The organism is Kitasatospora sp. NPDC053308 (assembly GCF_055585785.1).
Map to the genome: position 1 here is coordinate 287,251 of NZ_JBVJJY010000009.1, position 47,527 is coordinate 334,777.

Below are 47,527 nucleotides of genomic sequence, written 5' to 3' on the forward strand. Positions count from 1 at the left end.
TCCACGGAACACGCACGTCAGGACTCTCGCCACCGGCCCCACCGCGTGTGACAATCGCGCGATGACAAGGGCTGCGGACCCCCACCTCGCGCAACCCGGTAGTGCCGCCGCGCCGCCCGACGACCCCGACGTCGCCGCGCGCGCCGCCGCGCTGGTACGGGACGCCGTGCTCGGCGACCTCGCCCGCCGGGTGGTCGCCGAGTGCGGTGCGGACGTCGGACTGGTCGGCGTGCCGGAGCCGCTGCCCGGGCACGCGAAGGGCGACGAGGGCATGGTGCTGCGCCACTGGGCGGGCACCCGGGCCGACCTGCTGCACAACGCGGTCGTCCCGGCCGGTCTCGGCCTCGGCGGGCGGGCGCTCGCGGAGCGCGCGCCCGCCTGGGTGCCCGACTACCGGGCCGCGACGACCATCTCGCACCACTACGACGCGGGCGTGGCCGCCGACGACCTGTACGCGATGCTGACCGTCCCGCTGATGGACGGCGGCACCGTGCACGGCGTGGTGTACGCCTCGGTGCGGGCCGTCGTGCCGTTCGGGGACGTCCGGATCTCCGCCGTGGACGCGCTGGCCCGGGCCGCCGCCCGGGCGATCGCCGGGGCCGCCGCCTGGAGCCGCGACGCACCCTGGTCGGCGCCCCGCCCGCAGACCCGCCCTGCGCCGGACCCGCAGCTCCGCCCTGCGCCGGGCCCGGAGTCCCGACCGGCCGCCCCTGTAAGGCCGTTGACCCCGCGCGAGCACGAGGTGCTGCGCTGGGCGGCGACCGGCCGGACGAACCCGGAGATCGCCGCCCGACTGGGCCTGACCCGCAACACCGTGACCGGCTACCTCAAGTCCGCGATGCACAAGCTCGGCGTCCGCAACCGGACCGAACTCGCCCTCGCGGCCCGGGAGACCGGCCTCGTCGACTGAAGCGCACGGCCGACCCGGAGCGCCCGGCGCTCAGTTGACCTGGCGCTCCCGCCCGGCCCAGTACGGCTCGCGCAGCCGGAACTTCTGCAGCTTCCCGGTGGCGGTGCGCGGCAGCACGTCCCGGATCTCCACCGAGGTGGGCGACTTGTAGCCGGCCAGCCGCTGCTTGCAGTGCGCGATCAACTCGGCCTCGGTGACCGGCCCGTGGCCGTCCCGGAGGACCACCAGCGCCTTCACCGTCTCGCCCCACTTCTCGTCCGGCACCCCGATCACGGCCGCCTCGGCGACCGCCGGGTGGCCGTACAGGCAGTCCTCCACCTCGATCGAGGAGACGTTCTCCCCGCCGCTGATGATGACGTCCTTCTTCCGGTCCGAGATGCTCAGTTGGCCGTCCACCAGGGTGCCGCCGTCGCCGGTGTGGAACCAGTCGTCCCGCAGCGCCTCGGCGGTGGCCTCCGGCTGCTTCCAGTAGCCGTCCAGCACGGTGTTGGAGCGCACCAGCACCTCGCCCTGCTCGTCGACCCGCAGCCGGGTGCCGAGCGCGGGGGCGCCCGCCTGCACCAGCTTCTCGGCCCGCTCGGCGGCCGGCAGCGCGTCCCACTCGGCCCGCGAGCGGTTCACCGTGACGATCGGCGCGGTCTCGGTCAGGCCGTAGAGCTGCATGAACTCCCAGCCCAGCTGCTCCTCGACCTGCTGCACCACCGAGGTCGGCGGCGGGGCGCCGGCGACGATCATCCGCACCCGGTCCCGGCCGGGCACCGGGCCGTCCCAGTCGGCGGCCGCGTCCAGCACCATCTGCACCACGGCGGGCGCACCGGACAGGAACGTCACGCCGTGCCGTTCGACCCGGCGCAGGATCTCCGCGCCGTCCACCTTGCGCAGCACGATGTGCCGGGCGCCGAGCCCGGTGAGGGAGAACGGCAGGCCCCAGCCGTTGGCGTGGAACATCGGCAGGGTGTGCAGGTAGACGTCCCGGTCGTTCGCGCCGTAGTGCAGGCCCATCAGCGTCGCGTTCAGCCAGACGTTGCGGTGGGTGAGCTGAACGCCCTTGGGGCGGGCGGTGGTTCCGCTGGTGTAGTTGATGGTGGCGGTGTCGTTCTCGGAAACGGCGTACGGGCGGGGGGTGTTGTCGAAGTCGTACAGCCGGGCGTCGCTGTCCGCGCCGAGGACGAACGTGTGCTCGGCCCCCACCCCGTCCAGGGCGTCCGCGAGTTCGGGGTCGACCAGCAGGACGGAGGCGCCGCTCTGCTCGACGATGTACGACACCTCCTCGGCCTTCAGCCGGAAGTTCACCGGGACCAGCACCCGGCCGTAGCCGCTCACCCCGAAGAAGGAGGTGAGCAGTCTCGCGGAGTTGTGCGAGACGACCGCGACCCGTTCGCCGGGCCCGACGCCGAGCCGGTCCAGCCCCGCCGCCTGGGCGCGGGCGAGTTCGGCGACCCGGCGGTAGCTCAGCTCGCCCCAGGATTCGGCCGGTTGTACCGGTTCGTCGACGATGCCGACCCGGTCGCCGTAGACCAGCTCGGCCCGGTCGAGGAAGTCCATGACGGAGAGAGGAATCTGCATGCGCCCACTGTCCTCTCCCGCCCGCCCCGTGCACACCCCCGATCGGGGGTGTCACCCTTCCGTCGTAGCAGCCGCGACGGGCGTGGCGGCCGTGGCCCTCGCGGCACCGGCGAGGGCCGCCGCGAGCCGGTCCCGCACCTCGGTCTGGGCGGCGATCCGGCGCTCCAGCACGTCCAGCCGTTCCCGGGCGATCGCCAGCACCCGCTCCGACGGCCGGTTCGCCAGGACGTCCCCGTCCAGACAGCCCAGCAGCGGCCGGACGTCGTCCAAGGTGAGCCCGGCGCCCACCAGCGCGCGGATGTTGCGCACCCGCACGACCGCCGACTCCCGGTAGTCGCGGTACCCGTTCGGCTCGCGCTGGGAGTCGATCAGCCCGGCCTGTTCGTAGTGCCGCAGCGCCCGGACCGTCGCCCCCGTCGCCCGCGCCAACTCGCCGATCCGCACCCGTAGCCACCGCCCCATCAGACAACGCCGACACCGCTGGACAACGCCCGACCCCACAACGCCCGACCCGCGAACGCCAAAACCCGACCACGCCCGACCCGGCAACGCCCGAAAGACGCGACAACGCACCTCTAGGCCACCAACGCGCCGCCGTCGACCGACAACACTACGCCGCTCACGAACGAGGCGCGGGGCGAGGCGAGTTGCGTGACCGCCCAGGCCACCTCGGCGGGGCGGCCGATCCGGCCGAGCGGGGTGTGCGCGATCTGCCAGGCCCGCAGCGCCGCCAGTTGCTCGGGACCGTGCCCGGCGTGCTCGCCGATGGGTGTCTCGACCGCCCCCGGCGCCACCGCCACCACCCGGATCCCGCGCGGCGCCAGCTCCACCGCCCAGCTGCGGGTCACCGTCTCCAGCGCGGCCTTGCTCGCCGCGTACACCGAGTTGGACGGCCAGCCGCGCAGGCCGACGGCGGTGCTGATGTTGACGATCACGCCCCGGCTCCCGGTCAGCGCCGGCAGCGCGGCCTGGGCCAGCAGGACCGGGGCGACCAGGTTGGTGCCCAGCAGGGCCCCGATGCCCTCCCGGGTGTAGCCGCCGAGCCGTCCGCCGCTGCCGGTCAAGCCCGCGTTGTTGACCAGGACGTCCAGCCGCCCGAACCGCTCCAGCGCCGCCCCGACGATCGCCTGCGGCGCGTCCGGCCGGGTGATGTCGACGGCCAGCGGCTCGATCAGCCCGGGGGCGGCCGCCGCCGTCTCGGCCAGCGGCTCCGCCCGCCGCCCGACCGCGAGTACCCGGGCCCCCTCGGCCGCGAAGGCCCGGGCGGTCTCCCGCCCGATCCCCGTCCCGGCCCCGGTGACCACGACGGCCCGTTCCCCTACCGCGTTCACAGTGTCCATGGCGCCACCCTCCGACCCTGCCGCCGGCGGCAGGGTCAAGCGGGCCTGTCGGAGGCGGGCGGCAGAATGCGGCTCGTGACCGACCCCCGTCCCGCACCCGCACTCGCCCCCGCCCCCGCACCCGCACTCGCCCCCGCCCCCGCACCCGACGACCTCCCGTTGCCCCTGAGCGCCTGGGCCGCCGCCCACGGCGTGCCGGTGGTGCGGCGCGGGGTGATCCCGGCACGCGTCCGGGAGGCCTGCGCCCGCGACCTGGCGACCGGTGAGCCGGAGCCCGCCCCTCCGCTTGCTGTGCCCGGCGCGAACACGAGCGCCATGGCGTCGGCGGAGCCGCCGTCCGCCTGCTAGGAAGGCCCCACCGCACAGCCCCGCAGCCCCGCAGCCCCGCAGCCCCGCAGCCTCACAGCCCCACAGCCCACCGCACGGCCAGGACGGACGGCCTCGACGTACGGTCACGAACCCCCGGGGAGCCCAGCCATGAGCGACCAACGACCCGACACCCTCTACGACGCCGTCGGCGGCATCGACGCCCTGCGGCGTCTCAGCACCACCTTCTACCGGGGCGTCCTCGCCGACCCGCTGCTGGCCCCGGTCTTCGCGGACTTCACCCCCACCCACGTCGAGCACGTCGCCGTCTGGCTGGCCGAGGTCTTCGGCGGCCCCACCGCCTTCACCGACGAGCACGGCGGCCACCAGGCCCTGCTGCGCGCCCACCTGGGCCTGGCGATCACCGAGGAGCAGCGGCTGCGGTGGATGGAGCTGATGGCCGAGGCGGTCCGCGAGGAGTTGCCCGAGGACGAGCTGCTACGCCGGCGGGTGCTGGAGTACTTCGACTGGGGCACCAGGATCGCCGAGGACGTCTCCGCCTCCCCGGCCGGCACGGACCTCGGCGACCCCGGCCCCACCCCGCGCTGGAGCTGGGACGGGCTGCGGACGTGACGGCCGGTGCGTCCCCGAGGACCGATGGCCTGGTGCCACGGGCGGATGGCCTGCTGCCACGGGCCGACGGCCTGGTGCTGCGTCCCTTCGAGGCGGCCGACGCGCCGGCGCTGATCGCGATCCACCAGGACGCCGTGCTGCGCCGCTACACCCGCGTCCCGGTGGACGACCCGGAGGCGGCGGCACAGTGGCTGGCCGCGCAGGACGAGGGCCGGGTGTCCGGCACCCGGTACGGCTTCGCCGTGCTGGACGCGGGCGAGCTGGTCGGCAACGTGGTGCTCAAGCGCGCCACGCCGGGCGGGGCGACGGCCGAGGTCGGGTACTGGACGGCGGGCCCGGCCCGTGGCCGGGGGGTCGCCCCCCGCGCGGTGCGGGCGCTCACCGACTGGGCCTTCACCGTTTTCGCCGACGACGGCCTGGACCGGATCGACCTGCTGCACGAGGGCGACAACCACGCCTCCTGCCGGGTCGCGGAGAAGAGCGGCTACGCCTTGACGGAGGTCGTCCCGCCCTTCCCGCCGTACCCGGCGGCCGGTCACCGGCACTCCCGGAAACGGCTGGACGGATCCGAACCCGGCCGGTCAGAGTAGTCCGCATGGCTTCTCTGGTGCGACACGTGACGATCGACTGCGCCGACCCGTACGCCCTCGCCGGCTTCTGGGCCGAGGCCCTGCAGGGGACTCTCGGCGAGGACGACAACCCGGGTGACCCGGAGGTGGTGGTGGACTCCGCCGGCGCCTCGCTGCTCTTCATCCGGGTGCCCGAGGGCAAGTCGGTGAAGAACCGGGTGCACCTCGACCTGCAGCCGCAGGACCGCAGCCGGGACGAGGAGGTGGAGCGCCTGCTCGCCCTGGGGGCCACCGTGGTGGGTGACCACCGCCGCCCGGACGGCACCGGCTGGGTCACCCTGACGGACCTGGAGGGCAACGAGTTCTGCGTCGAGCGCAGCCGCGCCGAGCGCGCCGCCACCGGCGCCGGCTGACCGCCCGCCGCCGGGCCGAACGGCCGCTGTCCGGGCCGGCCGCCTCCATCCCGGACCGGCGCCCGTCCCGGCCGGAAGCGCCCTGACTACTCCAGCCACTCACCCCTGGCCGCCCGCCAGACCCACGAGGACGTGCGCGGGCGGCCGTCGAGTTCCCCGCGCCCGGTGCACCAGAGCAGGGTCTCCGCCGGGCGGGTGTCCGCCTGCTCCGGTGCGTCCGGGAAGAGCCGGCTGAGCACGAAGCGGCTGGAGACCTCGGGCAGCTGCCAGGTCAGGCCGAGGCCGAGGGTGATGTCGTGGGTGTGCAGCACCAGCTCGGCGACGCCCATCGCCGCGAAGCCGCGCGGCTCGCAGGGCCCGTGGTGGTAGGCACGCAGGTCGTCCGGGGCGGCGTCGAGGGCGTTGCCGAGCAGTTCGCCGGCGGCGAGGACGACGTCCAGGACCTGGGGCGGGTCGGCGTCGGCGCTGACGGTGAGGTCGAAGGGCAGGTAGCGGGTCCTGGGCCGGGCGGCGAGCTGGCCGGCGTAGGCGAGCAGGTCGTGGGCGATGTGGGCGGCGGTGTCGCGGCAGCTCCACTCCAGCGGCCCGGCGGGGACGCTCCAGTCGCGGTCCCGGGTGTGCGGGGCGAGCACCCGCAGGCACTCGTGCAGGGCGTCCCGTACGGGGTCGCCGTTGCTGTGGATCATCTCTGCGGCCGGTCCTTCGATCGGGTTTTCGACGGGCCGTCACACGATAGGCGGAAGCCGCGGGCCGCTGCTCGGGGTTTCCGTCCGATAATCGACCCTGTCCGGCGCCGGTGAGGCCCCCCGAGAACCCAGGCAGGTACCCATGGCCAGGATCGCCGTGATCGGCGCCAACGGCACCATCGGCAGCGCCGTCGTCGCGGAGGCGGTGGCCCGCGGGCACGAGGTCACCGCCGTGGTCCGCGACCCGGCCCGCTACCGGGCCGGGGCGGGCGCGCCGGCCGCCGTGGAACGGGGGGACGTCTTGGACCCCGCGGACGTGGCCCGGGTCGCGGCCGGCCGGGACGTCCTGGTGAGCGCGGTCGGCGGCGGCGACGGGCCGGGCCACCTGGCGCTGATCGAGCCGGCCGCCCGCTCCCTGGTGGAGGGCCTGCGCCGGCTGGACGGCGGGGCGCCCCGGCTGATCGCGGTCGGCGGCGCGGGCAGCCTGGAGACCGCGCCGGGCGTCCGGGTCTGGGACACCCCGGGGCTGCCGGAGGCGGTCCTGCAGATCATGCGCGCGCACGGCGCGGCGCTGGACTACTACCGGACGGTCTCCGACCTCCGCTGGACGGTGCTCAGCCCGGCGGCCGAGATCGGCCCGGGGGAGCGGACCGGCCACTACCGCACCGGTCTGGAGCAGCTGCTCACCGACGCCGAGGGCCGCAGCCGGATCTCGGTGCCGGACTACGCGGTCGCCCTGGTGGACGAGATCGAGCAGCCCGAGCACATCGGCGAGCGCTTCACCTGCTGCGCGCTCTAGGGATGCCGCGCTCTGCGGGCAGGCCGTGTGCTTGACGGACACCGGGCGCGCTACGGACACCGGGCGCCCTACGAGCGCCGTGCGCTCGTCGGATGCCGTGCGCTCCAGGGATGCCGCCCGCTCCCGGGGCGGGACCCGTCAGCCCAGCTGGATCGAGCGCTTGGCGAGGCCCATCCAGAACCCGTCGATGACGCTGCGCTGGCTGTCCAGGTCGGCCTCGCCCGCGCCGAGGGTGACGAACAGCGGGGCGAAGTGCTCGGTGCGCGGGTGGGCGAGGCGTCCGGCGGGGGCCTTCTGCTCGAAGTCGAGCAGCGCGTCCAGGTCGTGGGCTTCCAGGGCGCGTCGGCCCCAGTCGTCGAACTCGGCCATCACCGAGGTGACCCGGCCGTCGTTGCTGAGCGCCCGCAGGTTGTGGGTGAAGAAGCCGCTGCCGACGATCAGCACACCCTCGTCGCGCAGCGGGGCGAGCTTGCGGCCGATCTCCAGCAGCCGCTGCGGGTCGAGGGTGGGCAGCGAGACCTGCAGCACCGGGATGTCGGCCTCCGGGTACATCTCCACCAGCGGGACGTAGGCGCCGTGGTCGAGCCCGCGGTCGGGGATGTCCTGGACGGGCGTGCCGGGGGCGCGCAGCAGCTTGCGCACGCGGTCCGCGAGCTGGGGCGCGCCGGGCGCGGCGTACCGCACGCGGTAGTAGTGCTCGGGGAAGCCCCAGAAGTCGTAGACCAGCGGGACGGTGGTGACGGCGCCGAGGGCGAGCGGCGCCTCCTCCCAGTGGGCGGAGACCATCAGGACGGCCGTCGGCCGGGGCAGGGCGGCGGACCAGGCGGCGAGCTCGCCCGGCCAGACCGGGTCGTCGGCCAGTGGCGGAGCGCCGTGCGACAGGTACAGGGCGGGCATGCGCTCGGGGGCCGCGGCGCTCATGGCGTCCTCCTCGGGACCGGTTCGGCCACCGGACCTCGCCCGGTGGTAGTTCAAATTTGAACCTCTCTGCGATCGACGGTACACCTTCGTTCGAATTTGAACAACAGGAGTAGGCTTCACCTCATGTCCTCACTGAACGAACCCCGCTGGCTGGACCAGGACGAGATGGCCGCCTGGCGGGGCTTCGTCGTCGCGAGCAACCTGCTGAACCGCAGGCTGGAGCGCCAGCTCAAGGAGGACTCCGGCCTCTCGCACCAGCAGTACGAGATCCTGGTGCACCTGTCCGCCGCCCCCGGCGACTCGCTGCGGATGACCGAACTCGCCGACAAGCTGGTCACCTCCAAGAGCGGTCTGACCTACCAGGTCACCCAGCTGGAGCGGATGGGCCTGGTCGCCCGCCGCTCCTGTCCCAGCGACGTACGCGGCGTCTTCGCCGAACTCACCGACCAGGGGCGGGAGACGCTGCGCCAGGCCGCGCCCGGGCACGTCGCCCTGGTCCGCGAGCTGCTGATCGACGTGCTCACCCGCGAACAGCTGACCGTCCTCGCGGAAGGCCTCGGCGCGGTCAGCGCCCGCCTGCGCCAGGACGAAACTCCGTGAGCCGACACCCCCTGAGCCGAAACTCCCTGAGCCGACACCCCCCGAGCCGACACCCCCTGAGCCGACACCCCCTGAGCCACGCCCCCTGAACCCGCCCGGCACCGCCTGGGCCCGCCCGCCGCACCCCGAGCCGCCCACCGAGTCCGCGCGACGCCCCCCAGCGCGCCCCCGCACTCCGGGCGGAACCCGCTAGGCGAGCCCCGCCGCCCGTTCCCGCAGCAACTGCCGCTCCCGCTCGTTGCGGGTCAGCTCCGCCGCCCGCTCGAACTCCGCCCGCGCCTCCGCCGGCCGCCCCAGCCGGGCCAGCAGATCGCCCCGCACGCTCGGCAGCAGGTGGTAGCCCCGCAGCGTCGGCTCCGCCGCCAGCGCGTCCACCAACTCCAGTGCGGCCGCCGGGCCCTGGGCCATCGAGACGGCCACCGCCCGGTTCAGTGCCACCACCGGGGACGGCGCGAGCGCCAGCAGCCGCTCGTACAGCGCGGCGATCGTCGCCCAGTCGGTGTCGGCGTACCGCCGCGCCTTCGCGTGGCAGGCGGCGATCGCGGCCTGCACCGAGTACGGCCCCGTGCCGGCCCGCTGCAGGGCGTCGAAGCCGCGCCGGACCAGCAGCCCGTCCCAGCGGGCCCGGTTCTGGTCCGCCAGCAGCACCGGCCGGCCGTCCGGCCCGGTCCGGGCGGCCGTGCGCGAGGCCTGGAACTCCAGCAGCGCGGCCAGCCCGTGCACCTCCGGCTCGGCCGGCATCAGCGCGGCGAGCACCCGGGCCAGCCGCAGCGCGTCCTCGCACAGCCGGGGCCGGAGCAGGTCGTCCCCCGCGGTCGCCGAGTACCCCTCGTTGAAGACCAGGTAGATGACCTCCAGCACCGAGGACAGCCGCTGCGCGCGGTCCTCCCCGTACGGCACCTCGAACGGCACGGCCGCCTTCGCCAACGTCCGCTTCGCCCGGACGATCCGCTGCGCCACCGTCGGCTCGGGCACCAGGAAGGCGCGGGCGATCTCCGGGGTGGCCAGCCCGCCGAGCAGCCGGAGGGTGAGCGCGATCCGCGCCTCCGCGGACAGCACCGGGTGGCAGGCGGTGAAGATCAGCCGCAGCAGGTCGTCGTCGATGTCGTCCGGCCCGGGCGGCTCCGGCGGCGGGACGTCCTCCAGCGACCGCCCCACCTCGGCCAGCTTGCGGGCGTAGACCTCCCGGCGGCGGACCAGGTCGATCGCCCGGCGCTTGGCGGCGGCCGTCAGCCAGGCCCCCGGATTGTCCGGGACGCCCTCCCGCGGCCACTGCTCCAGCGCGGCCACCAGCGCGTCCTGCGCCAGCTCCTCGGCGATGCCCACGTCCCGGACGATCCGGGCCGCCCCGGCGATGATCCGCGCGGACTCGATCCGGAACACCGTCTCGACGGCCTCGGCCGCCTCCCTCTCCGTCACGGCCACCCATCAGAGCAGTCGGCGGGGAGGGAGGCAAACCCGGGCCCGGACGTCACCGCGGCCGCGGCACGGGGCCGCCACCGGGGCCGCTACCGGAGCCGCCACCGGGGCACGCCCCTAGTCGGCGATCTGCCGGACCTCGGCCTCGACGTGCCAGTCCACCGGGTGGGCGCGCAGGAAGCGCCGGGTCCACTCCAGCGCCTCGGCGTGGTCCTTGCACTGCAGGATGGCGTAGCCGCCGATGACCTCCTTGGTCTCGGTGAACGGGCCGTCGGTGCAGCCGACCGTCCCGCCGTTCCAGGTCACCCGGCTGCCCTGGGCGGTCGGGGTGAGCGAGGCGGTCTCCAGCATCACCCCGGCCTTGCTGATCTCCTCGAACAGGGCCCCCATCCGCTGGTCGAACTCCGGGTCCGGCTCCCAGCCGGCGCGGTGCTGCTCGTCGATCCGGATCAGCGTCATGAAACGCGGCATGGTGACTCCTCGGTCGGTCGGGCGGGGCCTCTCCCCGCCTCTCACCCCTGCGTCGAACGGGCCGGTGCCGGATCGACACCCGCCGCGAAGAATTCTCCGACCGCTCCGGGAGCCCGCCCCCCGGGCGCCCGGCAGCGGTACCCGGGGCGCGCCGCGCGGGCCGTCCGTGATCGAATGGCGTCCGCGTGAGCGGGACGGTGGAGGGGGGACACGGATGCTCATGGACATCCTGGAGGTGGTCGCCGACGTGCTGGCGGACGCGATCGGCGACTCGAAGGGGGAGGCGCGGAAGGACCGCGACGGCTCCGCCGAGGGGCGGGCGGTGGTCTTCGAGGGCTGTGTCACCGGCGCCCGGCCGTACTGCCGCGCGACGCCGGAGTACCTGCACGCCTCGCCCACCGCGCTGGCGATCTCGCCGCTCCGCGGGCACACCGCGCAGGCCCGCCACCTGCCGAGCGGGATGGAGCTGGTCGAGGTCCGGAAGCGGCGCGCGGACGACCCGAAGACGATCGAGAAGGGCTGGGCGGTGATGGAGTGCCGGGAGGGGGAGCGCCGGGTGCTGATCGGCTGCGCCTCGGGCAACATGCGCTACGTCCGCCGGGCGCTGGGGTTCGCCGCGTCCTGAGCGCAGATTCCGGCGGAAAGGTCGGTTCGTCATCGCAGCTGCGACTGAATACCGGCTTTCAGCCTGGCAGCTGCGAATGACTGGACGGCCCGTCGGGTAATCCTCCTCCGGGCCGCGGCGCAGCGGCCCGGAGGAGGAGCGCCATGACCCCCGCGAGACCCACCGTCCGGTTGCACGGCCACCTCGACCGGCCCGCCGAGCTGACCGTCGACCAGCTGCGCGCCCTGCCCGCCCACCGGGTCGAGGTCGGCTTCGACTGCCTGACCGAGGGCGAGCAGCGCCACGGCTACGAGGGCCCGGCCCTGCTCGACGTGCTGCGCGCGGCCGGGCCCCGGATCGACTTCTCCGGCCGCAAGCAGCGGCTGCGCTTCCTGCTCTCCGTGGTCGGGGCCGACGGCCACCGGGCGGTGGTCTCCTGGGCGGAGATCGACCCGGACTTCGGCGGCCGCCGGATCCTGCTGGCCACCAGCATGGACGGCACCCCGCTGGACGCCGTCGGCCCCCAGCTCGTCGTGCCCGACGACCACTGCGGTGCCCGCTACGTCAGCGCCGTCACCGCCGTCTGGCTCGGCCCCCTCGGCCCCCTCGGCCCCCTCGGCGACCCGGCGCCTCCCGCCGGGTAGCCGCCGCACGCTCCCGGCGGCCCGTTACGGCTGCCGCGCCGCCTTGGGCCGCAGCTCCGGCGGCAGCGGCTTGGCGCGGGAGAGCCGGACGGCCGTCCCGCGGGCGCTGTCGAACGCGGCCACCGGGTCGGCCGCGTTCGTCCAGGGCGGGCAGCCGCACCACGGCCCGATCGCCCGGAACTGCTCCAGCGCGATGCGGTACAGCTCGGCCCTGCCCGCGTAGTGGGCGAGCAGGTGCCGCAGCGGCGTCAGCCGCTCGTCGTCCGGCGGGACCAGCGCCAGGGCGGCCGCCACCTTCCGCACCGGCTGTCTGCCCAGCTCACCGCCGAGCGTCGCGCCGAGGGTGCCTCGCCTCTCCAACTCGCCGAGCGCGTGCAGGTAGAGGCCGGGCAGCGGGCTGCCGGCCGGCGCCGCCTTGATCGCCCGCCGGGCGAAGGCCAGCATCTTCTTGTCCGAGCCGGACCACTTGGCGCACCAGTACTGCATGCCCTGCCAGTGACCCTCGTAGTGGTACGGCGCCCGCTCCACCAGTCCGTGCCACACCTCCCGGAACTGTTCGGGCGTGTACCGGGCGCCGCGGGCGGCGGCCACCATGACCACCCAGGGCGCGGGATTGGCGGGGTCGAGCCGCGCGGCCCGCCGGGCGGCCTCGATGGCCGCGGGCAGCATGGCCCGGAAGGCCCGCATGTCCGCCTCCGGCACCTCGTCCGCGGGGGCGGAGCCGCGGACCGCCCAGGCCGCGCGCACCATCCGGTGGGCCTCCAGGGCCGCCGCGTCGCAACTGCCCGGGTCGGCCGCGCGCCAGGCCCTCAGCCAGCCCTCGTCCCGGTGGGCGACGGAGTCCAGCAGCTCGAATCGCAACCAGTGCTCGTCCCAGTCCTGCCCGGCGGCCTCGATGTACCCGGCGGCGGGCTTCCAGTTCCCGGCCCAGGCCGCATCGGCTACCGCCTGCCGCTCCTGCCGGAGGTGCCGCGGCAGCGGCGGCCCGGCGCGGCCCGGGTCGAGCCGGTCGCGGGGGACCATGCCGTACGCGGGGGCGTCGTACGCGGTGCGGGCCCAGCGCCGGGCCCTGTTCTTGCGGACCGTGATGACGGCGACGTAGGCGAGGACGATCGTCAGACCGATGACGAGGTAGCTCACGGCGGAGATCATCCCGGGTCGCGGAGGTACGGGCAAAGCGGTAAAACGTCTCGCCGGAGCCGGGTTTCCGTGCCAACATGCCCCATATGGGGACGATTCTGCACGGCGCGCTGGTCACCCTCCGGCCGGCCACCACCGACGACATCCCGGCCCTGGCGGCCATCCGCGGCACGCCGGAGGTGTTCGCCCGCTGGCGTGGTGGCGACGACCTGCCGGCCGAGGTCGCCAACGACCTGGAATCGCCCGACACCGAGACCTTCGCGATCGACCTGGGCGGCCAGGTGGTCGGCGCCATCCAGTGGTACGCCAACAACGACGACGAGTACCGGCACGCGGGGATGGACCTCTACCTCGACCCGACCGTGCACGGCCTGGGCCTGGGCACGGACGCGGTGCGGACGATGGCCCGGTACCTGGTGCAGGAGCACCACTACCACCGGCTGGCGATCGACCCGGCCGCGGACAACCTGGCCGCGATCCGCTGCTACACCAAGGTCGGCTTCCGCCCGGTCGGCACCATGCGCCAGTACGAGCGAGGGTCGGACGGCACCTGGCACGACAACCTGCTGATGGACCTGCTCGCAGACGAACTCCTCGACGGCTGAAGGCCGTTCGCCCGGTCCCCGCGCCCGACCTCCGACGCCCGACCCCGGCCCCAGGCCCACCCCCGACGCCCGACGCCCGGCCCCGACCTCCGACCCCCGGCGCCCGGCACGACGGACAGTATGGGGTGTACAGACAGGTGTACAGACATCTTGTCGTCTATCCATCCGGAGCTGTACAGACATCTCGCGGCCACGTGATCGGCTGGAACTGATCCCCTGGCGTTCTCCCCGATGTACCGAGCAGTAGCTAGCGTTCCTCCGCCACGCCCGGCGGCCGGACACCCCCGGCCCGGGCCCCGCAGGGTAGACGAACCCCCAGGAGAACGCCCATGCTCTCGCGTCGTACGGCCACCGCCCTCACCTCGGCGGCCGCCGCCGCACTGCTGCTCGGCGGCACCGCCCCGGTCGCCACCGCCGGCACCCCGGCGGGTCCCACCCCGGCGAGCCCCACCACGCTGTCCGTCTTCGCCTTCAACGTCGACCTCGGCACCGCCGTCGTCGACACGGCGGAGAACGAGCAGGCCGCCCGCCGCACCCCGGTGATCGAGCAGATCGTCCGTCAGCACAGCGCCGACGTCGTCATCCTGGACGAGCAGTTCAACAACAGCTCGACCGCCGACATCAACGCCAAGCTCGCCGACCTCTACCCGTACCGCACCCCGGTGGTCGGCGGCACCTGCTCCGGCGGCGGCTGGACCGGCGTGAGCGGCAACTGCTCCAACTCGTGGTTCGTCATCAACGGCGGCACGATGATCCTCTCCAAGTACCCGATCAGCGCCCAGTACGCCCACGTCTTCGGCAACTCGACGTACGGCACCTGGGACTACCACGCCAACAAGGGCGCGGCGCTGGTGAAGGTCACCAAGAACGGCAGCACCGCCTGGGTGGTCGGCACCCACCTGCAGGCCGACGAGTCGGACGTCTCCACCGACACCACCCAGTCCACCCGGCTCGGCCAGCTCGCCGAGATCCGCGCCTGGGTCGACGGGATCGTCGGCAGCGCCGCGCCGGTGCTGATCGGCGGCGACCTCAACGTGGAGTACGTCCATGGGCAGAGCCGCGGCGACCACACCAACGCGCAGAACGCGGTGAACGGCGTGCTCGGCACCCCCGCCACCGACCCGACCCAGAACCTGGCCACCATGGACTGCTCGGTCTCCGCCTGGTGCCAGTACATGTCCGGCGTCGAGACCTTCCCCAAGGACTACCGGGACGTCCTCGACTACATCGGGTACCTCAACGCCCCGGGCCGCCCGGTGCCGGCCGCGATGTCGAACGTCAAGGTCGACTTCGACCCCCAGGCCGGCTGGGCGCCGGGTCAGCTCGACACCAACGCGCCCAGCGACCACTACCCGGTCGAGGCGACCTTCCGGCTGAACTGACGCGCGCCGCCCGGCCCGGCGTCAGGCCCGGCGCCGCCCGGCCCGTCGGCGTCGGCGCCGCCCGGCCCGTCGGCGTCAGCCCCGTGCTGCCCGCCCCGCGCCCGGGCAGCCGCAGGAGCGGCGCACCACCAGACGGGCCGGGAAGGTCCGGGCGCCGGCCGCGCGCAGCTCCGGCCCGCCCAGCACGAGGTCCAGCGCCGCGCGGGCCATTTCGTCCTGCGCGGTGGTGACGGTGGTCAGCGCCGGCCCGGCGATCACCGCCTCGGCGATGTCGTCGAAACCGGCCACCGCGAGGTCCTCCGGCACCCGGATGCCCAGGTCGTCGGCGGCCCGCAGCAGGCCGATCGCCTGGTCGTCCGTCGCGCAGAACACCGCGGACGGGCGGTCGGGCCGGGCCAGCAGGGCGAGCGCCTCGGCGTGCGCCCGGACGCGGTCGAACGGGGCCGGGGTGAGCCGCCCCTCGACGGGCAGCCCGGCCTCCTCCAGCGCGGCGACCCAGCCGGCCGTCCGCGCGGTGACCGGGTCGTGCGGGCTGAGCGCGAGCGTCCCGCCGAAGCAGTGCACCTCGGGGTGACCGTGCCCGAGCAGGTGGCGGACCACCGCGCGGGCGCCGCCCTCGTCGTCGGCGACCACGGCCACGCCGTGGGCGCTCTCCGCGCGGTGGTGCAGCAGCACCACCGGAGTGCCGTCGGCGACGTCGAAACCGGTCAGGCCGGGGGTGGCCGGGTCCTGGGTGACCAGGATCAGGCCGTCCACCTGCATCCCCAGGAAGGCCCGGATGTAGTGCGCCTCGCGCTCGTCGGCGTAGTCGGAGTTGCCGATCAGCAGCAGCCGGCCGTGGTCGGCGGCGGCCTGCTCGACGGCGTGCGCGAGCCCGGCGAAGAACGGCTGCCGGGCGTCCGGCACGACCATCCCGAGGAGGTTGGTGCGCCGTCGCGCCATCGCCTGGGCGACCCGGTTGGGCCGGTAGCCGAGTTCCTCCACCGCCGCGAGCACCCGCGCCCGGGTCGCCGGCGCGACCGGCCGCGGTCCGTCGTTGATCACATAACTCACGACCGCCGTGGACGTCCCCGCTGCCCGCGCCACATCGTCCCGTGTCACCCTCGCCATGACCGTTGAGCCTACACAGCACCTCCGACCAGCCGGTTTCCCGTGCCCCGGCGGGCCCCGATCGGCCGTCGGGGCTTGCGGGACGGGTGGTGCGGTGCCGACGCTTGCGGGACGGGCGGCGTTCGGGCCGCCGCCGACCGTGGGAGCAGGTCGATGAGCACGCCGCAGCGCCGGGCCACCCGGTCACCGCGACCCGACACCCGCCCGCGGGTCCGCATCCACACCCGGGTGCGGGCCGTGAGCGCCACCCGGCCCAAGGTCAGGCCGTGGAGGGCCTACGCCGTCGCGACGGCGATCGTGCTGTCGGTCGTCGCCGGCCTGCTGCTCTACCTCGACGAGCGGTCCAGCCGGGGACACGTCCAGGTGGTGGGCACCGCGCCCGGCCCGGACTACCTGGAGGTGAACGTGGTGCTGCAGCGGGTCGACGCGGCGGCGCAGACGCTCACCACGAAGGTCCTGGTCCAGCCGCACGGCGCGCTGCTGGAGGCACCGGACGAGTCGCTGGTCCCGGCGCAGGACGTGGTCGTGGAGACCACCTCGCTGGAGCAGACCTCGCTCACGTACCGGGCCGGCCAGCAGATCGCCTACAGCACCGTGGCGTTCAGCCTGGCGAACGGGCGGATCACCGACTACCCCTTCGACAGCTACCGCGCGGACGTCGGCTTCCGGGCGACGGTCGGCGGCCGGCCCGCTCCGGCGGTGATGAGGGTCGAGGAGAGCGAGCCGTTCTTCGCCTTCCGGCAGGGCGCGACGGAGACCCGGGACGGCGTCGTCGGGGCGCAGGAACGGATCGGCCGCTCGCGCAGCACCTTCATCCTGGCCTGGTTCATGATGGCGGCGATGTGGGCGCTGGCGCTGTCCGCGCTGGTGGCGGCCTGGCTGATCGTGCGGCAGCGGCGCGGGATCATCTGGCCCGCCCTCAGCTGGATGGCCGCCACCCTGTTCGCCCTCGTCGGCATGCGCAACGCCGCGCCCGGCAACCCGCCGATCGGCTCGCTGCTGGACTACGCGGCCTTCTTCTGGGCGGAGCTGCTGGTCGCGGTCAGTCTGACCATGGTCGTGGTGCGCGGCGCCCGGATCGAGGGCGCGCACCGGCCGAGCCCGTAGCCGCCGGCGGCGGGCGGCGGGTGCTCCCGCCCGGGGCCACTCGGCTCAGCCGGCGTCCGCTCAGCCGGCGTCCGGTCAGCCGGCGTCCGGCACGATCACCGTCAGCGAGGTCGCCCGCAGCCGGAAGCCCAGCGATTCGTACAGCCGACGGGCCGGGTTGCCCTCGGACACCGCCAGGTACAGCTCGGCGGTCCCGCGGGCGGCGGCATCCGCGACCGCCCGCCGCAGCAGGTCCGCGCCGAGGCCGCGGTAGCCGCGCCGCGGGTGCCGGAAGACCTCGGCGACCCACGGCAGGCCGTCGCGGTCGGTCAGGACCACCGCGCCGACGACACGTTCCTCGGCGTCCACGGCGAGCAGGCTGGAGGGCAGCACCGGGCCGACGGCCTTCCCGGCGAGCAGCAGCCCGAGCCTTTCGTCGAGCGCCCGGGCGTCGTCGCCGGGGAAGTGGTCGACGTGCCCGGGCCCGAAGGCCGCCCGCCAGGATGCGAACAGGTCCTCGGGCGCCCGGTCGCAGGGGACGGCCCGCAGGCCCTCGCGCAGCGGTGCCCCGGCCCAGTCGGCGGGCGGCGGGTCGGCGCGCAGGTCGCGCCGGAAGGTGTGGGCGTGCCGCAGCAGCCGCGCGCCGTCGGCCACCAGCCGCCGCCCGAGTTCGGGACTGCCGGAGACCACCCACCCGGGCAGCTCGGCCCGGATGTACCCGACCGCGTCCACCGAGTCGTCCAGCACCTCCAGCAGGTCGGCCCAGGGCCGGCCGTCCCGCTCGCCCGGCCGGTAGCTCAGCACCGCCGTGCCCGCGCCGTCGTGCCTGACCACCCGGTCCGACTCCGCCATGGCCCACCCCTCGTCACCGCGTTCACCGGGACCGTTCGCCGACGGCCCATGCTCACCACGACGGGGTGCCTGGGGCAACCGGTTTTCCGGCGGCGGTGCTCAGGCCGCCGAGGTCACCGGAGGCCGGGGTCGGCTCAGGCCACCACCGCCGCGCGGACGCACAGCACGTCGGGCAGGTGGGAGAGCAGCAGCGACCAGCTCTCGCCCTCGTCCCGGCTGCCGTACACGTCGCCCGTCCGGTTGCCGAAGTAGATGCCGGCCGGTTCGGCGTCGTCGGTGCGCAGGGCGTCGCGCAGCACGATGCCGTAGTGGTCCTCGCCGGGCAGGCCCTCGGCGAGCTGCTGCCAGCTGCCGCCGCCGTCGGTGGTGCGGAAGACCCGGCAGCGGCGGCCGGGCGGGATGCGGTCGTCGGAGCCGCCGAGCGGGAAGAGGTAGGCGGTGTCGCCCCGACGGGGGTGCGCGGCGATGGCGAAGCCGAACTCGGCGGGCAGTCCGTCGACGATCGAGCGCCAGCTGCCGCCCCAGTCGTCGCTGCGGTAGACGCCGCCGTGGTTCTGCAGGTAGAGGCGGTCCTGGTGGACCGGGTCCGGGGCGATCTTGTGCACGCACTGGCCGAACTCGGGGTACTGGCTGTCCGGCGGGAAGAATTCGGCGCGCAGCCCGGTGTTGGACGGCTCCCAGCTGTCGCCGCCGTCCTTGCTGCGGTAGACGCCGCCGCTGGAGACGGCGACCAGCAGCCGCTGCGGGTCGCGCGGGTCGGTGAGGATGGTGTGCAGGCCCTGGCCGCCGTAGCCGGCGCCCCACTGCGGCCGCTGCGGGTGCTCCCAGAGCGACTCGACCAGGGCGAAGGTCTCGCCGCCGTCGGTGGAGCGGAACAGCGCGGCGGGCTCGGTGCCCGCGTAGACCACGCCGGGGGCCTCCGTCCCGGCGGGCTGCAGCTGCCAGACCCGGGTGAGTGAGGCACCGGTGGACTCGGGGAAGCGGATGGCCGGCTGCGGCGGCTCGTACCAGTGCGCGCCGAGGTCGTCGGAGCGCCAGACCGAGGGCCCCCAGTGGCTGCTGTCGGCACCGGCCAGCAGCCTGGTCCGGCCGTCGCGGCCGTCGATGGAGACGGAGTAGATCGCGTTCATCGGGAAGTGCGGCCCGCTGAACTCCCACGCCAGCCGGTCGCGGCTGCGGCCGAGGAAGAGGCCCTTCTCGGTTCCGACCGCCAACAGCACCTCGGTCATGCCTCACACCACCTGATCACGAGCACGGCCCCCCGGGACGGCCCCCGACTGCCAGTGTCCCGCCGTCCACCGGTGGTCACATCCCGCCGCGCCGTTCACCCGGAAGGCCGTCCGTCCGGCCGTGGGGGCCGGCCCGCCGTCCGAGGCCCCCGCAGCCACCCGCGCGCCCGGCTACCCCCGGCAGCCCTCCAGCAGGCGCAGCCAGACCTCGCTCATCGTCGGGTACGCGGGAACGGCGTGCCAGAGCCGGTCGATCGGCACCTCGCCGACGACCGCGACGGTCGCCGAGTGCAGCAGCTCGGCCACCCCGGGGCCGACCAGGCAGGCGCCGACCAGCACCTCGCGGTCCAGGTCGAAGACCACCCGGGCCCGGCCGCGGTAGTCGTCGCCGTACAGCGAGGCCCCGGCGACGGCGCCGAGGTCGTGGTCGACGGTCTTCACCCGCAGTCCGGCCTCCTCGGCGGCGGCCAGGGTGAGGCCGACGGCGGCGACCTCCGGTTGCGTGAACACGACCTGCGGCGCACCCGCGAGGTCGGCCGACGCGGCGTGCGCGCCCCAGCGCGCGGTGTCGAGCGGGCGCCCCTGGGCGCGGGCGGCGATGGTCGCGCCCGCGATCCGGGCCTGGTACTTGCCCTGGTGGGTGAGCAGCGCCCGGTGGTTGACGTCCCCGGCGGCGTACAGCCATCCGCCGTCCACACCGAGCACCGTGCAGCTGTCGTCCACCTCCAGCCAGTCGCCCGGCTTCAGCCCGACCTGCTCCAGCCCGATGTCGGCGGTGCGCGGCGCCCGGCCGGTCGCGTACAGCACCTCGTCGGCGGTCAGCCGCTCGCCGTCCTTGAGGGTGAGGGTCACCGGTCCGGAGCCGTCCGCCCGCTCCAGGGCGGTCACCTCGGTGCCGAAACGCAGGTCCACCCCGGCCGCCCGCAAGCCCTCGGCGACCAGCTCGCCGGCGAACGGCTCCATCTTGGGCAGCAGCGCGTCGCCGCGCACCAGCAGCACCACCTCGGCGCCGAGCGCCCGCCAGGCGGTGGCCATCTCCACCCCGACCACGCCGCCGCCGACCACCGCCAGCCGTCCGGGGACGGCGGGCGCGCCGGTCGCCTCCCGGTTGGTCCAGGGGTGCGCCTCGGCGAGCCCCGGCACGTGCCCGGGCAGCACCGGACGGCTGCCGGTGCACACCGCGACGGCGTGGCGGGCGGTGAGCACCCGCTCGCTGCCGTCCTCGGCCTCCACCGTCACCGTCCGCTCGCCGGCCAGCCGGCCGTGGCCGCGCACCAGCTCGATGCCGGTGTCCCGCAGCCACCGCACCTGGCCGTCGTCGCTCCAGTTCGAGGCGAAGGAGTCCCGCCGGGCCAGCACCGCGGACGGGTCCAGCCGCCCGTCGCCGACCGCCTCCCGGGAGCCGGCCACGGCGCGGGCGTCGGCCAGCGCGGCCACCGGGCGCAGCAGCGCCTTGCTCGGCATGCAGGCCCAGTACGAGCACTCGCCGCCGACCAGTTCGGCCTCCACGATCACCGTGCGCAGGCCCGCGGCGACCGTCCGGTCCGCCACGTTCTCGCCGGTCGGGCCGGCCCCCAGGACGATGACGTCGTACTCCTCGGCGGTGCTGGTCATGTCCGGTCCTCCGTCGTCTCGATGGCCACCCCGGCGCGCAGCGCGAGGGTGACGGGCGTGCGTTCGCAGATGTCGAGCAACCGGGCGCGCTGGTCCCCGTCCAGGCCGCCGGTCAGGGCGACCCGGCGGGAGATCCGGCCCCGGCTCCCGTCCGACTCGTACCCGAGCCTGACCCGGACCACCTCCAGTGGCCACGACTTGCGCTCGGCGTACATCCGCAGGGTGATCGCGGTGCAGGAGCCGAGCGAGGCGAGCAGGAGCGCGAACGGCTCCGGCCCGCCGTCCGAGCCGCCGCGGCGCGCCGGTTCGTCGGAGGTCAGCGGGTGGGTGCCCGCCCTGACGTCCACGCGGTACGGCGCGTCGGCGGCGCTCCCGGTGACCAGCGCCGTGGTGACCCGTCTGAACCCGGGCTCGGCGGCGGGCGGTTCGGTACGGCTGGACTGCTCGGGCATGGAGGCTCGCTCTTCGCTCGGCTACGGCGTGGGGCCCATCCTGCCGGGCCGGGCGGGCCCGCGCGACGGACGGACACGCTTCGGGCGCGCCGGGGACACCGCAGGGCACCCGCGGAACAGCCGTCCGGTCCCCTGCACGGTCCCCTGCACGGTCCCCTGCACGGTCCCCTGGACGGGCCCCGCACGGGCCCCGTGGCGGGCTCAGACCTCGGCGAGTTCCGCGAGCACCGCCGCCGTGTCGGCCGGGCGGGAGAACATCGGCCAGTGCCCGGTGGGCAGTTCGCGCAACTCCCAGTTCGGTCCGTCGAGCCCGGCGAACCCCGGGTGGCCGGACGCGATCAGCGCCCGCACCTGGGCGAGCGGGAACGAGCAGGACACCAGGGCCTGCGGCAGGTCGGCCCCGGCGCCGGTCAGCCGCAGCCGGTCCCGGTACGCCCCGGCCGGCTGCGGGGTGGCCCGGGCACGGATCCGGGCCAGCGCGGCGTCGTCCAGGCCCTCCGCGCTCGCGCCGTGCGCGGTGAGGAACTCCCAGGACGGCATCGGCAGCCGGCCGTCGACCACCGCCGCGTCGGCCGCCGCGCGGTAGTCGGGCTGCCAGAGGTCGTACAGCGAACCGCCGTCGGTCATCGGTCCGCTGTCCAGGTAGACCACCCGGCGGATCCGCTCGGGCATCCGGTCCGCGAGCCCGCCCACCGGGGCGCACGCGCCGCTGTGGGCGACCGCCACGACGTCCCACAGGTCCTCGCGGACCAGCAGCTCGGCTAGGCCGGCGATCTGGCCCTCCAGTCCGGAAGCACCGCTCTCGCCCGCCCGTTCGGCCACCCCGGGCATGGTCACCGGGTGGACGCGGTGTCCGGCGGCGCGCAGCGGTGCGGCCACCTCGTCCCAGGCCCACGCGCCCAGCCAGAACCCGGGGACCAGTACGAACGTGCTCATGGCGCATCACTCCTTCGTCGGCGGCCTTCGTCGCCGACGACTCTAGGAGCGAATGAGGTCAGACGGTGTCCGCATTGCCGCGTGCGGCCCGGGGACGGGCCCCGGGCCGCACGGGCGCAGCGGCTCAGGCCTGGCCGCCGGCCGCCTGCTCCTCGGCGACCTTGCGCTTCACCTCGACCATGTCCAGGTCGCGGGCCTGGCCGATCAGGTCCTCGAACACCGCCTCCGGCAGCGCACCGGCCTGCGAGAAGACGAGCACGCCCTCGCGGATGATCGCCAGCGTCGGGATCGACTGGATCCCGAAGGCGGCGGCCAGCTCCTGCTGCGCCTCGGTGTCCACCTTGGCGAAGACCAGGTCCGAGTGGCGCTCGGCCGCCTTCTCGTACACCGGGGCGAACTGGCGGCAGGGGCCGCACCAGCCGGCCCAGAAGTCGATGAAGACGAAGTCCTTGCCCGCCGGGCCGGGGACGATGTCGTCGAAGTTCTCCTTGGTCAGCTCGACCGTGTTGCTCATCGTGCGATCCCTTCCCTTCCGGAGGCTGCGCCGCTGGCTACGTGCCCGCGACAACGGTGCGCCCCGGTGGCGTATTCCACCGGTCCCGGAGTCCGTGCGGGCCCGGATTGAGCAGCCGGCCGCCGGCGCCCGTACAGGAGGGTGACCAGTCCGTCCAGACCGCGGGAGACACCCCATGCGCAGCACACCCCGCACCCGCCGGGCCGCCGTGCTGGCCGCCTCAGGCATCGCCGTGGCAGCCCTGATCGCCGGCTGCGGGTCGTCCGGGGGCGGCAAGGCCGGCGCGCCGAGCACGGCGAGCAGCCCGAGCGCCCCGGCCGGTGCGACCCTGCAGACCGCCACCGACCCCAAGCTGGGCACCATCGTCACCGACAGCGCGGGCTTCACGCTCTACCGGTTCGACCAGGACCGGAGCAACCCGCCGGAGTCCTCCTGCAACGGCAGTTGCGCCGTCACCTGGCCGCCCGAGCACGTCAACGGCGACGTCACGGTGAAAGGCATCGACAGCAAGCTGGTCGGTTCCGTCACCCGCTCCGACGGCACCAAGCAGGTCACCGTCAACGGCTGGCCGGTCTACCGCTACGCGCCGGACGGCAAGCCCGGCGACACCAAGGGCCAGGGCGTCGGCGGCACCTGGTTCGCGGTGACCCCGACCGGCGGCAAGGCGGGCACCGGGACATCCACCCCGAGCCCGGCGACGCCCACGCCGATGCCCAGCACCCCGGGCTACTGACCGGTGCCGACCGCCCTCGACCAGGAGGCCCGGGTGCGCAACGATGAAGTGGTGACCGAGGAGGACCCCGTCGGCCGCGCGGTCGGCGACGGTACGGGGGCGTCCGACGAGGAGTTGATGCGCGCCCTGTACCGCGAGCACGCCGGGCCGCTGTTCGGCTTCGTGCTCCACCTGGTCGCCGGCGACCGCCAGCGGGCCGAGGACGTCGTCCAGGAGACCCTGGTCCGGGCCTGGCGCAACATCGACCGGCTCGACGCGGGGGCCCGCTCGCTGCGGCCCTGGCTGGTCACGGTCGCCCGCCGGATCGTGATCGACGAGCACCGCAGCGCGCGGGCCAGACCGCGCGAGGTGGACGCGGCGGCGCTGGAACTGCTGCCCGCCGAGGACGAACTCGACCGGGCCCTGCGGATGATGACCGTGGCGGACGCCCTCGGCGACCTCTCGCCGGCGCACCGCGAGATCGTCGTCGAGACCTATCTGAAGGGCCGCACGGCCAACGAGGCGGCCGCCGAACTCGGCATCCCGGCCGGGACGGTGCGGTCGCGGGTGTTCTACGCACTGCGCTCGCTCAGGCTCGCGCTGGAGGAACGGGGAGTGACATCGTGACCAAGCGCCCCGACCCGGTGCCCGACGGCCCCCTGCCCCACGACCCCCTGCCCGACGCTTGGCCGCCCGACGGCCCGCTGCCCGGCGGCGCGGGCGGTGCCTTCGGCGGCCCGGAGCACGTCGACGCCGGCGCCTACGTCCTCGGGCTGCTGGAGCCGGCCGAGCGCGCCGCCTTCGAGCAGCACCTCGCCGCCTGTCCGCAGTGCGTCGAGCAGGTGGCCGAACTCGGCTTCGTGGAGCCGCTGTTGGCCGAGTACAAGAGCTCCGCGACGGAGGCCGGACTGGATCCGGCCGCCCCCGCCCCGCAGCCGGATCCGCAGCTCCTGGACCGCCTGGTCGCCGAGGTGGGCGCCCGCCGCCGGCGCGGCCGGGTGCGGCGGCTGGTGCTGGCCCTGGCCGCGACCGCGATGGTCGCGGCGGGCCCGGCCGTCACGGCGGCGGTGATCACCGCCGACAGCACCCCCGCGGTGGTCGCCGTGGCCGAGCAGTTCGCCGCCACCGACCCGGCCACCGGCGCGCACGCCACCGTCGGCGTGGACGGCACCGCCTGGGGCAGCCTGGTCAGCCTGCAGCTCACCGGCGTCCGGGGCCCGCTGACCTGCAGCCTGGTCGCCGTCTCGCACGGCGGCGCCCAGCAGACGGTCAACACCTGGTCCGTACCGGCGGAGGGCTACGGAAGCCCGGGCGCGGTGCTGCGCACCACCGGCGGCGCGGCCCTCCGGCCGGGCGACATCGACCACTTCGAGGTGCGCGTCCAGGACACCGGCGCCGTCCTGGTCGCCGTCCCCGCCCACCGGGCCTGAGTCAGTGCGGCGCCGTGGGGTCGGGCCAGTGCGGGTTCGGCGTGCCCGCGGCGGTCATGTGGGCACGCCGCCAGAGCTGCTCCCAGGGGATCCGACGCGCCGGTGGGTAGCGGTGCCACCGACCGCACGGGCAGGGCTCCCGGACGAAGGCGCAGGCTCGGCACAGCTCGGCCCAGCCGTGCCCGGTCGAGCGCGACACCACGGGCCCGGTGTCCCCGCAGGCCGGGCAGCCGGGCAGCTCGGCGCCGTCCAGCAGCGCGTTCTGCCGCCGGACGTAGTCGGGCAGGCGCAGCGGCGGGTGGACGTGCGGCGCGCACAGCCAGCTGTCGTACGGCGACTCCCGCCAGCTCCGGTGCCACCACGGCGTCCCGGACGGCTGTCGGCGCCCGGCCCGCTTCTCCGCCCGGCGTTGCGCGTCATACTCCTCGGCCCGGGCCCGCCACAGCTCCCGCGCCTCGTGCAGCTCGTCCACCGCGCGGACCAGCGCCTGCGGGTCCGTCTCCAGGCGCCGGGGGATCCGGGCGCTGACGGTGAGGTGGTGGTAGGTCGCCCGCAGGCCGTACGGGGCGAACCCGGTGAGGCAGGTCCGTAGCGCGCTGTGCCGCCGGTGGGGCGGGAGCGAGCCGTCGTGCACCCTGGCCCGGTGGGTGTGGAAGCTGGTCATGCCGGGGGCGCCAGGTCCAGCGCGCGGGCGAGCGCGGCGGTCAGCGCGGGGGCGTGGTCGGGCAGCTGCCGCTCGGCCCAGCCCGCCGCCAGGGCGAGGAAGTCGTGGAGGTCGCGTTCCACGCCCGCCAGCAGCCGGCGCAGCTCCCGTGGTGCCAGCTCGATGACCGGGCTGTTCTCGTCGCCGGCGTCCTGGGTCAGCCTGACGGTCCGGCCGACCCACTCGACCCGGGCGTCCGGGTCGTGGCCGAACCAGGCCGGGCCGCCGCCCTCGGTGACGTCCAGCCAGGAGCGCCACTCCTCCAGCCCGGCGCAGCAGCCCGGGAGGAAGACGGTGCCGGTGGCGGAGTCGGTCACCCGTAGGCCGCCGGGGGCGTACGGGTTCGGGTCGGTGAGCAGCCCGTGCAGGAAGCCGCCCAGCGGGTCCCGCGGGCGGGCGCCGCGCTCGGCCTCCTCCTCCGGAGTGAGCTCGACGTCGTTGCGGTCGGTCAGCCGCCACACCGCCGTGCCGACCTCGGGCGGCGTCAACTCCCGGTTCAGAACGAGGAATTCGAACCGCTGGTGGTCGCCCGTCGGCCAGCAGGTGAAGCCTTCGGGGGCGAAGACCTCCAGGACGGGCTGCATCGACATCATCCGGGGATCATGCCGGACGTCCCCTCCGCTCCGCCAAGGGATTGCACCGCGTCCGCCGCGATGCCCGCCAGCACGCGGCCGCAGCGCCGGGCGAAGGCGCGCTGGGCGAGCGGGAGCAGCGGCCCGGCCAGCCGGGCCCACCAGGCGACGGGCCGGCTGAAGGCGGTGACGCTGAACCAGACCTCCTGGCCGGGCCCCATCGCGACCAGGAAGGTCTCCTCGCCGAGGGCCAGGTGGCCGTGCCGCGTGCCGTAGGTGAAGCCGTACCGGTCCGGGCCGTCGACGGCGGCCAGTACCCGGTTCGGGGCGCCCGCCCGGAGCGAGCCGACGCCGATCGCGCACCGGACGGCGACGCCGGGAGCGGCCCGCTCGGCCTCGGCGTCGATCCGCACGCCCGCGAGCCGGTGCATCCGCCAGCCGAGCAGGGCGGCTCCGGCGACCTCCAGGGCGGCCCGGCCGTGGCCGATCAGCGCCCGGTGCCGCAGGTGGTGGTAGCCCGCGGGCAGGTCGCCGGTGCGGCTGGCGCCCTGTTCGGGGTAGCTGAAGTCGTTCATCGCGAGGCCTCCGGGGTGCTGACGCGGATCGGGGTGCGGCGGTCGGTCGGAGCGGTCGGAGCGGTCGGAGCGGTCCGGTCGGCGGCGAGCCGGCGCCAGGCGAGCAGGGCGCAGAGCGCGAAGCCGAGCGCGTTGCCGACGCCGTGGGTGGCGGCCATCCAGGTCAGGGTGGGGTGGGGGAGTCCGGCGGCCCGGCCGAGCGCCCACCAGAGGGCGAGCACCATGGTGAGCGCGAGGACGGCCGAGGAGACGGCGAACAGCCGGGCGGTGAGCGCGTCGCCGCCGCGGGGGCGCAGCCGGCGCCAGGTGATCAGGCCGACCAGCCACATCCCGGTGGTCAGGACGAGCGCCCCGGCGAACTGCCACCAGGTGCCGAGGAAGTACCCGGCCAGGACCAGCAGCGTGCCGGCGGGTACGCTCAGCGCCGCGCAGCGGGCCGGGACCGAACCGGGGTGGACGGCCCCGCAGACCAGCCCGGCGACCAGGGCGGCGGTGAATCCGGCGTAGTGGAAGTGCGGGACGGTCAGCGCCAGGATGTGCGGCTCGAAGCCGAACAGCGGGTAGCCGGACCGCTCGGCGACCAGCGCGACCCCGGCCACCGAGGGCGCGGCGAGCGCGGTGAGCACGGCCACCTCGGCGGGCGCCAGCGAGCGGGTGCGGGCCAGCCGCAGCGGGGCGTGCAGGGCGATGACCAGGGTGCCCAGCGCGTAGACGACGGCCGGGGCGGCGGCCAGGGCACCGCGCGGCAGCCAGAGCGAGAGGGCGCCGGGCACGGCCGCGAGCGGCCAGAGGCGGCGGACCCGGGCGAGCCCCGGTTCCCCGATCAGGGCCAGGCCGAGCGGGACGACGGCGCCCATGCCGAGCAGGATCAGCAGGTCCACCAGTTCGGTGGTGCCCTTCCCCATGGTGGACACACCCCCCTTGAACGCGTTCAAATGAGCTTCGCCGCCGACTCTACGCCGCCGACTTGAACGCGTTCAACTCGCCCTCCGGCCTGCTCCGGACCGTCTGCCTGGTGTTCACCGGGGGTGCGGCGCACCCTGGAGGAGTAACCGATGGAGGTGATCCGCCATGCAGACTCTGGTCGGTTGGCACATCGACATGGAGTTCCGTGAGGACGGCCCGCGGACCAGCGCCGCCGCCCTGCTCCGGCTCGGCGACGGGACCGAGCTGCGCGCCCACGGCTACAGCAGCCGCCACCCCTCCGACCCGGAGCAGCTGCGGGTCGGCGAAGAGGTCGCGGGTGCCCGCGCGCTCAACGACCTCGCCTCCCAGCTGCTCACCAAGGCCCACGGTGAGATCCAGGAGGTCAGCCCGGTCCCGACCCATCCGCTGTCGTGACCGCCCCCCACCCGGACGGCGGCGGCGCCGGCTCCGAGTCGGGCCGCCCGCGGATCCCGCTGATCTGCCCGCGCTGCGGGCACGAACAGCGGGTGGTGCCCGGCGGCCCGCAGCGGGCGGTCAAGGTCGTCCACGTCGGGACGGGCCGGGAGGCCTGCGAGCCCGGGGACCTGGCGCGGGCGCCGGACGACGACACCTGAGTCGGGTCCCCGTCCCGGCGCCGCGGTCCTGACGTCCCCACCCCGGCACCGCCGGTCCTGACGTCCCCACCCCGGTCCCCCCGGGCCGCTCCCCGCCGCCGACGGAAACGCCGAGGGCCGGGGCCCGTCCCCCGGCCCCGGCCCTCGGCGGCTTCGATCGTCCCCAGGTGCCTTGCGCGCGGCCTCAGTTGACGCAGTATGTGCCCGGCGGCCGCCACTCCGGCCCGACCAGCCGCTGCTCCAGCGCGTTCGGGGTGATCCGGATCCCGACCGTCCCGTCCAGCCCGACCCGGAACCGGCTGCGAGCCAGCGCGATCAGCGCCGTCAGGCCGTACTTGTTGATCAGCGAGGTGCGGTAGCGCGCGGTCGCGTCGGCGTCGCAGAGCCGGGCGCGGGCGGGGACGCTGCGCCCGGTCGGGCGTCCGTGGGCGTCGCACGGGCCGACCAGCACCCGCGGGTGGCGGCGGATCCGTTCGGCCTCGTCCGAGTGCGCCGGGGTCCAGACCCCGAGCGCCGTGCCGTCCGGCACCACCCAGAGCTGCGACTCGGTCCGGCTGCCGTCCTCGGCGAAGGTGGTCAGCAGGAGGTACCTGCTGTCGGCGAGCCGCTCGGTTCGGTGGTGCACGTTGTCCTCCCTCTGGCGGCGGGGGGGCGGGTCAGTGCCCGTGGCCCCCGGTGACCTCGCGGTACTCCTCTGCGGTGGGCTTGGGGATCCGCGCGTGTTCGCCGTGCAGAGCGCGGGACAGCCGTGCGCGGGTGCGGGTGAGCGCCCCTGCCGGGCGGGCCACTCCATTCTCGTCGACCGGGGCCGGCAGTTCGAGGGGGCGGGGCTGCTCGTGCGCCGTGAGCCGGTGGAGTTCGGCCGGCGCGAGCCCGGCGTGCAGCTCGGTGAACTCGCCGTGCGGCAGCCGCTTGATGACGCCGGTCTCCCGTCCGTGCAGCACCTTGTCGCGGTCCCGGCGCTGCAGGCCGAGGCACCACCGCTTGGTGACGACGAAGACGATCACCGGGACGGCGAAGAGGCCGACGCGGGCGGCGTAGGTGATGGCGTTGAGGGACAGGTGGAGATGGGTGGCGATGAGGTCGTTGCCGCCCGCCACCAGGGCCACCAGGTAGAGGCTGATCCAGGCGGCGCCGAGCGCGGTGCGGACGGGCGCGTTGCGCGGCCGGTCCAGCAGGTGGTGCTCCCGCCGGTCGTCGGTGACCCAGCCCTCCACGAACGGGTAGACCGCGATGGCGGCCAGGACCAGCGGGAACAGCGTGAACGGGATCAGCACCCCGAGGTTGAGGGTGTGGCCCCACAGCCCGACCTCCCAGCCCGGCATGATCCGGATCAGGCCCTCGGCGAAGCCCATGTACCAGTCCGGCTGGGCGTCGGTGGAGACCTGGTCCGGGCGGTACGGTCCGTACGCCCAGATCGGGTTGACGGTCGCGATCGCCGCCACCAGCGCGATGATGCCGAAGACCAGGAAGAAGAAGCCGCCCGCCTTGGCCGTGTAGACCGGCATCAGCGGCGAGCCGACGACGTTCTTCTCGGTCCGGCCGGGGCCCGCCCACTGGGTGTGCTTGTGGTAGAAGACCAGGATCAGGTGCGCCACCAGCAGGCCCAGCATGATGCCCGGGACGAGCAGCACGTGGATGGTGAAGAACCGCGGCACGATGTCGTGGCCGGGGAACTCGCCGCCGAACAGGAACATCTGGACGTAGGTGCCGACCAGCGGGACCCCGAGGATCGCGCCCTCGATGAACCGGATGCCCGTTCCGGAGAGCAGGTCGTCCGGCAGCGAGTAGCCGAAGAAGCCGTCCAGCATGCCGAGGAAGAGCAGCAGGAAGCCGAACACCCAGTTGATCTCGCGCGGCTTGCGGAACGCGCCGGTGAAGAACACCCGCATCATGTGCACGAACATGGCCGCGACGAACACGATCGCCGCCCAGTGGTGGATCTGCCGGATCAGCAGACCGCCGCGCACCTCGAAGCTGATGTCGACGGTGGAGGCGTAGGCCTCCGACATCGCGATGCCCCGGAGCGGCAGGTACGAGCCGTCGTAGACCACCTCGCCCATGCTCGGCTTGAAGAAGAGGGTCAGCCAGACACCGGTCAGGATGATGATCAGGAAGGTGTAGAGGCAGATCTCGCCCAGCATGAAGGACCAGTGGTCCGGGAAGATCTTGCGGAGGTTCGCCCTGGCCAGGGTGTAGATCCCCAGCCGGCCGTCCGCCCAGTCGGCGGCCCGCTGCCCCCGCCCTGGGCTCTGATTCCGGGTCATGTCGCACGCACCTCGGTCCGAAGGAAACGGGGAGATGTCCCCGATTCGCACTGGGGCCCAGCTTAAACGGGGGGTAGTCCCCACTTCTAGTCGGGGGTGCCCGGACGACGGGGGCCGAGTGGGCGGAAACGTAGGCGGCCCGCCGGGCCCGGAAACGGCGAGCGGCCCGCCCGGTGTCCTGAGACACCGGACGGGCCGCGTTCGCACCCGAGTGGAACCCCTGGGCGTCAGTGCACCAGCACCGGCACCTCGTCGCTCTTCGCGGCGCCCGCCCCGGCGCCCGCCCCCGCCGCCGAGCCCGGACGGCCGGCGTTGATGAAGGTGAAGGCGACGGCCGCGGCGGCCACCAGGATGCCGAAGGACACCCAGATCGCGGTCGAGAAGCCGTGCACCATGCCGCCGAACTGCAGGGCCTTCGCGGCCTCCGGGTTGGACGCGGCCGCGGCGGTGGCGTGCGAGGCCAGCCAGCTGGTGGTGGCGCTGGCCGCGATGGTGTTCAGCAGCGCGGTGCCGATGGCGCCGCCGACCTGCTGCGAGGTGTTGACCATGGCGGAGGCCACGCCCGCGTCGCGCGGCTGGACGCCGTGCGTGGCGAGGCTCATGGCCGGCATGAACGCGGTGCCCATGCCGAGGCCCATCAGGACCAGGCCCGGCAGGATCAGCGCGGGGTAGGAGGTGTCCAGGCCGATGTGGGTCAGCAGGAACATGCCGATCGACGCGACCAGGAAGCCGGGCGCCATCAGGTAGCGCGCCGGGACCCGGGTCATCAGCCGGGCACCGATCTGGGTCGAGCCGGTGATCATGCCCGCCACCATCGGCAGGAAGGCCACGCCGGTCAGCACCGGGCTGTAGCCGAGCACGATCTGCAGGTAGTAGGTCAGGAAGAGGAACAGACCGAACATGCCGATCACGGCCATGCCCAGCGACAGGTACACCCCGCCGCGGTTGCGGTCCAGCACCACGCGCAGCGGCAGCAGCGGGGCCTTGACCTTGCGCTCCACCAGCACGAAGGCGGAGAGCAGCACGGCGGCCGCGGCGAACAGGCCCAGGGTGCTGCCGGCCGTCCAGCCGTTGGACTCGGCCCGGGTGAAGCCGTAGACCAGCGACACCAGGCCGGTGGTGACCAGCAGGACGCCGGGGACGTCCAGCTTGTTGCGGTTGCGGCCCTCGGCCGGCTCGCGGATCACCATGACGGCGCCGACGGCGGCCACGATGGCGAACGGGATGTTGACGAAGAAGGTCCAGCGCCAGTTCATGTACTCGGTCAGCAGGCCGCCTAGGATCAGACCGATGGCGCCACCACCACCGGCGATCGCGCCGTAGATGCCGAAGGCCTTGGCGCGCTCCTTGGCCTCGGTGAAGGTCACCGCGAGCAGGGAGAGCGCGGCCGGGGCGAGCAGCGCGCCGAACACGCCCTGCAGGGCGCGCGCGCCGAGCAGCATCGCGGTGTTGGCCGCGGCGCCGCCGAGCGCCGAGGCCAGCGCGAAGCCGGTCAGGCCCACGACGAAGGTGCGCTTGCGGCCCCAGAGGTCCGCGATCCGGCCGCCGAACAGCAGCAGGCCGCCGAAGGCCAGGGCGTAGGCGGTGATCACCCACTGGCGGTTGCCGTCGGTGATGCCCAGGTCCCGCTGTGCGGACGGCAGGGCGATGTTCACGATGGTGGCGTCGAGGACGACCATCAGCTGGGCGAGCCCGATGAAGATCAGCGCCTTCCAGCGCCGGGGATCGGGCAGTGTCGCCGGTCGGGCGTCGGTTTGAGACATGGGGTTACTCACTTCACGGTGCGTGGTGTGCGTGCACGGTCGACTCACGGACGGGACAGGTGAGTCGAGGCGCACGGGCGAAAGGTGCTCGGAGGGCGTGCGGGGGCGTGCCGGGGCGGCGCCGCTCAGGAGTGCGGGCCGTTCGGTGCCGTCGGCCGGAGCGGGCGTGCCGGTCGGGCCGCTGTCGGATCAGAAGGGTCTGGGCAGAGGTGTCGGATCAGGTGGGGGGATCGGTCAGCTCTCGGAGTGGAAGTCCTGGAAGGTCGCGGCCCGGCCGGGCAGGACCGAACGGGCCGGCGTGCGCAGGCCGTCCAGGAAGATCTGCAGGTGCCGGTGGACGAAGTCGTCCAGCATCCGGCAGGAGGTGTTCGGCAGCGGTCGGGTCAGCTGGCTCATCGCGATGAACAGGTCACCGTGCTCGACGTCCGCCCGCAGTTCACCCGCGGCCCGGGCGCGCTCCATCAGCCCGCCCACGGCGGACTGAAGGCGCTCCCGGATCTCGGTCAACTCCGGGTCGTGCGGGTCGACATGACTGCTGAACAGGGTGCAGAGGCCGCCGACCTTCTCCGCCACGGTCGCGTGCGCGAACCGCTGCAGAGCGTCGAACGGGCCACTGCCGTCAGGGTCGTCCGCCTCCACCGTCGCCGTCTCGGCGAGAGCCAGGATGCGGTTCTTGACGAGCAGCGCCACTTCCTGGATCAGCGCCATCCGGTCCGGGAAGTTCCGGTAGAGAGTGGCGTTGCCGACCCCCGCCCGCTTCGCGATCTCGTCCAGCGGTGCGTCCGCACCGTGCTCGACGAACGCGTCCCGGGCCGCCAGCACGATGCGCTCCCGGTTCCGGCTCGCATCCGCACGCAGCTTGGGCGTACGGGTGCTCTCCGCGGGGCGGACCGACTGGGCGGTGGTCACGACGACTGCTCCTCCAGGATACCGGGGAAATTCTCCCCGCTTCTGCCAACGTACTCACAAACGGGGAATCTGTCCCCGCAATTTCCGCCGCCGATGTGACCTGCGTCACATCTGTCCGGGGCGTGATGGTGGGCACTATCGTCGAAAGCCCACAGAGCCCGTAGCCACTCGCCGGTGTGTTCGTTGTCCCGGAGGGTGCCCAGGCGAAGGAGTACAGCCCATGACCGCGCTCTCCGACCGCCCGCAGATGCTGCCCGAACAGTTCGAAGAGCTCGCTCATCTCATGGCCCGGACAGCCGACGGCATCCTGCCGGAGCTCATCAACGGGAAGTTGAGGGTCAAGCCGGTGCCGGATGGTGACCACGGCCGAATCATCCAGTGGCTTCTTCGGCTCTGCATCCAGGCGCGCCCAGAGCTCTATCTGCACGATCAAGGGCTGAAGCTCCGAGGAGATCGCGGTGGGTTCGCCCGCCCGGACGGCATGCTTGCCGACGCCGACGCCTTCGTAGGGCGGGGCGACTGGGCCACGACCGAAGACGTGCTGATGGTCGCGGAGGTCACTTCGTTCGATTCTGATACCGACCGACGGGACTGCGTCGAGAAGCCGCGCGCCTACGCCGAGACCGGCATCCCCGTCTACCTGCTGATCGACCGGGACTCCGCCGAGGTCGTCGTCCACAGCAGGCCCGACGGCGTGCGCTACGAGACCGTGCAGACCCTTCCGTTCGGCCGGACGGTCCGGTTGCCCGAGCCGGTCGGGATCGAGCTGGACACCGAGCCGCTGAAGAACTGGGTGCGCTGATCCCGGGCATGGCGTTCCCCGGGGTTGTACGCCCGTCGGCCTAGGCTGTGGGCGTTCCCGGACGGCCGGTGGGTCGTGGGAGTCGGGAGGGGCCCGGCGGCCGGGTGGGCGAGGAGGTGCGCGGTGGGCATCGGTGAAACCGCCAGGGTGCGCTGCGTGGCGGCCGTTCCGTGCTGGGTGAGCCTGATCGCCCGGGACCTGGAGGGCGCGAAGGACTTCTACGGGCCCCTGCTCGGCTGGGAGTTCGAGCCCGGACCGGACCGCTTCGGGCCGTACGTGCACGCGGTGGTCGAAGGGGAGGCGGTGGCCGGGCTCGGCCTCGCCGGGGGCGGGGCGATCCCGCCCGCCTGGACCAGCTACTTCGGCACCGAGAGCGCCGACGCCGCCGCCGACGCGGTGCGGGAGCGCGGCGCGACGCTCGCGGTCGGCCCGCTGGCCTTCGACGCCGGGCGGGTGGCCTTCGCCGCGGACCCGGCGGGTGCGGTGTTCGGCATCTGGGAGGGCCCGCTGGGCCGGGCCCGGAGACTGGAACTGCCCGGCGCGCCGGTCTGGATCGAGCTGCGCACCCCGGACCCGTTCGCGGCGGCCCTGTTCTACGGCGAGGTGTTCCGCTGGGACGGCCGCGACCCGGAGCACTTCGACGTCCGCTGGGAGCACGACCGGGTGGTGCTGCGCGCCGAGGGGAACAGCGTCGCGGCGCTGGCCAGGGAGCAGGCGAGCGGCCCGGCGGGGATGCCCCCGCACTGGGAGGTGTCCTTCGCGGTACCGGACGCCGACCGGACACTGGCCAGGGCCGTGGAGCTGGGCGGCGCGCCGCTCGGCCCGGCCTTCGACTCCCCGTACGGGCGGGTGGCCCGGTTGCAGGACCGCGAGGGCGCCCGGTTCGCGGTGATCAGCGCGAAGGACTGACCGGCGGCTCAAGGCCCGCCCGGCCCTCCCGGCCCGCCCGGCTCGCCCGGCCCGCCCGGCCCGGAGGGATCGAGGCCGAGCGTGGCCCGCTCCGCCCGCAGCCGGTCGCCGAGCGCGGTGCGGGCGGCCGAGGGCAGGGCCTTGCGGGCGGCGGGGAAGAGCTGCTTCTCCTCGCCGCGCAGGTGCCGCCGCACGGTGTCGGCGAGGCCGCGCAGCAGGGTGTCGAAGGCCGGGTCGGCCGGTGCGAGGGTCTGCAGGTCGGAGAGGTACTGCCCGATCGCCAGGTGGTCGTGGATGCCGGCGAACACCAGCGTTCCGCCGTCCGGCACGTCGTGCTGCACGACCGGGAAGAGGTGCTCCTCCTCGGCGGCGCAGTGCGCGAACAGCAGGTCGGTCAGCCGGGTCACCAGGTCGCCGCGCTCGGCGCTGCCCGCCGGGGCGGCCTCGATGGCGTCGAGCAGTTCGGTGACCGCCCGGTGGTCGGCGGTGAACTCGCCGAGGATGTCCGGCCTGCGGCTCATGGCAAACCCGCCTCTCGCACGGAGAACTGGCCCCCGCCTCCCAGTATCCGGCGTCGGTGGGCGCACCCGGGAGACCTCCGGTCACCCTCCGTTCCGATCGCCACCCGCTTGGTCACCCGCCGTTCCGGTCGCCCAGCCCCGGTCACCCTCCGTTCCGGTCGCCCCGCCCCCGGTCACCCGCCGTTCCGGTGGCCCAGCCCCGGTCACCCGCCGTTCCGGTCGCCCCCGTCCCGTCGCCCGGTGAGGGCGAGCAGCCGGGTCTGCGGGCCGGCGTCCTCCGGGGGCGGGACCGGCGGGTCGAAGACTCCGCTGCCGGAGAGGTCGCCGTAGCCGGAGATCTCGCCGAGCGCGTAGTCGACGAGGTCCGCCGGGAGCCGGGTGAGCCGGCCGATGCCCTCGGCGAGGTCCCAGGTGTGGATGACCAGGTCGGTGGTCAGCTGGTCCAGGTAGTACTGCCCGGTGGCGTCCCCGAAGGAGAGGTGGACGGTCAGCTCGGTGGCGCCGGGGACGGCCCAGGCCCGCCGGGCGGCCTCGGCGGCGTCCGTCCAGGCGGCGACCGGGTCGTCGCCGAGCACGTCGCCGTCGTAGCGGCCGCCGACCTCGGAGACGGTGGCGCCCATCAGCAGGTCGGGCACCCAGAGCTGCTCGCCGGTGAGGTGGTTGACCAGGTCGCGGACGGACCAGTCGGTGCAGGGGGTGGGGGAGTCCCACTGGTCGGGGGTGATGAGGCGGACGCGTTCGTCGAAGGCGGCCAGGGCCTCCGGGTACGGGGTGCCGCTGCGCGTCGCCCGCTGGTGTCGCCTGCGGTGAGCCATGCCTCCACCCTGCCCCGGCCCGGGCGGGGGCCGCGAGTCGCCCACGGACCGTCAGTTGTTCAAATTCGAACTCCAAGGTACGGTCGGAGGAGCGGCGGTTCAAATTTGAACAATGGCGCCGGGGTGACGACCCCCGCCCGCCGCGCCCCCCGCCCCTCGCCCCGGCCCAGGGCCGGCGACGGGCGACCGACGACTGACGACCGCACCCCGATCGATGGAGACGCGCATGCCGAGCAGCAGCCCGAGCACGACCGCCGCCACCAGCCCCACCGTCCGCCCCGCCCGGGAGACCCCCGGGTCCGCGACGACCTCCCCGCACGCCTACGACGCCGGACTCCTGCTCCTGCGCCTGGTGCTCGGTCTGACCATGGCCGCGCACGGCAGCCAGAAGCTGTTCGGCTGGTTCGGCGGCGGTGGGATCGACGGCACCGGCCAGTTCTTCACCATGAGCGGCTACCCGGCCGGCAACACCATGGCCGTGGTCGCCGGCCTCACCGAGACGATGGGCGGACTCGCCCTCGCCGTCGGCCTGTTGACCCCGCTGGCGGGTGCCGCGATCGTCGGCACGATGGTCAACGCGATCGCCGTCACCTGGGGCGGCGGGTTCTTCGCCCCGAAGGGCAGCGAGTACGAGCTGCTGCTGACGGCGGGTGCCGCCGCGCTCGCGCTGACCGGCCCGGGCCGCTACGCGGTGGACCGCTTCCTGCCCGTGGTGCGCGCGCACCGTCTGGCGTACGGCGTGGCCGCCGTGGTGGTCGGCCTGGTGACGGCGGGCGTGATCCTGCTGCTGCGCAAGTAGTGGCGTCGGGCCGCGAGCCCGACGACAATCGACCGGCCCGGAGGCCGTGGTGGCGGACCGTCACCACGGCCTCCGCGCGTTCTCCCGCGCACCGCGCGCAGTCGTGAGGGTTCCCAAGGCCATGTGATGTGTGCCATGGTACATGTCACACTCCCCGCCGGAACGACGGAGCCGCCCCCACGCGGCCCCGCCGCCCACGGTCCTCGATCCCCCACCGGCCGCGCCCCGATCGCGGCCGACGACGGCCCGGAGGCCCCCACGTGAGTCCCGCCCGGCTGCTGCGACTCCCGCAGTTGGCACGATTGTTGACGCTCCTCCTGTCCCTGTTCCTGGCGGTCGGCCTGTTCGCGCCGCAGAGCCAGGCCGCTCCCGCCGCCGCTCCAGGCGGCGCGCCCAGCCCCGCCCCCGCCGGGCCGGCCCCCCAGCCCGCCACCGGCAGCGCCGAACGCGGTGACGGCGAGCGGCAGTTCGCCTCCGCCGACCAGCGCGCCCCGCTGTCCCTGGACACCCGCCCGGCCGAGGTGAAGGCCGCGACGACGCCGGCCACCACGTCCCTGCGCCTCGGTGCGGCCGCCGAACAGGCCTGCAACACCGGCGACTTCACCGGCCGGACGGGCGTCGACCTGGTCCAGCACATCAAGGCCGCCGACCTCCAGTGCATCAACAGCCTGTTCCCGCTCACCGGCGCCGACGCGCGCGGCGCGTTCCGCGAGGAGCAGATGACCACCGTGGCGTACGCGCTGCGGGATGCGGCCGGGAGCTACCCGGGCGACGACTCCACCTCGGTCGAGCAGTTGGTGCTCTACCTGCGGGCCGGCTACTTCGCGCAGTGGTACCACGCGGACGACGTCGGTCCGTACGGAACCGCCCTGCAGACGGCGATCCGCGCCGGGCTGGACGCGTTCTTCGGCAGCGCCCACTCGCGCGACGTCACCGCGGGCAACGCGCCGATCCTGGGCGAGTCCGTCACCCTGATCGACAGCGCGCAGGAGAACATCCGCTACCTCCCGGTGGTCAAGCGCCTGTTGACCGACTACACCAGCGCCACCTGGAACCCGGCCGGCCTGGCCTGGTCGGTCAACCCGGTGTTCACCGTGCTGTTCCGCGGCCACCAGGTGGCCGGCTTCGACGCGGCCGTGGAGGCCGACCCGAGCGTGCTGGACGCCCTGTCCGGCTTCGCGAGCCGCAACAACGACCTGCTCGGCGGCGACTACGGCGTGCTGGTCTACAACGCGACCAAGGAGCTCGGCCGCTTCCTGAAGGACCCGGCGCTGCAGACCAAGGTCCGGCCGCTCGTCAAGGCGCTCGCCGCGCAGGCCGCGCCGAACGGCCGCACCGTCTTCCAGTGGGCCGCGGTGGCCGAGGCGGTCGGCTTCTACGACGCCGCCAACTGCTCGTACTACGGCACCTGCAACGCCGCCGACCAGCTCAAGGCCGGTGTGCTGAAGGTGAGTTACACCTGCAGCCCGAGCATCAAGCTGATCGCCCAGGCGCTGGACGCCACCCAGCTGGGCACCACCTGCACCAGCCTGACCGGCCAGGACGCCTACGTCCACGCGGTGGTCAAGGACAACGGCCCGGTCAAGGACGACGGCAACACCACCATCGAGGTCGTGGTCTTCCACTCCTCGCTGGACTACCAGGTGCTGGCCGCCGCCATCTACGGCATCGACACCAACAACGGCGGCATGTACCTGGAGGGGGACCCTGCGAAGGCCGGCAACCAGCCGCGCTTCCTCTGCTACGAGGCCGAGTGGGTCCGCCCGGCCTTCCAGATCTGGAACCTCAACCACGAGTACACCCACTACCTCGACGGCCGCTTCGACATGTACGGCGACTTCAACGCCGGCATGACCACCCCGACCGTCTGGTGGGTGGAGGGCTTCGCGGAGTACGTCTCCTACTCGTACCGCAAGGTGGTCAACGACGCCGCGATCGCGGCGGCGGCCCGGCACACCTACAAGCTGAGCGACCTCTTCGACACCGTCTACGGCGACCAGGACCGGGTCTACCGCTGGGGCTACCTGGCCGTGCGCTACATGCTGGAGCAGCACCGCCCGGACATGGACGCGCTTCTCGCCAAGTACCGGGTGGGGGACTGGGCCGGCGCCCGCACCCTGCTGAAGACCACCATCGGCACCCGCTACGACGCCGGCTTCGACAGCTGGCTGACCGCCTGCGCGAACGGCGCCTGCGCGACGAACCCGACCGTCCCGCAGCTGCCGGAGTGCGCCGCCGCCGACCCGCGGGCGCTGGACGCGAACTGCGCCCGCAGCAACGTCGCGGCCACCACGGGCAACTACGCGCACTTCTACCTCCTGGTGCCGGCCGGCACCAAGCAGGTGAAGATCACCACCAGCGGGGGCACCGGCAACGGCGACCTCTACTACAACCCGGCGGGCTGGGCGTACACCGGCTCGTACGCGACGAGGTCGGCCGGCCCGGACAACTCCGAGACGCTGACCGTGACCAACCCGCCGGCCGGGTACGTGTACTTCAGCCTCTACGCCCAGCAGGGCTTCAGCGGGGTGACCGTCACGAGCGAGATCTGAGCCGAGTACGGCGAGAACGGACAGGTGACCGCCCCGGCGGAGGCGCTTCGGCGCCCCGCCGGGGCGGGTCCGCGCGTCCCCTCGTGGATCAGCCGCCGACCCGGACCAACGCCAGGGTGATGTTGTCCGGCCCGCCCGCCTCGATCGCGGCCTTCCACAGCTCGAACGCGGCCTTGCCGTCGGAGCGTTCGGCGCCGTCGTAGGACCGGGCGAGCAGCGCGGCCAGCTCCTCCTCGGGCACCGGGTCGGTCAGGCCGTCGCTGCAGACCAGGTAGCGGTCGCCGGTCGCCAGCGGCATGCCGCGCAGATGCGGTTCGACGAAGGTGAGCCCGAGTGAGCCGCCCAGGGTCTGGGTGACCACCGAGGTGGTGCGCTGTCCGGGCGGCAGCGGCGGGCTGTCGTCCACGCTCACCCGGCTCAGCCCGTCCCCGGTGATCCGGTAGACCCGGCTGTCGCCGATGTTGAAGGCCACCGCCCGCTCGGGCAGCAGCAGCAGTCCGGCGACGGTGGTGCCCATCGAGGCGAGCTCCGGATCCCCGGCGGCGGCCGCGTAGACCGCCCGGTTGCACTCCTCCAGCTCCTCCCGGACGGCCTCCTCACCGTCCATGGCGTCCCCGTCGGCGGCGAGCCTGCGGGCGACGATGGCGCTGGCCACCTCGCCGCCGGGGTGGCCGCCCAGGCCGTCGGCCACGGCGACCACGCAGGGCGGGCCGAGCGGGAAGAGCAGGGTCTGCGGGTTGGCGGTCACCGTGGCGCACAGGGTCCACGGCCCGACCGTGAGGCTGTCCTCGTTGTGCTCCCGCACCAGGCCCTCGTGGCTCAGCGCGCTCACCGCGATGTACGGCGCCATCGTCCGCCGCCCTTCCTTCCGGAGCCCTGCCGTCGTCGGTGCCCCGCCTTCCATTGTGGGCGGGAATAACGATCCGCACCCGCGTGCTAAGGTGGTTGAAACTTGAACGACCTGGTCCCGTCGAACGACCTGGCCCCCTCAGGAGTTGGTGAGCAGCATGCAGTTCGGAATCTTCACCGTCGGTGACGTGACCGCCGACCCGACCACCGGCCGCACTCCGAGCGAGCACGAGCGGATCAAGGCCATGGTGGCGATCGCGCGCAAGGCCGAGGAGGTCGGGCTGGACGTCTTCGCCACCGGCGAGCACCACAACCCGCCGTTCGTGCCGTCCTCCCCGACGACGATGCTCGGCTACATCGCCGCGCAGACCGACCGCATCATCCTCTCCACGTCCACGACCCTGATCACCACCAACGACCCGGTGAAGATCGCCGAGGACTTCGCGATGCTGCAGCACCTCGCCGAGGGCCGGGTGGACGTCATGATGGGCCGCGGCAACACCGGCCCGGTCTACCCGTGGTTCGGCAAGGACATCCGCCAGGGCATCCCGCTCGCGATCGAGAACTACGCGCTGCTGCACGAGCTGTGGCGCGAGGAGGTCGTCGACTGGAGCGGCCGCTTCCGCACCCCGCTGCAGGGCTTCACCTCCACCCCGCGCCCGCTGGACGGCGTCCCGCCGTTCGTCTGGCACGGCTCGATCCGCAGCCCCGAGATCGCCGAACAGGCCGCCTACTACGGGGACGGCTTCTTCGCGAACAACATCTTCTGGCCCAAGGAGCACTTCCAGAAGCTGATCAACCTCTACCGCGAGCGCTACGCCCACTACGGCCACGGCACGCCCGAGCAGGCGATCGTCGGCCTCGGCGGGCAGGTGTTCATGCGGAAGAACTCCCAGGACGCCGTGCGCGAGTTCCGTCCGTACTTCGACAACGCCCCGGTGTACGGGCACGGGCCCTCGCTGGAGGAGTTCACCGAGCAGACCCCGCTGACCGTCGGCAGCCCGCAGGAGGTCATCGAGAAGACGCTGACCTTCCGCGAGACCTTCGGCGACTACCAGCGCCAGCTGTTCCTGATGGACCACGCCGGCCTGCCGCTGAAGACGGTGCTGGAGCAGCTGGACCTGCTCGGCGAGGAGGTCGTGCCGGTGCTGCGCGAGGAGTTCGCCAAGGGCCGCCCGGCCGGCGTGCCGGACGGGCCGACCCACGCCGCGCTGGTCGCGGCCCGCGACGAGCAGACCGCCCGCGCCGAGGAGACCGCCCGCGACGAGGAGAAGGCCGAGGTGTCCAAGTGAGCACGTACAAGCTGGTGGTGGTGAGCGCCGGCCTGGGCAAGCCGTCCTCGACGCGCCTGCTGGCGGACCGGCTCACCGACTCGACCGTCCGGCAACTCGCCGCAGAGGGCCGGGAGGTGGAGGTCACCGTGGTCGAACTGCGGGACCTCGCGGTGGAGATCGCGAACAACTTCGTGACCGGCTTCCCCGGCGCCGCGCTGCGCGGGGCGATCGAGGCGGTGACGGCGGCGGACGGCCTGATCGCGGTGACGCCGATCTTCACGGCCTCCTACAGCGGTCTGTTCAAGTCCTTCTTCGACGTGATCGACAACGACGCGCTCACCGGCAAGCCGGTGCTGATCGCCGCGACCGGCGGCACCCCCCGGCACTCGCTCGCCCTGGAGCACGCCGTCCGGCCGCTGTTCAGCTACCTGCGCGCGGTGGTGCTGCCGACCGCCGTCTACGCGGCCACCGACGACTGGGGCGCCGCGGGGGACGGGCACACCGACGGGCTGCCGCGCCGGATCGACCGGGCGGCGGGCGAGCTGGCGGCCCTGCTGTCCGGCCGCGGGCCGGCCGCGCCGGCGGTGCCGGAGCAGGTGGTGCCGTTCGAGCAGCAGCTGGCGGCGCTGCGGGCGTGAGGCCGTCAGGCCGTGAGGCCGTAGGCGGAAGGGCGGGTGCGCGGGAGGCGCACCCGCCCTTCGCTGTTCCCCCCGGCAGGGCCGTCCGCTCATTCGAACGGCCCTGCCGGGGCCCTGCCTCGCAGGGCCGTCAGGCCTGCCCGGCACGGCGGTTCCGGTGCGCGTCGGCCGCGCCGAATCGTCCACCGTGCGGTGTACTGGCCCCGGCGTCCCGAGGAGGCCCGATCCATGCCGTCCGAACCGCAGTCCGACTTCCCGCCCGAGTCCCGAGCCGAGTCCCCGCCCGAGCCGCAGGCCGTGCTCTCCCCGCTGACCGGCGCGGCCGTCTTCCTGGTGCTCACCGTCGAACCCGGCGGCGAGGACACCGTCCGCGACCTGCTGCCCGACCTCGCCGGCCTGCGTCGCTCGGTCGGCTTCCGGGCGCCCGAGGGCGGCCTCACCTGTGTCACCGGCATCGGCTCCGCACTCTGGGACCGCCTCTTCGACGGCCCCCGGCCCGCCGCCCTGCACCCCTTCCGGGAGGTCGCCGGGCCGCGTCACCGGGCCCCGTCCACCCCGGGCGACCTGCTGCTGCACCTGCGGGCCGAGCGGATGGACCTCTGCTTCGAACTGGCCGGGCAGCTCACCGACCGGCTCGCCGGGGCGGCCACGGTGGTCGACTCCGTCCAGGGCTTCCGGTACTTCGACGACCGGGACCTGCTCGGCTTCGTCGACGGCACCGAGAACCCGGAGGGCCGGGCCGCGGTGCGCGCCGCGCTGGTCGGCGCGGAGGACCCGGCCTTCGCCGGGGGCAGTTACGTCATCGTTCAGAAGTACCTGCACCAGCTGGACAAGTGGAACGCGCTGAGCGTCGAGGAGCAGGAGGGCGCGGTCGGCCGCACCAAGCTCACCGACATCGAGCTGGCCGACGACGTCAAGCCCGCCGACTCGCACGTGGCGCTCACCGTGATCACCGGTCCGGACGGCGAGGAACGGAAGATCGTCCGCTTCAACATGGCCTTCGGCTCCTTCGAGGGCGGCGGCGAGTTCGGCACCTACTTCATCGGCTACGCGCGCGATCCCGGGGTGACGGAGGAGATGCTGACCAACATGTTCGTCGGCAAGCCGCCCGGTACCACCGACCGGCTGCTCGACTTCTCCACCGCCGTCACCGGCTCGCTGTTCTTCGTCCCGACCGCCGACCTCCTCGCCTCCCCGCCCCCGCCCCGGGGCACCACCCCGGCGGAGGCTCCGGCCGCCGCCCCGGGCCCCGCCGCTCCCGCCGGTGACGGCTCGCTGGGCATCGGCAGCCTCAGGCAGACCCCCTGAACCGGACTCCAGCGATCAGGACCACGGATCAGGAGCACCGATCAGGACCCCAGCGAACAGGACCCCGCCAGCAGGACCCCAGCGAACAGGACCCCGCGCATGAACAACCTCCACCGGGACCTCGCCCCCGTCTCCGCCTCCGCCTGGGAGGAGATCGAGGAGGAGGCCCGTCAGACCTTCAAGCTGCACATCGCCGGGCGCCGGGTCGCCGACCTGAACGGGCCCGGGGGCACCGACCTCGCGGCGGTCGGCACCGGTCACCTGACCGGCATCGAGGCTCCGGTGGACGGCGTCCAGGCGCACGCCCGCGCCGCCCAGCCGGTGGTCGAGCTGCGCGTCCCCTTCACCGTCCGCCGGGAGGCCGTGGACGACGTCGAGCGGGGCTCCCGGGACTCCGACTGGCAGCCGGTCAAGGACGCCGCCCGCACCCTCGCCCTCGCGGAGGACCGCGCCGTCTTCGAGGGCTACCGCGCCGCCGCCATCGACGGCATCCGGGCCGCCTCCACCAACCCGCCGGTTCCGCTCCCCGCGGACGTCCGCGAGTACCCGGAGGCCGTCAGCCGCGCCCTCACCGCCCTCCGGCTGGCCGGCGTCGGCGGCCCCTACTCCTTGCTGCTCGGCGCCGAGGTCTTCACCGCCGTCAACGAGACCAGCGACCACGGCTACCCCGTCCACAACCACCTGGCCCGCCTGCTGGACGGCGACATCATCTGGGCCCCCGCCATCGAGGGCGCCTTCCTGCTCTCCACCCGTGGCGGCGACTTCGAGCTCTTCCTCGGCCAGGACGTCTCCGTCGGGTACCTCTCCCACGACGCCGAGACGATCCGTCTCTACCTGCAGGAGTCCCTCACCTTCCGCGTCCTCACCGGGGAGGCCGCCGTCGCCCTGGGCGGCGCGGCGCCGGACGACGCCCCGAGGGCCCCCGGGCACCGGGAAGGGTACTGAGTTCCTTTACGAGGGGTACTGAGTGCCGTATTCTCTCCCTGGAGCCTCTGACGCCAGTCGAAGAGAGCCGACACGGTACGCCGGTCCAGGTGGCGCTTGCGGCGCGCGAGTCGCGGCCGGGCCGCACTTGGCACTCAGTACCCTCGGCATGACCTGAGGCCATGGATCAGTGCATCCGTGCACCCGTGACAGGAGAACCGCTCATGAGCTTGAGGATCGTCGTCTGTGTGAAGTACGTGCCGGATGCGACGGGTGACCGTCGTTTCGCGGACGACCACACCACCGACCGGGACGGCGTGGACGGCCTCCTGTCGGAGCTGGACGAGTACGGCGTGGAGCAGGCGCTGCGGATCGCGGAGGCGAACGAGGGCGCCGAGGTGACGGTGCTGACGGTCGGGCCGGACGACGCGAAGGACGCGCTGCGCAAGGCGCTGTCGATGGGTGCGGACAAGGCCGTGCACGTGAACGACGACGACATCCACGGTTCGGATGTGATCGGGACGTCGGCGGTGCTGGCGAAGGCGCTGGAGAAGACCGGGTTCGACCTGGTGATCGGTGGCATGGCGTCGACGGACGGGACGATGGGTGTGCTGCCGGCGCTGCTGGCGGAGCGTCTGGGTGTGCCGCAGGTGACGCTGCTGTCCGAGGTGTCGGTCGAGGGCGGTGTGGTCCGGGGTCGTCGTGACGGTGACGCGGCGACCGAGCTGGTCGAGGCGCCGCTGCCGGCCGTGGTGTCGGTGACCGACCAGTCGGGCGAGGCCCGTTACCCCTCGTTCAAGGGGATCATGGCGGCGAAGAAGAAGCCGGTGGAGTCGCTGGACCTGGACGACCTGGGCATCGAGGCGGACGAGGTCGGTCTGGCGGGTTCGTGGACGGCGGTGGAGTCGGTGGCCGCGCGTCCGGCGCGTACCGCGGGCACGGTCGTCAAGGACGAGGGCGAGGGCGGCAAGGCGCTCGCCGGCTTCCTCGCCGACCAGAAGTTCATCTGAGCCGGCCGAACCGCCGACCCCCTCGACCCACAGCGAACACGGAGACATTGAGCAATGGCTGAGATTCTCGTCCTGGTGGACCACGCCGACGGTGTGGTCCGCAAGCCGGCCCTGGAACTGCTGACCCTGGCCCGCCGTATCGGCGAGCCGTCCGCCGTCGTGCTGGGCGCCGGTGCCGCGGCCGCCGAGATCGCCGCGAAGGCCGGCGAGTTCGGCGCGGCGAAGGTGTACGTCGCGGACGGCGCGGAGTTCGCCGACCGGCTGGTCGTCCCGAAGGTGGACGCGCTGGCGCAGATCGCCAAGGCCAACGACGTGGCGGCGGTGCTGGTCACCTCGTCGGGCGAGGGCAAGGAGGTGGCCGCGCGCGTGGCGCTGCGGATCGGTTCCGGTCTGATCACCGACGCGGTGGACCTGGAGGCCGGTGAAGGTGGCCCGGTCGCCACGCAGTCGGTGTTCGCGGCCTCGTTCCAGGTGAAGTCGAAGGTCACCAAGGGTGCGCCGGTGATCACCGTCAAGCCGAACGCGGTGGCTCCGGAGGCCGCGCCGGCCGCGGGTGCGGTGGAGAACGTGTCGGTGGAGTTCAGCGCGAACGCCGCCACGGTGACCTCGCGCACGCCGCGGGTGTCGACGGGGCGTCCGGAGCTGACCGAGGCCGCGATCGTGGTCTCCGGTGGCCGTGGTGTCGGTGCGGCCGAGGGCTTCGGTGTGGTGGAGGAGCTGGCGGACGCGCTGGGTGCGGCCGTCGGTGCCTCGCGGGCCGCGGTGGACGCGGGCTGGTACCCGCACAGCAGCCAGGTCGGCCAGACCGGCAAGCAGGTCTCCCCGCAGCTCTACGTGGCCAACGGCATCTCCGGTGCGATCCAGCACCGGGCGGGCATGCAGACCTCGAAGACCATCGTGGCCGTCAACAAGGACCCCGAGGCCCCGATCTTCGAGCTGGTGGACTACGGCGTGGTCGGCGACCTCTTCGAGGTCCTGCCGCAGCTGACCGCCGAGGTGAAGGCCCGCAAGGCCTGATCCCGCGGGGACGCGAGGAGGGCGTGGCACCGGGTACTCGGTGCCACGCCCTCCGTCGTCGTGCCGGCGTGCCGCGGGGCGGAATTCCGCCCGCTCCGGTCCCGCCGGCTTTACTCCGCGAATGCCGCGAGGTGCTGGGTGAACCCCCCCTGGGACGGCGGCAACGGACGCGGCTCGGGCTCCGGCGGCACGGGCGGCTCCTCCACCGGCAGCAGCCGCAGCTCCGGCTGGTCGGAGCCGGGGGAGGAGAGCAGTCGCACCCGGGTGCCGACCGGCACGGTGCTGCGCATGCCGTCCACGATGCACCAGACGTCGAAGCCCTCCGCCATGCGGATCAGCGACTTCTGACGGACCAGCGGCGTGCGGGCCTGCTCGACCGCGCAGCGCCGGACCACGCCGGTGCCCTCGCTGGGCTCCAGCCGGAGCTCCGTGGAACCGCAGGTGGGGCAGAGCAGCCGCTGGAAGGTCGGGTTGTTGCACCACGTGCAGCGCTGGAAGTACAGCGTCGTGCTGCGGGTGTCGGCATCGATGGCTGGGTGGACCACGTTGTCATCTCCCTGCGCTCGGACGGGCTTCGTTCGGCGGAACTCCCGCGGACGGGCGACAGGAGTTCGGCAGGAAAAGGATAGGGAACTCAGTACCGCCAAGGGAAGGCACTGAGTTCCCTTTTTGCCGCGCGCATGCATAATGAAGGGTACTGAGTACCGTCGTGAAACAGGAGTGGCGATCATGAGCCAGGAGTTCGATCTCTTCCGTATCTCCGAGGAGCACGAGATGCTCCGTGAGGCGGTGCGTTCGCTGGCCGAGGCGAAGATCGCTCCGTTCGCGGCGGAGGT

General features: G+C 73.9%; 54 protein-coding genes. 27 read left to right on the top strand and 27 right to left on the bottom strand.

The annotated features are described in order from the left end of the window. Nucleotides 1-61: 61 nt before the first annotated feature. The gene (locus ACZ6Y7_RS22135) at nucleotides 62-910 is read left to right on the top strand and encodes a helix-turn-helix transcriptional regulator (protein WP_465759616.1); all 849 of its coding nucleotides are present in this window, start codon (nucleotides 62-64) and stop codon (nucleotides 908-910) included. 30 nt (nucleotides 911-940) lie between these two features. Here ACZ6Y7_RS22135 and ACZ6Y7_RS22140 read toward each other — a convergent pair whose 3' ends face one another. The 3 genes from ACZ6Y7_RS22140 to ACZ6Y7_RS22150 all read right to left on the bottom strand — a co-directional run bounded on the left by ACZ6Y7_RS22140 (nucleotide 941) and on the right by ACZ6Y7_RS22150 (nucleotide 3,816). Beyond that, the gene (locus ACZ6Y7_RS22140; protein WP_465759617.1) at nucleotides 941-2,476 is read right to left on the bottom strand and encodes an AMP-binding protein; all 1,536 of its coding nucleotides are present in this window, start codon (nucleotides 2,474-2,476) and stop codon (nucleotides 941-943) included. A 51-nt stretch (nucleotides 2,477-2,527) separates the two neighbouring features. Further along, nucleotides 2,528-2,938, bottom strand: coding sequence for a MerR family transcriptional regulator (locus tag ACZ6Y7_RS22145; RefSeq protein ID WP_465759618.1), 411 nt, complete (start codon nucleotides 2,936-2,938; stop codon nucleotides 2,528-2,530). Nucleotides 2,939-3,051: 113 nt separating this feature from the next. After that, nucleotides 3,052-3,816, bottom strand: coding sequence for an SDR family NAD(P)-dependent oxidoreductase (locus ACZ6Y7_RS22150; RefSeq protein ID WP_465759619.1), 765 nt, complete (start codon nucleotides 3,814-3,816; stop codon nucleotides 3,052-3,054). 75 nt (nucleotides 3,817-3,891) lie between these two features. On the opposite strand from ACZ6Y7_RS22150, the gene ACZ6Y7_RS22155 reads away from it, so the two are divergent. The 4 genes from ACZ6Y7_RS22155 (at nucleotide 3,892) to ACZ6Y7_RS22170 (ending at nucleotide 5,737) form a co-directional block, all read left to right on the top strand. Continuing rightward, nucleotides 3,892-4,164 (top strand): hypothetical protein, encoded by a 273-nt coding sequence (locus ACZ6Y7_RS22155; protein WP_465759620.1) that lies wholly within the window; start codon nucleotides 3,892-3,894, stop codon nucleotides 4,162-4,164. A 129-nt stretch (nucleotides 4,165-4,293) separates the two neighbouring features. After that, on the top strand, nucleotides 4,294-4,755 hold the full coding sequence (locus ACZ6Y7_RS22160; RefSeq protein WP_465759621.1) for a group II truncated hemoglobin: 462 nt from the start codon (nucleotides 4,294-4,296) through the stop codon (nucleotides 4,753-4,755). A 32-nt stretch (nucleotides 4,756-4,787) separates the two neighbouring features. Continuing rightward, complete coding sequence (locus ACZ6Y7_RS22165; protein ID WP_465759622.1) at nucleotides 4,788-5,345, top strand: GNAT family N-acetyltransferase; 558 nt, start codon at nucleotides 4,788-4,790, stop codon at nucleotides 5,343-5,345. Between the two features lie 5 nt (nucleotides 5,346-5,350). Beyond that, nucleotides 5,351-5,737, top strand: coding sequence for a VOC family protein (locus tag ACZ6Y7_RS22170; RefSeq protein ID WP_465759623.1), 387 nt, complete (start codon nucleotides 5,351-5,353; stop codon nucleotides 5,735-5,737). An 86-nt stretch (nucleotides 5,738-5,823) separates the two neighbouring features. On the opposite strand, the gene ACZ6Y7_RS22175 is transcribed toward ACZ6Y7_RS22170, so the two are convergent. Continuing rightward, nucleotides 5,824-6,423: a maleylpyruvate isomerase N-terminal domain-containing protein gene (locus tag ACZ6Y7_RS22175; RefSeq protein WP_465759624.1), complete on the bottom strand. Its 600-nt coding sequence runs from the start codon at nucleotides 6,421-6,423 to the stop codon at nucleotides 5,824-5,826. Between the two features lie 142 nt (nucleotides 6,424-6,565). Here ACZ6Y7_RS22175 and ACZ6Y7_RS22180 point away from each other — a divergent pair, with 142 nt between their 5' ends. Beyond that, the gene (locus ACZ6Y7_RS22180; protein ID WP_465759625.1) at nucleotides 6,566-7,222 is read left to right on the top strand and encodes an NAD(P)-dependent oxidoreductase; all 657 of its coding nucleotides are present in this window, start codon (nucleotides 6,566-6,568) and stop codon (nucleotides 7,220-7,222) included. Nucleotides 7,223-7,360: 138 nt separating this feature from the next. Here ACZ6Y7_RS22180 and ACZ6Y7_RS22185 read toward each other — a convergent pair whose 3' ends face one another. Further along, a complete protein-coding gene (locus ACZ6Y7_RS22185; RefSeq protein ID WP_465759626.1) occupies nucleotides 7,361-8,143 on the bottom strand; it encodes a dioxygenase family protein in 783 nt (260 codons plus the stop codon). A 132-nt stretch (nucleotides 8,144-8,275) separates the two neighbouring features. Here ACZ6Y7_RS22185 and ACZ6Y7_RS22190 point away from each other — a divergent pair, with 132 nt between their 5' ends. Further along, entirely contained in the window at nucleotides 8,276-8,743 is a 468-nt protein-coding gene (locus ACZ6Y7_RS22190; RefSeq protein WP_465759681.1) for a MarR family winged helix-turn-helix transcriptional regulator, read from the top strand. A gap of 189 nt (nucleotides 8,744-8,932) precedes the next feature. Here ACZ6Y7_RS22190 and ACZ6Y7_RS22195 read toward each other — a convergent pair whose 3' ends face one another. Further along, nucleotides 8,933-10,168 (bottom strand): RNA polymerase sigma factor, encoded by a 1,236-nt coding sequence (locus ACZ6Y7_RS22195; protein WP_465759627.1) that lies wholly within the window; start codon nucleotides 10,166-10,168, stop codon nucleotides 8,933-8,935. A gap of 111 nt (nucleotides 10,169-10,279) precedes the next feature. Beyond that, a complete protein-coding gene (locus ACZ6Y7_RS22200; protein WP_465759628.1) occupies nucleotides 10,280-10,633 on the bottom strand; it encodes a YciI family protein in 354 nt (117 codons plus the stop codon). A gap of 214 nt (nucleotides 10,634-10,847) precedes the next feature. On the opposite strand from ACZ6Y7_RS22200, the gene ACZ6Y7_RS22205 reads away from it, so the two are divergent. Beyond that, on the top strand, nucleotides 10,848-11,258 hold the full coding sequence (locus ACZ6Y7_RS22205; protein WP_465759629.1) for a hypothetical protein: 411 nt from the start codon (nucleotides 10,848-10,850) through the stop codon (nucleotides 11,256-11,258). Nucleotides 11,259-11,401: 143 nt separating this feature from the next. After that, nucleotides 11,402-11,881, top strand: coding sequence for a molybdopterin-dependent oxidoreductase (locus ACZ6Y7_RS22210; protein WP_465759630.1), 480 nt, complete (start codon nucleotides 11,402-11,404; stop codon nucleotides 11,879-11,881). 24 nt (nucleotides 11,882-11,905) lie between these two features. Here ACZ6Y7_RS22210 and ACZ6Y7_RS22215 read toward each other — a convergent pair whose 3' ends face one another. Continuing rightward, on the bottom strand, nucleotides 11,906-13,021 hold the full coding sequence (locus ACZ6Y7_RS22215; protein ID WP_465759631.1) for a hypothetical protein: 1,116 nt from the start codon (nucleotides 13,019-13,021) through the stop codon (nucleotides 11,906-11,908). A gap of 86 nt (nucleotides 13,022-13,107) precedes the next feature. Between ACZ6Y7_RS22215 and ACZ6Y7_RS22220 the strand changes: the two genes are divergently transcribed. Next, on the top strand, nucleotides 13,108-13,626 hold the full coding sequence (locus ACZ6Y7_RS22220; protein WP_465759632.1) for a GNAT family N-acetyltransferase: 519 nt from the start codon (nucleotides 13,108-13,110) through the stop codon (nucleotides 13,624-13,626). Nucleotides 13,627-13,955: 329 nt separating this feature from the next. Next, nucleotides 13,956-15,008: a sphingomyelin phosphodiesterase gene (locus ACZ6Y7_RS22225; RefSeq protein WP_465759633.1), complete on the top strand. Its 1,053-nt coding sequence runs from the start codon at nucleotides 13,956-13,958 to the stop codon at nucleotides 15,006-15,008. A gap of 75 nt (nucleotides 15,009-15,083) precedes the next feature. Here ACZ6Y7_RS22225 and ACZ6Y7_RS22230 read toward each other — a convergent pair whose 3' ends face one another. Continuing rightward, nucleotides 15,084-16,118, bottom strand: coding sequence for a LacI family DNA-binding transcriptional regulator (locus tag ACZ6Y7_RS22230; protein ID WP_465759634.1), 1,035 nt, complete (start codon nucleotides 16,116-16,118; stop codon nucleotides 15,084-15,086). A gap of 153 nt (nucleotides 16,119-16,271) precedes the next feature. Between ACZ6Y7_RS22230 and ACZ6Y7_RS22235 the strand changes: the two genes are divergently transcribed. Continuing rightward, nucleotides 16,272-17,225 (top strand): DUF4436 family protein, encoded by a 954-nt coding sequence (locus ACZ6Y7_RS22235; RefSeq protein WP_465759635.1) that lies wholly within the window; start codon nucleotides 16,272-16,274, stop codon nucleotides 17,223-17,225. A gap of 75 nt (nucleotides 17,226-17,300) precedes the next feature. On the opposite strand, the gene ACZ6Y7_RS22240 is transcribed toward ACZ6Y7_RS22235, so the two are convergent. The 6 genes from ACZ6Y7_RS22240 to ACZ6Y7_RS22265 all read right to left on the bottom strand — a co-directional run bounded on the left by ACZ6Y7_RS22240 (nucleotide 17,301) and on the right by ACZ6Y7_RS22265 (nucleotide 22,801). Further along, nucleotides 17,301-18,056: a GNAT family N-acetyltransferase gene (locus tag ACZ6Y7_RS22240; protein ID WP_465759636.1), complete on the bottom strand. Its 756-nt coding sequence runs from the start codon at nucleotides 18,054-18,056 to the stop codon at nucleotides 17,301-17,303. Between the two features lie 134 nt (nucleotides 18,057-18,190). Beyond that, nucleotides 18,191-19,285 (bottom strand): WD40/YVTN/BNR-like repeat-containing protein, encoded by a 1,095-nt coding sequence (locus tag ACZ6Y7_RS22245; protein WP_465759637.1) that lies wholly within the window; start codon nucleotides 19,283-19,285, stop codon nucleotides 18,191-18,193. A gap of 171 nt (nucleotides 19,286-19,456) precedes the next feature. Further along, a complete protein-coding gene (locus ACZ6Y7_RS22250; RefSeq protein ID WP_465759638.1) occupies nucleotides 19,457-20,899 on the bottom strand; it encodes a dihydrolipoyl dehydrogenase family protein in 1,443 nt (480 codons plus the stop codon). After that, the gene (locus ACZ6Y7_RS22255) at nucleotides 20,896-21,351 is read right to left on the bottom strand and encodes an OsmC family protein (RefSeq protein WP_465759639.1); all 456 of its coding nucleotides are present in this window, start codon (nucleotides 21,349-21,351) and stop codon (nucleotides 20,896-20,898) included. Before ACZ6Y7_RS22255 ends, ACZ6Y7_RS22250 begins: the two co-directional genes overlap by 4 nt. 201 nt (nucleotides 21,352-21,552) lie before the next feature. Continuing rightward, nucleotides 21,553-22,287, bottom strand: coding sequence for an alpha/beta fold hydrolase (locus ACZ6Y7_RS22260; RefSeq protein ID WP_465759640.1), 735 nt, complete (start codon nucleotides 22,285-22,287; stop codon nucleotides 21,553-21,555). A 124-nt stretch (nucleotides 22,288-22,411) separates the two neighbouring features. Then, nucleotides 22,412-22,801 carry a thioredoxin family protein gene (locus ACZ6Y7_RS22265; protein WP_465759641.1) on the bottom strand — a complete coding sequence of 130 codons (390 nt, stop codon included), beginning with the start codon at nucleotides 22,799-22,801 and terminating at the stop codon, nucleotides 22,412-22,414. A gap of 175 nt (nucleotides 22,802-22,976) precedes the next feature. Here ACZ6Y7_RS22265 and ACZ6Y7_RS22270 point away from each other — a divergent pair, with 175 nt between their 5' ends. From ACZ6Y7_RS22270 to ACZ6Y7_RS22280, 3 genes are read left to right on the top strand one after another with little or no spacing between them, the layout of a single operon-like run. Further along, nucleotides 22,977-23,534, top strand: a complete 558-nt coding sequence (locus ACZ6Y7_RS22270) for a hypothetical protein (RefSeq protein WP_465759642.1) — start codon at nucleotides 22,977-22,979, stop codon at nucleotides 23,532-23,534. 33 nt (nucleotides 23,535-23,567) lie between these two features. Continuing rightward, nucleotides 23,568-24,140 (top strand): sigma-70 family RNA polymerase sigma factor, encoded by a 573-nt coding sequence (locus tag ACZ6Y7_RS22275; protein ID WP_465759643.1) that lies wholly within the window; start codon nucleotides 23,568-23,570, stop codon nucleotides 24,138-24,140. Next, a complete protein-coding gene (locus ACZ6Y7_RS22280; RefSeq protein WP_465759644.1) occupies nucleotides 24,137-24,943 on the top strand; it encodes an anti-sigma factor family protein in 807 nt (268 codons plus the stop codon). Before ACZ6Y7_RS22275 ends, ACZ6Y7_RS22280 begins: the two co-directional genes overlap by 4 nt. Before the next feature lies 1 nt (nucleotide 24,944). Here ACZ6Y7_RS22280 and ACZ6Y7_RS22285 read toward each other — a convergent pair whose 3' ends face one another. Genes ACZ6Y7_RS22285 through ACZ6Y7_RS22300 form a run of 4 tightly spaced genes read right to left on the bottom strand, consistent with a single transcriptional unit; the run spans nucleotide 24,945 to nucleotide 27,698 of the window. Next, the gene (locus tag ACZ6Y7_RS22285; protein ID WP_465759645.1) at nucleotides 24,945-25,607 is read right to left on the bottom strand and encodes a hypothetical protein; all 663 of its coding nucleotides are present in this window, start codon (nucleotides 25,605-25,607) and stop codon (nucleotides 24,945-24,947) included. Further along, complete coding sequence (locus ACZ6Y7_RS22290; protein ID WP_465759646.1) at nucleotides 25,604-26,239, bottom strand: hypothetical protein; 636 nt, start codon at nucleotides 26,237-26,239, stop codon at nucleotides 25,604-25,606. The genes ACZ6Y7_RS22285 and ACZ6Y7_RS22290 overlap by 4 nt, the downstream gene beginning before the upstream one ends. Further along, entirely contained in the window at nucleotides 26,236-26,793 is a 558-nt protein-coding gene (locus tag ACZ6Y7_RS22295) for a DUF1990 family protein (RefSeq protein WP_465759647.1), read from the bottom strand. Before ACZ6Y7_RS22295 ends, ACZ6Y7_RS22290 begins: the two co-directional genes overlap by 4 nt. Continuing rightward, on the bottom strand, nucleotides 26,790-27,698 hold the full coding sequence (locus tag ACZ6Y7_RS22300; protein WP_465759682.1) for a YndJ family protein: 909 nt from the start codon (nucleotides 27,696-27,698) through the stop codon (nucleotides 26,790-26,792). Before ACZ6Y7_RS22300 ends, ACZ6Y7_RS22295 begins: the two co-directional genes overlap by 4 nt. Before the next feature lie 166 nt (nucleotides 27,699-27,864). On the opposite strand from ACZ6Y7_RS22300, the gene ACZ6Y7_RS22305 reads away from it, so the two are divergent. Further along, nucleotides 27,865-28,134 (top strand): DUF1876 domain-containing protein, encoded by a 270-nt coding sequence (locus ACZ6Y7_RS22305; RefSeq protein ID WP_402220809.1) that lies wholly within the window; start codon nucleotides 27,865-27,867, stop codon nucleotides 28,132-28,134. Further along, nucleotides 28,131-28,334: a hypothetical protein gene (locus tag ACZ6Y7_RS22310; protein ID WP_465759648.1), complete on the top strand. Its 204-nt coding sequence runs from the start codon at nucleotides 28,131-28,133 to the stop codon at nucleotides 28,332-28,334. Before ACZ6Y7_RS22305 ends, ACZ6Y7_RS22310 begins: the two co-directional genes overlap by 4 nt. Before the next feature lie 184 nt (nucleotides 28,335-28,518). Here the strand turns inward: ACZ6Y7_RS22310 and ACZ6Y7_RS22315 are convergent, their stop codons facing one another. The 4 genes from ACZ6Y7_RS22315 to ACZ6Y7_RS22330 form a co-directional block, all read right to left on the bottom strand. Next, on the bottom strand, nucleotides 28,519-28,959 hold the full coding sequence (locus tag ACZ6Y7_RS22315; RefSeq protein ID WP_465759649.1) for a PPOX class F420-dependent oxidoreductase: 441 nt from the start codon (nucleotides 28,957-28,959) through the stop codon (nucleotides 28,519-28,521). A gap of 31 nt (nucleotides 28,960-28,990) precedes the next feature. Beyond that, entirely contained in the window at nucleotides 28,991-30,601 is a 1,611-nt protein-coding gene (qcrB, locus tag ACZ6Y7_RS22320; protein WP_465759650.1) for a cytochrome bc1 complex cytochrome b subunit, read from the bottom strand. A 227-nt stretch (nucleotides 30,602-30,828) separates the two neighbouring features. Next, nucleotides 30,829-32,364, bottom strand: a complete 1,536-nt coding sequence (locus tag ACZ6Y7_RS22325; protein WP_465759651.1) for an MFS transporter — start codon at nucleotides 32,362-32,364, stop codon at nucleotides 30,829-30,831. 234 nt (nucleotides 32,365-32,598) lie between these two features. Further along, nucleotides 32,599-33,273, bottom strand: coding sequence for a TetR/AcrR family transcriptional regulator (locus tag ACZ6Y7_RS22330; protein ID WP_465759652.1), 675 nt, complete (start codon nucleotides 33,271-33,273; stop codon nucleotides 32,599-32,601). Nucleotides 33,274-33,493: 220 nt separating this feature from the next. Here ACZ6Y7_RS22330 and ACZ6Y7_RS22335 point away from each other — a divergent pair, with 220 nt between their 5' ends. Both ACZ6Y7_RS22335 and ACZ6Y7_RS22340 read left to right on the top strand, forming a co-directional pair. After that, on the top strand, nucleotides 33,494-34,075 hold the full coding sequence (locus tag ACZ6Y7_RS22335) for a Uma2 family endonuclease (protein WP_465759653.1): 582 nt from the start codon (nucleotides 33,494-33,496) through the stop codon (nucleotides 34,073-34,075). A gap of 123 nt (nucleotides 34,076-34,198) precedes the next feature. Then, nucleotides 34,199-34,984, top strand: a complete 786-nt coding sequence (locus ACZ6Y7_RS22340) for a VOC family protein (RefSeq protein WP_465759654.1) — start codon at nucleotides 34,199-34,201, stop codon at nucleotides 34,982-34,984. Nucleotides 34,985-34,992: 8 nt separating this feature from the next. Here the strand turns inward: ACZ6Y7_RS22340 and ACZ6Y7_RS22345 are convergent, their stop codons facing one another. Next, the gene (locus ACZ6Y7_RS22345; protein ID WP_465759655.1) at nucleotides 34,993-35,505 is read right to left on the bottom strand and encodes a hemerythrin domain-containing protein; all 513 of its coding nucleotides are present in this window, start codon (nucleotides 35,503-35,505) and stop codon (nucleotides 34,993-34,995) included. A 203-nt stretch (nucleotides 35,506-35,708) separates the two neighbouring features. Continuing rightward, nucleotides 35,709-36,320, bottom strand: coding sequence for a TIGR03086 family metal-binding protein (locus tag ACZ6Y7_RS22350; protein WP_465759656.1), 612 nt, complete (start codon nucleotides 36,318-36,320; stop codon nucleotides 35,709-35,711). Nucleotides 36,321-36,546: 226 nt separating this feature from the next. Here ACZ6Y7_RS22350 and ACZ6Y7_RS22355 point away from each other — a divergent pair, with 226 nt between their 5' ends. Next, a complete protein-coding gene (locus ACZ6Y7_RS22355) occupies nucleotides 36,547-37,119 on the top strand; it encodes a DoxX family protein (protein ID WP_465759657.1) in 573 nt (190 codons plus the stop codon). A gap of 260 nt (nucleotides 37,120-37,379) precedes the next feature. Further along, nucleotides 37,380-39,671: a M9 family metallopeptidase gene (locus ACZ6Y7_RS22360; RefSeq protein WP_465759658.1), complete on the top strand. Its 2,292-nt coding sequence runs from the start codon at nucleotides 37,380-37,382 to the stop codon at nucleotides 39,669-39,671. Nucleotides 39,672-39,759: 88 nt separating this feature from the next. Here ACZ6Y7_RS22360 and ACZ6Y7_RS22365 read toward each other — a convergent pair whose 3' ends face one another. Next, on the bottom strand, nucleotides 39,760-40,521 hold the full coding sequence (locus ACZ6Y7_RS22365; RefSeq protein ID WP_465759659.1) for a PP2C family protein-serine/threonine phosphatase: 762 nt from the start codon (nucleotides 40,519-40,521) through the stop codon (nucleotides 39,760-39,762). Between the two features lie 157 nt (nucleotides 40,522-40,678). Here ACZ6Y7_RS22365 and ACZ6Y7_RS22370 point away from each other — a divergent pair, with 157 nt between their 5' ends. The 6 genes from ACZ6Y7_RS22370 (at nucleotide 40,679) to ACZ6Y7_RS22395 (ending at nucleotide 46,691) form a co-directional block, all read left to right on the top strand. Further along, a complete protein-coding gene (locus tag ACZ6Y7_RS22370) occupies nucleotides 40,679-41,812 on the top strand; it encodes an LLM class flavin-dependent oxidoreductase (protein ID WP_465759660.1) in 1,134 nt (377 codons plus the stop codon). Then, on the top strand, nucleotides 41,809-42,432 hold the full coding sequence (locus ACZ6Y7_RS22375; RefSeq protein WP_465759661.1) for an FMN reductase: 624 nt from the start codon (nucleotides 41,809-41,811) through the stop codon (nucleotides 42,430-42,432). Before ACZ6Y7_RS22370 ends, ACZ6Y7_RS22375 begins: the two co-directional genes overlap by 4 nt. A 228-nt stretch (nucleotides 42,433-42,660) precedes the next feature. After that, a complete protein-coding gene (locus ACZ6Y7_RS22380; RefSeq protein ID WP_465759662.1) occupies nucleotides 42,661-43,740 on the top strand; it encodes a Dyp-type peroxidase in 1,080 nt (359 codons plus the stop codon). A 99-nt stretch (nucleotides 43,741-43,839) separates the two neighbouring features. Continuing rightward, nucleotides 43,840-44,685 (top strand): family 1 encapsulin nanocompartment shell protein, encoded by an 846-nt coding sequence (locus tag ACZ6Y7_RS22385; protein WP_465759663.1) that lies wholly within the window; start codon nucleotides 43,840-43,842, stop codon nucleotides 44,683-44,685. Between the two features lie 203 nt (nucleotides 44,686-44,888). Continuing rightward, entirely contained in the window at nucleotides 44,889-45,674 is a 786-nt protein-coding gene (locus tag ACZ6Y7_RS22390; protein ID WP_465759664.1) for an electron transfer flavoprotein subunit beta/FixA family protein, read from the top strand. Nucleotides 45,675-45,728: 54 nt separating this feature from the next. Next, nucleotides 45,729-46,691: an electron transfer flavoprotein subunit alpha/FixB family protein gene (locus tag ACZ6Y7_RS22395; RefSeq protein WP_465759665.1), complete on the top strand. Its 963-nt coding sequence runs from the start codon at nucleotides 45,729-45,731 to the stop codon at nucleotides 46,689-46,691. Nucleotides 46,692-46,801: 110 nt separating this feature from the next. Here ACZ6Y7_RS22395 and ACZ6Y7_RS22400 read toward each other — a convergent pair whose 3' ends face one another. Further along, nucleotides 46,802-47,236, bottom strand: a complete 435-nt coding sequence (locus tag ACZ6Y7_RS22400; RefSeq protein WP_465759666.1) for a PhlB family protein — start codon at nucleotides 47,234-47,236, stop codon at nucleotides 46,802-46,804. Nucleotides 47,237-47,527: the final 291 nt, after the last annotated feature.

Excerpts from the sequence above, each read along its gene's own strand:
- ACZ6Y7_RS22135 (WP_465759616.1), top strand. The coding sequence starts at position 62 with ATGACAAGGGCTGCGGACCCCCACCTCGCGCAACCCGGTAGTGCCGCC.
- ACZ6Y7_RS22140 (WP_465759617.1), bottom strand. The coding sequence starts at position 2,476 with ATGCAGATTCCTCTCTCCGTCATGGACTTCCTCGACCGGGCCGAGCTG.
- ACZ6Y7_RS22145 (WP_465759618.1), bottom strand. The coding sequence starts at position 2,938 with ATGGGGCGGTGGCTACGGGTGCGGATCGGCGAGTTGGCGCGGGCGACG.
- ACZ6Y7_RS22150 (WP_465759619.1), bottom strand. The coding sequence starts at position 3,816 with ATGGACACTGTGAACGCGGTAGGGGAACGGGCCGTCGTGGTCACCGGG.
- ACZ6Y7_RS22160 (WP_465759621.1), top strand. The coding sequence starts at position 4,294 with ATGAGCGACCAACGACCCGACACCCTCTACGACGCCGTCGGCGGCATC.
- ACZ6Y7_RS22170 (WP_465759623.1), top strand. The coding sequence starts at position 5,351 with ATGGCTTCTCTGGTGCGACACGTGACGATCGACTGCGCCGACCCGTAC.
- ACZ6Y7_RS22175 (WP_465759624.1), bottom strand. The coding sequence starts at position 6,423 with ATGATCCACAGCAACGGCGACCCCGTACGGGACGCCCTGCACGAGTGC.
- ACZ6Y7_RS22180 (WP_465759625.1), top strand. The coding sequence starts at position 6,566 with ATGGCCAGGATCGCCGTGATCGGCGCCAACGGCACCATCGGCAGCGCC.
- ACZ6Y7_RS22185 (WP_465759626.1), bottom strand. The coding sequence starts at position 8,143 with ATGAGCGCCGCGGCCCCCGAGCGCATGCCCGCCCTGTACCTGTCGCAC.
- ACZ6Y7_RS22200 (WP_465759628.1), bottom strand. The coding sequence starts at position 10,633 with ATGCCGCGTTTCATGACGCTGATCCGGATCGACGAGCAGCACCGCGCC.
- ACZ6Y7_RS22205 (WP_465759629.1), top strand. The coding sequence starts at position 10,848 with ATGCTCATGGACATCCTGGAGGTGGTCGCCGACGTGCTGGCGGACGCG.
- ACZ6Y7_RS22210 (WP_465759630.1), top strand. The coding sequence starts at position 11,402 with ATGACCCCCGCGAGACCCACCGTCCGGTTGCACGGCCACCTCGACCGG.
- ACZ6Y7_RS22220 (WP_465759632.1), top strand. The coding sequence starts at position 13,108 with ATGGGGACGATTCTGCACGGCGCGCTGGTCACCCTCCGGCCGGCCACC.
- ACZ6Y7_RS22225 (WP_465759633.1), top strand. The coding sequence starts at position 13,956 with ATGCTCTCGCGTCGTACGGCCACCGCCCTCACCTCGGCGGCCGCCGCC.
- ACZ6Y7_RS22230 (WP_465759634.1), bottom strand. The coding sequence starts at position 16,118 with ATGGCGAGGGTGACACGGGACGATGTGGCGCGGGCAGCGGGGACGTCC.
- ACZ6Y7_RS22235 (WP_465759635.1), top strand. The coding sequence starts at position 16,272 with ATGAGCACGCCGCAGCGCCGGGCCACCCGGTCACCGCGACCCGACACC.
- ACZ6Y7_RS22240 (WP_465759636.1), bottom strand. The coding sequence starts at position 18,056 with ATGGCGGAGTCGGACCGGGTGGTCAGGCACGACGGCGCGGGCACGGCG.
- ACZ6Y7_RS22245 (WP_465759637.1), bottom strand. The coding sequence starts at position 19,285 with ATGACCGAGGTGCTGTTGGCGGTCGGAACCGAGAAGGGCCTCTTCCTC.
- ACZ6Y7_RS22250 (WP_465759638.1), bottom strand. The coding sequence starts at position 20,899 with ATGACCAGCACCGCCGAGGAGTACGACGTCATCGTCCTGGGGGCCGGC.
- ACZ6Y7_RS22255 (WP_465759639.1), bottom strand. The coding sequence starts at position 21,351 with ATGCCCGAGCAGTCCAGCCGTACCGAACCGCCCGCCGCCGAGCCCGGG.
- ACZ6Y7_RS22260 (WP_465759640.1), bottom strand. The coding sequence starts at position 22,287 with ATGAGCACGTTCGTACTGGTCCCCGGGTTCTGGCTGGGCGCGTGGGCC.
- ACZ6Y7_RS22265 (WP_465759641.1), bottom strand. The coding sequence starts at position 22,801 with ATGAGCAACACGGTCGAGCTGACCAAGGAGAACTTCGACGACATCGTC.
- ACZ6Y7_RS22270 (WP_465759642.1), top strand. The coding sequence starts at position 22,977 with ATGCGCAGCACACCCCGCACCCGCCGGGCCGCCGTGCTGGCCGCCTCA.
- ACZ6Y7_RS22285 (WP_465759645.1), bottom strand. The coding sequence starts at position 25,607 with ATGACCAGCTTCCACACCCACCGGGCCAGGGTGCACGACGGCTCGCTC.
- ACZ6Y7_RS22290 (WP_465759646.1), bottom strand. The coding sequence starts at position 26,239 with ATGATGTCGATGCAGCCCGTCCTGGAGGTCTTCGCCCCCGAAGGCTTC.
- ACZ6Y7_RS22295 (WP_465759647.1), bottom strand. The coding sequence starts at position 26,793 with ATGAACGACTTCAGCTACCCCGAACAGGGCGCCAGCCGCACCGGCGAC.
- ACZ6Y7_RS22300 (WP_465759682.1), bottom strand. The coding sequence starts at position 27,698 with ATGGGGAAGGGCACCACCGAACTGGTGGACCTGCTGATCCTGCTCGGC.
- ACZ6Y7_RS22305 (WP_402220809.1), top strand. The coding sequence starts at position 27,865 with ATGCAGACTCTGGTCGGTTGGCACATCGACATGGAGTTCCGTGAGGAC.
- qcrB (WP_465759650.1), bottom strand. The coding sequence starts at position 30,601 with ATGACCCGGAATCAGAGCCCAGGGCGGGGGCAGCGGGCCGCCGACTGG.
- ACZ6Y7_RS22325 (WP_465759651.1), bottom strand. The coding sequence starts at position 32,364 with ATGTCTCAAACCGACGCCCGACCGGCGACACTGCCCGATCCCCGGCGC.
- ACZ6Y7_RS22335 (WP_465759653.1), top strand. The coding sequence starts at position 33,494 with ATGACCGCGCTCTCCGACCGCCCGCAGATGCTGCCCGAACAGTTCGAA.
- ACZ6Y7_RS22345 (WP_465759655.1), bottom strand. The coding sequence starts at position 35,505 with ATGAGCCGCAGGCCGGACATCCTCGGCGAGTTCACCGCCGACCACCGG.
- ACZ6Y7_RS22350 (WP_465759656.1), bottom strand. The coding sequence starts at position 36,320 with ATGGCTCACCGCAGGCGACACCAGCGGGCGACGCGCAGCGGCACCCCG.
- ACZ6Y7_RS22355 (WP_465759657.1), top strand. The coding sequence starts at position 36,547 with ATGCCGAGCAGCAGCCCGAGCACGACCGCCGCCACCAGCCCCACCGTC.
- ACZ6Y7_RS22365 (WP_465759659.1), bottom strand. The coding sequence starts at position 40,521 with ATGGCGCCGTACATCGCGGTGAGCGCGCTGAGCCACGAGGGCCTGGTG.
- ACZ6Y7_RS22370 (WP_465759660.1), top strand. The coding sequence starts at position 40,679 with ATGCAGTTCGGAATCTTCACCGTCGGTGACGTGACCGCCGACCCGACC.
- ACZ6Y7_RS22380 (WP_465759662.1), top strand. The coding sequence starts at position 42,661 with ATGCCGTCCGAACCGCAGTCCGACTTCCCGCCCGAGTCCCGAGCCGAG.
- ACZ6Y7_RS22385 (WP_465759663.1), top strand. The coding sequence starts at position 43,840 with ATGAACAACCTCCACCGGGACCTCGCCCCCGTCTCCGCCTCCGCCTGG.
- ACZ6Y7_RS22390 (WP_465759664.1), top strand. The coding sequence starts at position 44,889 with ATGAGCTTGAGGATCGTCGTCTGTGTGAAGTACGTGCCGGATGCGACG.
- ACZ6Y7_RS22395 (WP_465759665.1), top strand. The coding sequence starts at position 45,729 with ATGGCTGAGATTCTCGTCCTGGTGGACCACGCCGACGGTGTGGTCCGC.